The 56837-nt window shown below is 69.5% G+C and carries 50 protein-coding genes (2 of these 50 running past the window's edge); 29 read left to right on the top strand and 21 right to left on the bottom strand.

The features are described from left to right. Nucleotides 1–471 carry the start of a threonine--tRNA ligase gene (gene thrS / locus FHT36_RS12530; protein ID WP_169122841.1) on the bottom strand. The gene continues 1506 nt to the left of window position 1, outside the view, so the window shows 471 of its 1977 coding nt (coding positions 1–471); it begins with the start codon at nucleotides 469–471; its stop codon lies beyond the left edge, outside the window. Nucleotides 472–929: 458 nt separating this feature from the next. On the opposite strand from thrS, the gene FHT36_RS12525 reads away from it, so the two are divergent. The 3 genes from FHT36_RS12525 to FHT36_RS12515 all read left to right on the top strand — a co-directional run bounded on the left by FHT36_RS12525 (nucleotide 930) and on the right by FHT36_RS12515 (nucleotide 3819). After that, on the top strand, nucleotides 930–1562 hold the full coding sequence (locus FHT36_RS12525) for a L,D-transpeptidase (RefSeq protein WP_169122840.1): 633 nt from the start codon (nucleotides 930–932) through the stop codon (nucleotides 1560–1562). Between the two features lie 38 nt (nucleotides 1563–1600). Next, nucleotides 1601–2614 carry an amino acid ABC transporter substrate-binding protein gene (locus FHT36_RS12520; RefSeq protein ID WP_169122839.1) on the top strand — a complete coding sequence of 338 codons (1014 nt, stop codon included), beginning with the start codon at nucleotides 1601–1603 and terminating at the stop codon, nucleotides 2612–2614. Between the two features lie 173 nt (nucleotides 2615–2787). Beyond that, on the top strand, nucleotides 2788–3819 hold the full coding sequence (locus FHT36_RS12515; RefSeq protein ID WP_169122838.1) for an MBL fold metallo-hydrolase: 1032 nt from the start codon (nucleotides 2788–2790) through the stop codon (nucleotides 3817–3819). 19 nt (nucleotides 3820–3838) lie between these two features. Here the strand turns inward: FHT36_RS12515 and cutA are convergent, their stop codons facing one another. Beyond that, nucleotides 3839–4159 (bottom strand): divalent-cation tolerance protein CutA, encoded by a 321-nt coding sequence (gene cutA / locus FHT36_RS12510; protein ID WP_169122837.1) that lies wholly within the window; start codon nucleotides 4157–4159, stop codon nucleotides 3839–3841. 165 nt (nucleotides 4160–4324) lie between these two features. Here cutA and FHT36_RS12505 point away from each other — a divergent pair, with 165 nt between their 5' ends. The 3 genes from FHT36_RS12505 to FHT36_RS12495 all read left to right on the top strand — a co-directional run bounded on the left by FHT36_RS12505 (nucleotide 4325) and on the right by FHT36_RS12495 (nucleotide 7743). Further along, nucleotides 4325–5101 carry an NAD kinase gene (locus FHT36_RS12505; protein WP_169122836.1) on the top strand — a complete coding sequence of 259 codons (777 nt, stop codon included), beginning with the start codon at nucleotides 4325–4327 and terminating at the stop codon, nucleotides 5099–5101. A 21-nt stretch (nucleotides 5102–5122) separates the two neighbouring features. Next, nucleotides 5123–6541 (top strand): MBOAT family protein, encoded by a 1419-nt coding sequence (locus tag FHT36_RS12500; protein WP_169122835.1) that lies wholly within the window; start codon nucleotides 5123–5125, stop codon nucleotides 6539–6541. A 104-nt stretch (nucleotides 6542–6645) separates the two neighbouring features. Then, nucleotides 6646–7743, top strand: a complete 1098-nt coding sequence (locus FHT36_RS12495; RefSeq protein WP_169122834.1) for an alginate O-acetyltransferase AlgX-related protein — start codon at nucleotides 6646–6648, stop codon at nucleotides 7741–7743. Nucleotides 7744–7765: 22 nt separating this feature from the next. On the opposite strand, the gene FHT36_RS12490 is transcribed toward FHT36_RS12495, so the two are convergent. From FHT36_RS12490 to folE, 6 genes are all read right to left on the bottom strand, one after another. Then, complete coding sequence (locus FHT36_RS12490) at nucleotides 7766–8305, bottom strand: cupin domain-containing protein (RefSeq protein ID WP_169122833.1); 540 nt, start codon at nucleotides 8303–8305, stop codon at nucleotides 7766–7768. Between the two features lie 57 nt (nucleotides 8306–8362). Next, the gene (locus tag FHT36_RS12485; RefSeq protein WP_169122832.1) at nucleotides 8363–9001 is read right to left on the bottom strand and encodes a flavin reductase family protein; all 639 of its coding nucleotides are present in this window, start codon (nucleotides 8999–9001) and stop codon (nucleotides 8363–8365) included. Nucleotides 9002–9088: 87 nt separating this feature from the next. Continuing rightward, nucleotides 9089–10168 carry a patatin-like phospholipase family protein gene (locus FHT36_RS12480; RefSeq protein WP_169122831.1) on the bottom strand — a complete coding sequence of 360 codons (1080 nt, stop codon included), beginning with the start codon at nucleotides 10166–10168 and terminating at the stop codon, nucleotides 9089–9091. A 127-nt stretch (nucleotides 10169–10295) separates the two neighbouring features. Further along, nucleotides 10296–11291, bottom strand: coding sequence for a helix-turn-helix transcriptional regulator (locus tag FHT36_RS12475; protein WP_169122830.1), 996 nt, complete (start codon nucleotides 11289–11291; stop codon nucleotides 10296–10298). A gap of 452 nt (nucleotides 11292–11743) precedes the next feature. Further along, the gene (gene hisI, locus FHT36_RS12470; protein ID WP_169122829.1) at nucleotides 11744–12241 is read right to left on the bottom strand and encodes a phosphoribosyl-AMP cyclohydrolase; all 498 of its coding nucleotides are present in this window, start codon (nucleotides 12239–12241) and stop codon (nucleotides 11744–11746) included. 72 nt (nucleotides 12242–12313) lie between these two features. Beyond that, on the bottom strand, nucleotides 12314–13039 hold the full coding sequence (folE, locus tag FHT36_RS12465) for a GTP cyclohydrolase I FolE (protein ID WP_169122828.1): 726 nt from the start codon (nucleotides 13037–13039) through the stop codon (nucleotides 12314–12316). A gap of 365 nt (nucleotides 13040–13404) precedes the next feature. Between folE and FHT36_RS12460 the strand changes: the two genes are divergently transcribed. After that, nucleotides 13405–13848, top strand: coding sequence for an iron-sulfur cluster assembly scaffold protein (locus FHT36_RS12460; RefSeq protein ID WP_029559032.1), 444 nt, complete (start codon nucleotides 13405–13407; stop codon nucleotides 13846–13848). Between the two features lie 10 nt (nucleotides 13849–13858). On the opposite strand, the gene FHT36_RS12455 is transcribed toward FHT36_RS12460, so the two are convergent. Beyond that, nucleotides 13859–14458, bottom strand: a complete 600-nt coding sequence (locus FHT36_RS12455) for an HD domain-containing protein (protein WP_169122827.1) — start codon at nucleotides 14456–14458, stop codon at nucleotides 13859–13861. Nucleotides 14459–14575: 117 nt separating this feature from the next. Here FHT36_RS12455 and yidD point away from each other — a divergent pair, with 117 nt between their 5' ends. After that, complete coding sequence (gene yidD / locus FHT36_RS24720; protein ID WP_348644462.1) at nucleotides 14576–14992, top strand: membrane protein insertion efficiency factor YidD; 417 nt, start codon at nucleotides 14576–14578, stop codon at nucleotides 14990–14992. Nucleotides 14993–15011: 19 nt separating this feature from the next. Here yidD and FHT36_RS12445 read toward each other — a convergent pair whose 3' ends face one another. The 5 genes from FHT36_RS12445 to gspD all read right to left on the bottom strand — a co-directional run bounded on the left by FHT36_RS12445 (nucleotide 15012) and on the right by gspD (nucleotide 21311). Continuing rightward, the gene (locus FHT36_RS12445; RefSeq protein ID WP_246702219.1) at nucleotides 15012–17183 is read right to left on the bottom strand and encodes a transglycosylase domain-containing protein; all 2172 of its coding nucleotides are present in this window, start codon (nucleotides 17181–17183) and stop codon (nucleotides 15012–15014) included. A gap of 168 nt (nucleotides 17184–17351) precedes the next feature. Next, complete coding sequence (locus FHT36_RS12440) at nucleotides 17352–17780, bottom strand: YidB family protein (protein ID WP_169122826.1); 429 nt, start codon at nucleotides 17778–17780, stop codon at nucleotides 17352–17354. A 49-nt stretch (nucleotides 17781–17829) separates the two neighbouring features. Next, entirely contained in the window at nucleotides 17830–18426 is a 597-nt protein-coding gene (locus FHT36_RS12435; RefSeq protein WP_246702201.1) for a tetratricopeptide repeat protein, read from the bottom strand. Nucleotides 18427–18429: 3 nt separating this feature from the next. Next, the gene (locus tag FHT36_RS12430; RefSeq protein WP_169122825.1) at nucleotides 18430–19074 is read right to left on the bottom strand and encodes an A24 family peptidase; all 645 of its coding nucleotides are present in this window, start codon (nucleotides 19072–19074) and stop codon (nucleotides 18430–18432) included. 8 nt (nucleotides 19075–19082) lie between these two features. Next, entirely contained in the window at nucleotides 19083–21311 is a 2229-nt protein-coding gene (gene gspD / locus FHT36_RS12425; protein WP_407077071.1) for a type II secretion system secretin GspD, read from the bottom strand. A gap of 528 nt (nucleotides 21312–21839) precedes the next feature. Between gspD and FHT36_RS12420 the strand changes: the two genes are divergently transcribed. From FHT36_RS12420 to FHT36_RS12365, 12 genes are all read left to right on the top strand, one after another. Then, complete coding sequence (locus FHT36_RS12420) at nucleotides 21840–23513, top strand: GspE/PulE family protein (RefSeq protein ID WP_169122824.1); 1674 nt, start codon at nucleotides 21840–21842, stop codon at nucleotides 23511–23513. 4 nt (nucleotides 23514–23517) lie between these two features. Continuing rightward, nucleotides 23518–24726 (top strand): type II secretion system F family protein, encoded by a 1209-nt coding sequence (locus FHT36_RS12415; RefSeq protein ID WP_169122823.1) that lies wholly within the window; start codon nucleotides 23518–23520, stop codon nucleotides 24724–24726. 27 nt (nucleotides 24727–24753) lie between these two features. Continuing rightward, complete coding sequence (gene gspG / locus FHT36_RS12410) at nucleotides 24754–25206, top strand: type II secretion system major pseudopilin GspG (RefSeq protein WP_407077075.1); 453 nt, start codon at nucleotides 24754–24756, stop codon at nucleotides 25204–25206. Between the two features lie 18 nt (nucleotides 25207–25224). Beyond that, on the top strand, nucleotides 25225–25698 hold the full coding sequence (locus tag FHT36_RS12405) for a prepilin-type N-terminal cleavage/methylation domain-containing protein (protein ID WP_169122822.1): 474 nt from the start codon (nucleotides 25225–25227) through the stop codon (nucleotides 25696–25698). Beyond that, nucleotides 25685–26086, top strand: a complete 402-nt coding sequence (locus FHT36_RS12400; protein WP_348644444.1) for a prepilin-type N-terminal cleavage/methylation domain-containing protein — start codon at nucleotides 25685–25687, stop codon at nucleotides 26084–26086. Before FHT36_RS12405 ends, FHT36_RS12400 begins: the two co-directional genes overlap by 14 nt. Continuing rightward, on the top strand, nucleotides 26083–26808 hold the full coding sequence (locus FHT36_RS12395) for a type II secretion system protein J (RefSeq protein WP_169122820.1): 726 nt from the start codon (nucleotides 26083–26085) through the stop codon (nucleotides 26806–26808). The genes FHT36_RS12400 and FHT36_RS12395 overlap by 4 nt, the downstream gene beginning before the upstream one ends. Beyond that, the gene (locus tag FHT36_RS12390; RefSeq protein WP_169122819.1) at nucleotides 26805–27809 is read left to right on the top strand and encodes a general secretion pathway protein GspK; all 1005 of its coding nucleotides are present in this window, start codon (nucleotides 26805–26807) and stop codon (nucleotides 27807–27809) included. Before FHT36_RS12395 ends, FHT36_RS12390 begins: the two co-directional genes overlap by 4 nt. Beyond that, nucleotides 27806–28888: a PilN domain-containing protein gene (locus FHT36_RS12385; protein WP_169122818.1), complete on the top strand. Its 1083-nt coding sequence runs from the start codon at nucleotides 27806–27808 to the stop codon at nucleotides 28886–28888. The genes FHT36_RS12390 and FHT36_RS12385 overlap by 4 nt, the downstream gene beginning before the upstream one ends. Next, on the top strand, nucleotides 28885–29496 hold the full coding sequence (gene gspM, locus FHT36_RS12380) for a type II secretion system protein GspM (RefSeq protein WP_348644443.1): 612 nt from the start codon (nucleotides 28885–28887) through the stop codon (nucleotides 29494–29496). The genes FHT36_RS12385 and gspM overlap by 4 nt, the downstream gene beginning before the upstream one ends. After that, nucleotides 29493–30185: a general secretion pathway protein GspN gene (locus FHT36_RS12375; RefSeq protein WP_169122817.1), complete on the top strand. Its 693-nt coding sequence runs from the start codon at nucleotides 29493–29495 to the stop codon at nucleotides 30183–30185. Before gspM ends, FHT36_RS12375 begins: the two co-directional genes overlap by 4 nt. 130 nt (nucleotides 30186–30315) lie before the next feature. Beyond that, entirely contained in the window at nucleotides 30316–30936 is a 621-nt protein-coding gene (locus FHT36_RS12370) for a TIGR02466 family protein (protein WP_348644442.1), read from the top strand. A gap of 139 nt (nucleotides 30937–31075) precedes the next feature. Next, nucleotides 31076–31558 (top strand): copper resistance protein CopC, encoded by a 483-nt coding sequence (locus FHT36_RS12365; protein WP_169122815.1) that lies wholly within the window; start codon nucleotides 31076–31078, stop codon nucleotides 31556–31558. On the opposite strand, the gene FHT36_RS12360 is transcribed toward FHT36_RS12365, so the two are convergent. Together FHT36_RS12360 and FHT36_RS12355 are read right to left on the bottom strand one after the other, a co-directional pair. Next, nucleotides 31455–34100, bottom strand: coding sequence for a fused MFS/spermidine synthase (locus FHT36_RS12360; protein WP_169122814.1), 2646 nt, complete (start codon nucleotides 34098–34100; stop codon nucleotides 31455–31457). The genes FHT36_RS12365 and FHT36_RS12360 overlap by 104 nt on opposite strands. A gap of 108 nt (nucleotides 34101–34208) precedes the next feature. Then, nucleotides 34209–36068 carry a hypothetical protein gene (locus FHT36_RS12355; RefSeq protein WP_210257731.1) on the bottom strand — a complete coding sequence of 620 codons (1860 nt, stop codon included), beginning with the start codon at nucleotides 36066–36068 and terminating at the stop codon, nucleotides 34209–34211. 413 nt (nucleotides 36069–36481) lie between these two features. Here FHT36_RS12355 and FHT36_RS24865 point away from each other — a divergent pair, with 413 nt between their 5' ends. The 8 genes from FHT36_RS24865 to FHT36_RS12315 all read left to right on the top strand — a co-directional run bounded on the left by FHT36_RS24865 (nucleotide 36482) and on the right by FHT36_RS12315 (nucleotide 46815). Then, complete coding sequence (locus FHT36_RS24865) at nucleotides 36482–37270, top strand: peptidyl-prolyl cis-trans isomerase (protein WP_169122813.1); 789 nt, start codon at nucleotides 36482–36484, stop codon at nucleotides 37268–37270. Nucleotides 37271–37305: 35 nt separating this feature from the next. Continuing rightward, nucleotides 37306–38274, top strand: coding sequence for a HupE/UreJ family protein (locus tag FHT36_RS12345; RefSeq protein WP_210257758.1), 969 nt, complete (start codon nucleotides 37306–37308; stop codon nucleotides 38272–38274). A 37-nt stretch (nucleotides 38275–38311) separates the two neighbouring features. After that, nucleotides 38312–38923 carry a HupE/UreJ family protein gene (locus FHT36_RS12340; RefSeq protein ID WP_169122812.1) on the top strand — a complete coding sequence of 204 codons (612 nt, stop codon included), beginning with the start codon at nucleotides 38312–38314 and terminating at the stop codon, nucleotides 38921–38923. Beyond that, nucleotides 38920–39549 carry a HupE/UreJ family protein gene (locus FHT36_RS12335; protein WP_169122811.1) on the top strand — a complete coding sequence of 210 codons (630 nt, stop codon included), beginning with the start codon at nucleotides 38920–38922 and terminating at the stop codon, nucleotides 39547–39549. Before FHT36_RS12340 ends, FHT36_RS12335 begins: the two co-directional genes overlap by 4 nt. A gap of 140 nt (nucleotides 39550–39689) precedes the next feature. Next, a complete protein-coding gene (locus tag FHT36_RS12330) occupies nucleotides 39690–41273 on the top strand; it encodes a Do family serine endopeptidase (RefSeq protein ID WP_169122810.1) in 1584 nt (527 codons plus the stop codon). A 251-nt stretch (nucleotides 41274–41524) separates the two neighbouring features. Then, nucleotides 41525–42241 carry a response regulator transcription factor gene (locus FHT36_RS12325; protein WP_281408781.1) on the top strand — a complete coding sequence of 239 codons (717 nt, stop codon included), beginning with the start codon at nucleotides 41525–41527 and terminating at the stop codon, nucleotides 42239–42241. A gap of 74 nt (nucleotides 42242–42315) precedes the next feature. Beyond that, nucleotides 42316–43695 (top strand): ATP-binding protein, encoded by a 1380-nt coding sequence (locus tag FHT36_RS12320; protein ID WP_169123193.1) that lies wholly within the window; start codon nucleotides 42316–42318, stop codon nucleotides 43693–43695. Between the two features lie 156 nt (nucleotides 43696–43851). Beyond that, nucleotides 43852–46815, top strand: coding sequence for a bifunctional [glutamine synthetase] adenylyltransferase/[glutamine synthetase]-adenylyl-L-tyrosine phosphorylase (locus FHT36_RS12315; protein ID WP_169122809.1), 2964 nt, complete (start codon nucleotides 43852–43854; stop codon nucleotides 46813–46815). 43 nt (nucleotides 46816–46858) lie between these two features. Here the strand turns inward: FHT36_RS12315 and FHT36_RS12310 are convergent, their stop codons facing one another. From FHT36_RS12310 to FHT36_RS12295, 4 genes are all read right to left on the bottom strand, one after another. Then, entirely contained in the window at nucleotides 46859–50617 is a 3759-nt protein-coding gene (locus FHT36_RS12310; RefSeq protein ID WP_169122808.1) for a PIG-L family deacetylase, read from the bottom strand. Between the two features lie 189 nt (nucleotides 50618–50806). Next, entirely contained in the window at nucleotides 50807–53437 is a 2631-nt protein-coding gene (pepN, locus tag FHT36_RS12305) for an aminopeptidase N (protein WP_169122807.1), read from the bottom strand. 41 nt (nucleotides 53438–53478) lie between these two features. Next, nucleotides 53479–54339, bottom strand: a complete 861-nt coding sequence (locus tag FHT36_RS12300) for a sulfite exporter TauE/SafE family protein (protein ID WP_246702200.1) — start codon at nucleotides 54337–54339, stop codon at nucleotides 53479–53481. Between the two features lie 195 nt (nucleotides 54340–54534). Beyond that, complete coding sequence (locus tag FHT36_RS12295; protein ID WP_169122805.1) at nucleotides 54535–55356, bottom strand: sulfite exporter TauE/SafE family protein; 822 nt, start codon at nucleotides 55354–55356, stop codon at nucleotides 54535–54537. Between the two features lie 208 nt (nucleotides 55357–55564). Between FHT36_RS12295 and FHT36_RS12290 the strand changes: the two genes are divergently transcribed. Next, a complete protein-coding gene (locus FHT36_RS12290) occupies nucleotides 55565–55837 on the top strand; it encodes a hypothetical protein (RefSeq protein ID WP_169122804.1) in 273 nt (90 codons plus the stop codon). Between the two features lie 49 nt (nucleotides 55838–55886). Here FHT36_RS12290 and hisG read toward each other — a convergent pair whose 3' ends face one another. Beyond that, nucleotides 55887–56837, bottom strand: partial view of an ATP phosphoribosyltransferase gene (gene hisG, locus FHT36_RS12285; protein ID WP_169122803.1) — the 3' portion only. 27 nt of this gene lie beyond the right edge of the window; 951 of the gene's 978 nt are visible here — the last part of the coding sequence; its start codon lies beyond the right edge, outside the window; its stop codon occupies nucleotides 55887–55889.

The raw sequence follows: 56837 nt of genomic DNA, 5'->3' as shown, positions 1-56837 counted from the left end.
GACCTTGTAGTTCTCGCCCTTGGCGGCGAACACGCGCTTGGCCTCCTCGCGCGTCCACACTTCCCTGGTGAAGGGGCGGTCGCGGGCGATGATCTCGCGCATCTTCGCCTCGATGACCGGCAGGTCTTCCGAGGTGAAGGGGGCGTTGCGGGCGAAGTCGTAATAGAAGCCGTTCTCGATCACCGGGCCGATGGTGACCTGGGTGCCCGGCCACAGCTCCTGCACCGCTTCCGCCATCACATGCGAGCAGTCGTGCCGGATCAGCTCCAGCGCGCGGGGATCGTCGCGGGTGACGATCTCGAGCTTCGCGTCGCGGGTGATGGGCTGGGACAGGTCGGCCAGCTCCCCGTCGAGGGTGACGGCCACGGCCTTCTTGGCGAGGGATTTGGAGATGGCGGCGGCGATATCCGCGCCGGACGTCCCCTCGGCATAATCGCGCTTGGCGCCGTCGGGGAAGGTCAGGGAAATCATGTCTCGGCTCCTTGCGGCCCACTCCTGCGCACCTCGCAGGTAGGCCTTTTCGTTAAGCGCGCCCTTTTAGGCGAGGCCATGGCGCCGCGTAAAGCGCGCGCGCCCGACGCCGGGGGCGAACGGGGCGCCCAGGCAAGGCCGGCGACAGCCCCGGGGCGGGAAAAACACGCGATCCACGCTCCGGATACCGTTCAGCAATCCTTCAGGACCAAAATGCTTCAGTGCTTCGGCCGCGTCCCCCCTTTCCCTCGCGCGCGGCCTCGGCTAATCGGAATGCGGGGTCGTGAGTGTTCGCCATGCCGGCGTCGTTCCGGAAAGGTCCAGGGAGGGCCTTTTTGGGAAGGCAGGGCGGGTCACGCGGGGTGGGAAACCGGTCGGGCGCCTTTGGTGGCCGCACGATCGGCGAGGACACCGCTCGACCGGGTTCATAGCCCGGGATGCGTCTAGAAGAGGCCGGCATGATGCCTGTGACGATCAAGACCTTGACCTTCGCCGCCCTGCTTCAGGTGGGCGTGTTTGCCTTCGCCACCGGCGCCAGCGCCCAGGTGGGCCCGCGCGGTGGCCCGGGCGCCGTGATGGACATCGACGAACAGCCGGGCCTCACCGCCCCGGACGATGACATCGCCCAGCTCGATCCGCAGTTCCGCCACCAGCCGGTGTATTTCCGCACCACGGAAAAGCCCGGCACCATCGTGATCCACACCAACGAGCGCTTCCTGTACCTCGTGCAGGGCGACAACCGCGCCATGCGCTACGGCATCGGCGTGGGTCGCGACGGCTTCCAGTGGTCGGGCCTGAAGACCATCGAGCGCAAGGCCGAGTGGCCGGACTGGACCCCGCCGTCCGAGATGATCCAGCGCCAGCCCTATCTGCCGCGCTTCATGGCCGGCGGCCCCGGCAATCCCATGGGCGCCCGCGCGCTCTATATCGGCGGCACCGTCTACCGCATCCACGGCACCAACCAGCCGCAGACCATCGGCTACGCCGTGTCGTCGGGCTGCTTCCGCCTCGTGAACAGCGAGATCATCGACCTCTACAGCCGTGTCCCGGTGGGCACGAAGGTCGTGGTTCGCCAGCAGGCCGCTCTCTGAGAGCGGCCCTTTCCGACACATTTTCACTGGGGGACTTCATGAAGACGATCCTGGCCCTAATGGCCGGCGCGGCCCTTGCGCTCGGCGCGACGGCGGCAACTGCGCAGACCCTCAAGACCGTGAAGGACCGCGGCGAACTGGTCTGCGGCGTCTCCAAGGGGCTCCCCGGATTCTCCGCGCAGGATGCCTCCGGCAAGTGGTCGGGCTTCGACGTCGACGTCTGCAAGGCGCTGGCGGCGGCCATCTTCGACGACGCGAACAAGGTGAAGTACGTGCCGCTGACCGCGGACGAGCGCTTCCCCGCCCTCACCAAGGGCGATATCGACGTGCTCTCGCGCAACTCCACCTGGACGCTGGAGCGCGAGGCCAAGCTCGGCCTGCTCTTCACCGCCATCAACTATTATGACGGCCAGGGCTTCCTGGTGCGTGACGCGCGCAAGGTCACGTCCGCCCTTGAGCTCGACAAGTCCAAGGTCTGCGTCCAGGCGGGCACCACCGCCGAGAGCAACACCAAGGACTATTTCGCCGCCAACGGCATGACGCTGGAGCTGGTCACCCTGCCAACCTCCGGCGAGCTGGTGAAGGCGTATGACGAGGGCAAGTGCGACACGCTCACCACCGACGTGTCGCAGCTCTATGCCCTGCGCCTCACCATGGCTAAGCCCGGTGACCACATCGTGCTGCCCGACGTCATCTCCAAGGAGCCCCTCGGCCCCGTCGTCCGCCAGGGCGACGACCAGTGGTTCAATCTGGTGAAGTGGACGGTGTACGCGATGATCAATGCCGAGGAGCTCGGCGTCGCCACCAACACGCTGGACGCCGCGATCAAGTCCCAGAAGCCCGAGGTGAAGCGCCTCGTGGGCAATGAGGGCAATTACGGCGAGGAGCTGGGTGTGACGAAGGACTTCGTCGTGCGCATCGTGAAGGCGGTGGGCAATTACGGCGAGAGCTTCGAGCGCAACGTGGGCGCCGCTTCCAAGCTCGGCATCCCGCGCGGCATCAACCAGCTGTGGAGCATGGGCGGCATCCAGTACGCGCCGCCGGTGCGCTGATAGGGGTCGCGGATCGGCGGTGCGCTGATCTCTGCGGCTAAGCTGTTGGTCAAGCTGATCATTCGAAACGCCGCGCTCGCAGGGATGTGAGCGCGGCGTTTCCGTTCCGGCATCGACCTGCCTTGAAAGCGTGTCCTAATCTCCCCGGCGCTTCATGCCCCGAGGAGAATTGGATGACCGAGGTTTCCCGTCGGACCCTTCTGGCCGGTACGGCCGGCATGGCCGGTGCCATTGCCGGTGGACTGGGTGGCGCCGCCGCCCAGACGCCCGCCCAGCCCGTCGCCGGCACCCAATCCACCCCCGCCCCCAATCCCGATGCTGCCAAGGCATCCGGCCCGGTGCAGGTACCGAGCGCCTATCGCTACAAGGTCGGCGACGTGGTGGTGACGGCCATCTCCGACGGCATGCGCACGATCCCGCTGTCCGACACCTTCGTGCGCAACCAGCCGAAGGACGCGGTGAATGCGGCCCTGAAGAAGGCCTATCTGCCGGAAAACCAGGTGCCGATCTCCTTCACCGTCCTGCTGCTCGATATCGGCGGCAAGAAGGTGCTGATCGATACCGGAAATGGCGGGCAGGCCGGCCCCGTGGGCCTCGTGCGCGGCACCCTGCAGGATCTGGCGATCGACCCCGCCTCCATCGATCAGGTGGTCATCTCCCATTTCCATCAGGACCATATCAACGGCCTGCTTGCCGCCGATGGCACGCCCGCCTTCCCCAAGGCGCAGCTGATGGTGCCGGAGCGCGAATGGGCGTTCTGGATGGACGACGGCCAGATGAGCCGCGCGCCTGATGGCCTCAAGGCCGGCTTCCAGAATATGCGCCGCGTGTTCAAGCCGTTCGAGGGCAAGGTGGAGCGCTACGCCTGGGACAAGGAGGTTGCGCCGGGGCTGAAGGCGGTCGGCACGCCGGGCCATACGCCGGGGCATACCTCTTTCGAGCTGGATTCGGGCTTCGACACCCTCTTCATCCAGTCCGACATCACCAATCTGCCGGCCCTGTTCGTGGCCAATCCCGGCTGGCACGCCATGTTCGACATGGATGCGGCGGCGGCCGAGGCGGTGCGGCGCAAGACCTACGACCGGCTCGCGGCGGACCGCATCCTGGTGGCGGGCTATCACTTCCCGTTCCCCGGCGCGGCCTATCTGGAGAAGCAGGGCGACGGCTACCGCTACCAGCCGGTCTATTGGCGCCCGGTGCTCTGAGGGCCGAGCGGCGGGCGTCTCAGCCCGCCGCCACCTCGCCGGCGATCCAGGCGAGATAGGCCGGCAGCCCGCCTTCGAGCGGCAGCACCACGATGGCGGGCACGTCGTAGGGGTGGGCGGCGCGCACCGCCTCCACCACTTCGGCCGCGCGCTCCGATGTGGTTTTCAGCATCATCACCGCCTCGGTGCCGCGTTCGATCTGCCCCTCCCAGCGGTAGATGGAGACCATCTCCGGCAGGATGTTGGCGCAGGCGACAAGGCGCGCCTCCACCAGGGTGCGGGCCATCTCCTCGGCCTCCGCGACGCTGGGGAAGGTGGCGTACACGATGCGCGCGGGCATGGGTTCCTCCGGGGCGCGAGGCGGGGCAAACGGGCCGATGCGCCTCAAACGCGACCCTACCATCCCTCCCGGCGCCTCGACAGACGGCGGCGGGACGGCTAGACCGTTCCCGGCCCCTTCCGCTCCCGGCCCGCCGACCGGACGATCCTCCTGACCGACGCACCGATGAGCGAACCCCGTTTCCAGCGCATCGCCTTCGTTTCCAGCCAGACGCCCGAGGCCGAGACCGCGCGCGAGCGCCTCATCGCGCGCTATGGCGAAGTGGCGGAGGAAGACGCCGACGTGGTGGTCGCCCTCGGCGGCGACGGCCTGATGCTGCAGACCCTGCATCGCTTCCGCGAGCGCACCCTGCCCATCTACGGCATGCACCGCGGCTCGGTGGGTTTCCTGATGAATACCTTCCGCGAGGAAGGGCTGGTCGAGCGCCTCACCGCCGCCCAGCAGGTCACCATCCATCCCCTGATGATGGAGGCCGTCACCTCAACCGGCATGCGCCACCGTGCCCCGGCCTTCAACGAGGTGTCCCTGCTGCGCCAGTCCTACCAGGCGGCAAAGCTGCGCATCTCCATCGACGGCAAGATGCGGCTGGAGGAGCTGATCTGCGACGGCATCATCGTCGCGACCCCGGCCGGCTCCACCGCCTACAACCTCTCCGCCCACGGGCCGATCCTGCCGCTGGGCACGGCGCTTCTGGCGCTCACCCCCATCTCGCCCTTCCGCCCCCGCCGCTGGCGCGGCGCGCTGGTGCCGGACCGCGCGCGCATCGACATCGCCGTGATGGAGGCCGACAAGCGCCCGGTGAGCGCGGCGGCCGACCATTTCGAGGTGCGCGATATCATCGCCGTCTCGGCCCGGCTCGATACCACCTCCTCCGTGGACATGCTGTTCGACCCCGACCATGGTCTCGACGAACGCATCCTGCGCGAGCAGTTCGTCTACTGACGCCCCGGGCGCCGGCGAGCCATGGTCTTCTCCTCCGTCACCTTCCTGTTCTATTTCCTGCCGGCATTCCTGCTGTGCTACTTCGCGACCCCAGGCGTGCGCGCGAAGAACATGGTGTTGCTCGCCTTCTCGCTGGTGTTCTACGCCTGGGGCGGGATCGCCAACGTGGCGGTGCTGGCGGTGTCCATCGTCGGCAACTATTTCCTTGCCCTCGCCATCGACGGCCGCAGCGAGCGCTGGCGGCTCCGCGTGCTGGGCCTCGCGGTGGCGGCGAACCTTGCCGGGCTCATCGCCTTCAAATATTCCGGCTTCCTGGCGCAGAACCTCAATCTGCTGCTGGCACCGGCGGGCCTCGCGCTGCCGGTGGTGCATCCGGCGCTGCCGCTCGGCATCTCCTTCTTCACCTTCCACGCGATCTCCTACCTCGTGGACGTGTACCGCCGGAAAGCCTCGGCCAACGGGCGGTTCGAGGAGATCGCGGTCTACATCACCATGTTCCCGCAGCTGGTGGCGGGACCCATCGTCCGCTACTCCACCATCCACCGGCGCATCCGGCAGCGGCGCACCACGCTGGGCCGCGTCTCGGCGGGCCTGCGCATCTTCGTCATCGGCCTCTCCTGGAAAGTGCTGATCGCCGACGAGGTGGCCCCCGTGGTCAGCGCGGTGTTCGACCACACCGCCACCCCCAATCTCGGCGAGGCATGGCTCGGCGTCACCGCCTATGCGCTGCAGATTTATTTCGACTTCGGCGGCTATTCCAACATGGCCATCGGCCTCGCCATCGCCATGGGGCTGAAGTTCCCGCGCAACTTCAACCTGCCCTATGGCGCGCGCTCCATCTCGGATTTCTGGCGCCGCTGGCACATGAGCCTGTCGAGCTGGTTCCGCGACTATCTCTACATCCCCCTCGGCGGCAACCGGCATGGCCACTGGCACACGGCGGCGAACCTGTGGACCGTCTTCCTGCTCTGCGGCCTGTGGCACGGGGCGAGCTGGACCTTCGTGATCTGGGGCGCCCACCACGGCACCTTCCTGGTGCTGGAGCGCACCCGCTTCGGCGCGTGGATGAAGGCGGCGCCGCGCGTTCTCTCCCACCTCTACGTGCTCTTGGTGGTGCTCACCGGCTGGGTGTGGTTCCGCGCCGACAGCCTGCCCCAGGCGCTGGAGCTGTTCCAGGGCCTCGTGGGGATGAACGGCGCCGGCTATCTTTCCGCCCAGCTGGAGGTGGAGCTGAAGCCGGTGACGCTCGCCATCCTCGTGCTGGCGTGGCCGCTCGCCATGTTCGGCCTGCCCCGTCCGGGCGGCAGGAGCATGGCGCCGAAGGTCCGGCTCGCCGTGTTCGGCGCGGTGGACAGCGTGGTGGTGTGGGGCCTGTTCGTGCTCTGCGTGCTCTCGGTGGGAGCGGCGACCTACTCGCCCTTCCTGTACTTCCGGTTCTAGGCCGTGTCCGTGGGAAACGGCCTAGATTTTTGCTTTGACGCGTTTTCTTCACGCGAACCGGGCGCCACTTCGCTCGAAACCGCTATGGAAAAGGGAGGGACGCGATGCCGCTTCTGATGTCCTTTCGCCGCTGGTGGGCGGTGATCTTCTTCGCCATCCTCACCTTGCCCACCATCGGCCTCATCGCCCCGGACCTGCCGGCGCCGCTTCGCACCGTTGCCGCCCCCGAGGCGCGCTGGTGGGAGGACGCGGCGCGCCGGCTCGATCCCTACATCAACAACGTCTTCGGCTTCCGCGGCGCGGTGCTCACGGCCCACCGCTCCTATGTGCGCTTCATCGGCGACACCCAGGGCGACCTCGCCCTGAAGGGCGAGAACGGCTCGCTCTTCCTGAAGGACGAGCACGCGCTGGAGCAGTCGCTCGGCCAATTGGTGCGGCCGGAGGCGGTGAGCGGCATCGTCGCGCTCGCCGAGCGCATGAACGCCTACATGAAGGCCCATGGTGGGCGCTTCGTCGTGCTCATTCCGCCCAACGGCCACACCACCAATTTCGAGAACCTGCCCGCCTATGCGCGGCGCCTGAAGGTCTCGCCCACCGAGTACGATCTCGTTGCGGAGAAGATGAAGGCGGCCGGCATCACCTTCGTGGACATGCGCCCCATCCTCGCCGAGGCGAAGAAGACCGGGCCGGTGCATTGGCGCTACGACACCCACTGGAACCAGCGCGGCCAGCTCCTCGGCTTCAATGCCGCCATGGCCGCCGCCGGCCGCCCCGATCTGGAAGTGAAGCCCGAGGACGCCCTCGGCCCGCCCGAGCCGCGCCTCACCGGCGACCTGCTCAGGGCGACGGGCGCGCCCGTGCCGAACCCGCCGGACGTGATGTTCCCGCCCAAGGGGCCCATGGTGGCGCCGAAGGACCCGAAGCTCATCCCCGGCATCTTCAAGCCGGTGCCGGACAACGATCCGTTCCAGCCCTATGCCATCGACACGGGCCATGCCGGCCCGCGCATCATGGTCATCGGCGACAGCTTCTCGCAGGGCTCCTGGCGCGGCCTCGGCGTGTCGCAGGCGTCGGCCTATGCCTGGATGCACCACCGCTATTGCCGCTTCGAGATGGGCGCCGTCGAGCGGTTCAAGCCCGACATCCTCATCTACGCGCCAACCGAACGCGCCATGCCCTGCAAGGGCACGCCGGCGGAGTGATCCCGACGCAAGCAGGCGACGCTCACCGTGCGGGCGTAGCGAACTGCTGCTGGATACCCTCCACCCCGTCCTCCGTCACACGCCAGGCCGGTGCGCCGGCCTTGACGGTGAAGATGTCGAGCAGCACGGCGTTGGCCGACCCGCTGTTCACCCCCGACATGGGCTTGCCCGAGGGCATGGAATAGCACTGTCCCGCCGACGCCTTCGCGGGGGCGGCGCCTTCGAGGTATAGCGTCATTTCCCCTTCGATGACGCAGGTCAGCCCGCCGTCATCGTGAAAATGGATGGGTGCCCGCGTGCCGGGCGCCCGCACGGTGCGATAGACGATGGTTTCCCGGCCCTGGCCGTCGGGCTGGCGGAAGATCTCCTTCGAATCCAGCGCGCGGGTCGGTGTCCCCGGCAGTTCGGCCGCGGTGATGCCGCCATGCCCCTGATGGACGGCGGCCGCATCTTCCGCAAAGGCATCGCTAGCAAGGAGGGCGATGGCGCACAGGCACAGGCCCGCGCACCATGCCTTTGGCGTCGCATTCCCGTGACCCGCGTCTCGCGACTCGCGCTGCATGTCGATCATCCCGGATGAGGGAGCGCTGGGGAGGCGGACAGATGGCGGTGCCGACGCTCAGGCCTTCGGCGTCCGCGCCTTCAGGTCCATGCCACCGCCCGGCGGGCGCTCGCGCTCGGTCAGTTCATCGACAAAGGAGTAATCGAGATAGCCGCAGCGGGCGAGGGACTTCATGACCCGCATGTCCACCCGCCCGTCCACGATGGCGGCGTCGTCCACATGGACCCCGACGATCTCGCCGATGATCATGTGCTGGTCGGGCAGCGTGCCGTCCTTCCCCCTGGGGCGGAAGGTCTCCACATAGACGCATTCGAGGGCGCAGGGGCTGGCGGCGACGCGGGGCGGCTTCACGAGGCGCGAGGGCGCGCGCTCGAGGCCCACGAGGTCGAACTCGCTCACGTCGCGCGGGGCGGGGGCGGAGGTGAGGTTCACCGCATCGATCAGATCGAGGGTGGCGAGATTGCAGACGAACTCGCCGGTGGCCTCGATGTTGGCGGCGCTGTCCTTGTGGCCGGCCGAGGAGAACATCACCAGCGGCGGCGCCTCGCAGATCAGGTTGAAGAAGGAATAGGGCGCAAGGTTCGCCACGCCTTCCGGCGTCAGCGAGGAAATCCAGCCGATGGGGCGGGGGGCGACGATGGCCTTCAGCGGCGAGAAGGGCAGGCCATGATTGCGCTTGGACGGCTCGTAGAACATTGCGGGGCAGATCCTGATCCGGACGATGGCGGACCATAGCCGCTCCGCCCGCCGGACGGCAGCTATACTCATGCATGGCGCGGGGCCTCAGCCCAGCGCCACCATGGTTGATGTGATGTCCTCCAGCGCCCGCTCCGTCGTCTCCATGCCGGCGGCGATGGCCTCCTTCGCCCGCTGGAATTCGAACAGGCCGATGCGGCCGAGCTTGGGGGAAAGCATCACGTCCGGCGGATCGCCGGCGAGGCGCGAGCGGGCGATGCGGTCCTGGGTGATGTTGAAGGCATCGATCATCACCGTGGTCAGCCCGCGCGGACCGTCGCCGGAAGGACCGGCGAAGAATTGCCGTCGCAGCCGGTCGGGGCTGAGGATGCCGGCGAGGCCGTCCTTCTTCTCCGCCACCGCCATCTCGGCGACGCGCTCCACCACGCCGCCATGGTCCTGAATGACCGTGCCGCGGCCGAACACGTCGGCATTGAGGTTCACCGCGATCACCATGCGCGCGCCCATGGCGCGGGCGGCGGAGACCGGCACCGGGTTCACCAGCGCGCCGTCCATCAGCCAGCGCCCGCCGACCTTCACGGGAGTGAAGATGCCGGGCAGGGCATAGGAGGCGCGGATCGCGTCCACGAAGTCGCCGCGGGTTAGCCAGATCTCGTGGCCCGTGCCCAGCTCCGTGGCGATGGCGGCGAAGACGATGGGCAGGTCTTCGATGGTGAGGCCGCCCACGTTCCGGCGCATCAGCTCCACCAGCCGGCGGCCGCCGATGAGGCCGGCGGCGCCGAGGTTGAAATCGAGCAGGCCCAGCACGTTGCGCTTGGTGAGGCTGAGCGCCCACTCTTCCAGCGTGTCGAGCTTGCCGGCGGCCCAGATGCCGCCCACCACCGCGCCGATGGACGTGCCCGCCACCACCGTGGGGCGGATGCCGGCGCGGTCCAGCGCCTTCAGCACGCCGATATGGGCAAAGCCCCGCGCCGCGCCGCCGCCGAGCGCAAGGCCGATGGCCGGGCCGTTGGGCACGGACGTGCGCGGCGCCGCGTGCGCCGGCGTGCCGAGATCCGGCGGGCCGGCCTCGCCCGACTGGGGCGCGGAAGCGGGTGCCTGCGAGGCCGCAGTTTTGGGGGCGGCCGCTGCGGTGGGGCCGGATCGCCAGTGGAGGGACTGAAACATCGACGCCTCCCGTCGCGCCGCCTGCCTGGCGCCGTGGAAGCATAACCTCCGCCGGCACCGAAGCGTTTCGGCGCACCGCTACAATGGGGTCACGTTTACTAAGGTCTGGTGTCCGAAGCGTGGCACCCTATGGCACCTCTCGGCGACGTGCGGCCGAGGGCGCCTCGCCGAAATGGCGGCGGAACTGGCGATTGAAGGTGGAGAGGTCGCGGAAGCCGGCCTCGAAGGCGAGGTCGGAGATGCGCCGGTGAGCGTGGCGTGGATCGTCGAGCATCCGGCGCAGCCACTCCATGCGCAGGCGCGTGACATGGGAGGAAAAGGTCTCGCCATCCTCCTCGAACAGCACTTGCACATAGCGGGCGCTGATGCCGAGCTGGGCGCCGATGGTGGCGGCGGAGAGATCCGGACGGTGCAGGGCTGCGTGGATCGCGGCCTTGGCGGCGGCGAGGCGTGCGGCCCTGACGCTGTTGCGTCCCGACATTTCGCGCCGGGGCGCCTCGCGCTTGAGCGCCAGTGCGGCGAGTTCCGCGAGCTGCCCGGCCACCAGCCGGCCGGCTTCCTCCGAGCCGATGTGCTGGCGTTCGACCAGCTCCGCATAGCCGAACATCAGGTCGAGCACCGGATCGCCCGGCGCGAACCGCACCATGTCGAGGTCGTCGAGATTCGGCACCAGAGCGCGCAGCAGGGGCCGCGAGACCTGCACGCTGCGGAATACGGTGTCGGGCTGGATGATGGAGGACGAGCGCTGGCCCAGATTCCACACGCCGGTTTCGCCAGCGCCCACGTTCATCTCGCGGCCGTCCGGCGTGGTGACGCGATAGGCGCGCTCGGCACGGCAGATGGTGAGGTCATCGATGCCGTCGGAGAGCAGCGCGGTCGTTCGCGTCGAGACCATTGCGCTGGCCGTTCCCTGCGCCACCCAGGCGCCGGGAAGTTCCAGGAAGCTCACCGAGATGCGGAAGGGGTCGTCGGGGGCCGGTGCGAGGTCGAGGCCGGTCAGCACGGGGCCGTAGAATTCACGCACAAAGGCCATGCGCTCGGCCTCCGGCACGTCGGCGGTGTTGAACCGCACCGGCGCAAGGACGTTGGCTTGGGCGGCAGCCGGGGCAGTGGCTTGGGGCATCGGATCGGGGCTTGGCTTCTGGTCCGGACGGCGTCAGCGGCCCTTAGGGTCCACCTGTCTGTCGTCGAGAGGTCGCGGCGATCGCCTCCTGAAGGGGAAGGAGATGTCGCGGGGCGAAGATCGCAGGGGAAGCTTTGCCGCGTCAATGTCACTAACTGCCCGGAAGGCGTCGGCGGTGCGCTTTTTTCAAAAGGGGCGAGGGCGATTCGCGCCATGCACAGGGCCGGGTGCGCGCAATGCCGAGAAACAGGCCGGGGAATGACGGATAAGAACGTGCGGGCCACAGTTTCAGGCGCGTCCGTCAGGGCGACCGCCTGAAATCCTCCGCTGCCGGTGCAGTGCTCCCGTCCGCCCAGCCCCCGCAGGCGGCGGGCGGCACTGCGCCGGCGTTTCCGATGCGATTGAGAGCGTGGCCACGGCGCCGGACAGCGATCCGGCGGTAGCTTTCGGCGTCAGTGATCGTGCCCGTGATCGTCGTGGCCCTTGCCGTAGACGGCGGCGGGGTCGAAGCGCGGGGTGTCGCCGGTGAAGGCGAGGCGGGTCTCGGCCGAGGGCGCCGCGCCGAGCGGCACCGAGCGGTAGAAGCAGGAGCGGCGGCCGGTGTGGCAGGCGGCGCCCGTGCCGCCCATCTCCACCTTGATGACGACCGCATCCTGATCGCAGTCGATCAGCATCTCCCGCACCTTCTGGGTGTGGCCGGAGGTCTCGCCCTTCTTCCAGAGCTTGCCACGGGAGCGGGAGAAATAATGCGCCTCGCCGGTCTCCATGGTGAGGGCGAGGGCTTCCGCATTCATGTGGGCAAGCATCAGCACCTCGCCATTCCCGGCATCCACGGCGACGCAGGTGACGAGGCCGTTGGCGTCGAAGCGCGGGGAGAGGATGATGTCCTCCTCCAGCGCCGCGCCCTTGCCGGCGGCGGGGAAGGTGAAGGCGGTGGTTTCGGCGCTCATTCGCTGGACTCTTTCGCTCGCGGGTCGGGCGCTCCCGCCTCCGCAGGAACGCCCTTCGGCGGCGGTCCTGCGTCAGCCTTTGGAGCGCACCAAAGTGATGAAGCGCACCTGCTCGGCCGGATCATCCCGGAAGACGCCGGTGAACTGGGTGGTGAGGGTGGAAACGCCCTGCTTGGTGATGCCGCGCATGGACATGCACATGTGCTCGGCCTCGATCATCACCGCCACGCCGCGCGGGCGCAGGCCTTCGTCGAGGGCATTGGTGATCTGCGAGGTCAGGTGCTCCTGCGTCTGCAAGCGGCGGGCGAAGATGTCCACCACCCGCGCGATCTTGGAGAGGCCGACCACCCGCTCCACCGGGAAATAGGCGATATGCGCCTTGCCCACGAACGGCACCATGTGGTGCTCGCAATGGGAATGGAACGGGATGTCGCGCACCAGCACGAAGTCGTCGAAGGTGCCGATCTCGCCGAAGGTGCGGTCCAGCAGCGCGTCGGCGTCCTCGCCGTAGCCGGAGAACAGCTCGTCATAGGCCTTCACCACGCGCTTCGGCGTGTCGAGCAGGCCCTCGCGTGCGGGATCTTCGCCGATATAGGCGAGCAGCGTCTTCACCGCGGCTTCCGCCTGGGCCCGGGTGGGGCGGGGGCTGCCATCGGCGAGGGGAGGGTGAACCTTGGGGGCCGCAGGGGCGCCGTCCGGCGCAGGCGCGCGCAACGCCGCCGCGGCCTTAGCCTTCAGCTGACGCTCACGCTCCTCGTTCTCGGCCTGCGCCTTGAACAACTTAACAACCGCGTCCATGACCAACTCCGTTCGACCCGCCGCCCCGGAGCCGCGAAGCTGCCGGGAAAGGCGGGAGTGTCACCGGTTGTCGGCTCGCTTGCGCGGTGTCGCTCAAACCGCGCCCCGCCGGACCTGCCGGCGGCGGCTTTGCCGTCCGTTTCAAAAATGAAGGCTCAAAGTCGGGCCCAAGTTCCATGATGGGGCCGAAGGGCCGTTTTCGCAAGGGTGGGGGTGCCCGAATGTCCCGCAAAGCGGTTCGATGACACCACACGAAGCGGCGGCGCGCGCCGCCTTTGCGTCCGTTCGTCCCGTCTCTATATAAGATCGGAATGCTCGCGCGGCAGGCCTATGGGCCCCGTCCGCGCCGCCGGATTGGTTCGCCCATGATCAATGACGTCTACAACGCCCGCATCCTCGCCCTCGCCGCCGATATCCCGCGGCTGGGCCGGCTCGCCGCGCCGCAGGCGAGCGCGCGGGCGCATTCCCGGCTGTGCGGCTCCACCGTCACCATCGATCTCGTGATGGACGGCGACACGGTGGCCGACTTCGCCCATGAGGTGCGCGCCTGCGCCCTCGGCCAGGCCTCTTCCTCGCTCATGGCCAGCCACATCATCGGTGCCAGCGCTCAGGAGCTGCGCGAGGTGCGCGACACCATGTGGAAGATGCTGCGGGAGAACGGCCCGCCGCCCGCCGGCCGCTGGGAGGACTTCAAGGTGCTGGAGCCGGTGCGCGACTACAAGGCGCGCCATGCCTCCACCATGCTCACCTTCGACGCGGTGGTGGACGCCATCGGCCAGATCGAGGCGGCCCGGGCCGCGGCGGAATAGCCCTGCGGCCTCAGCCCGCCGCCCATTCCTCCGCCCGCCGCGTCTCGATGGCGGCGATGGCCTCGTCCGCCGCCTGATCGAACGCCGCTTCCAGCGCCGGATTGATGCCGCGCAGGCCCGCCGCCACCGCCCGCGACCATTCCACATAGGCGCGGGCGCGCGATTGCGACCAGTCCTCCGGCGGATCGTCGGCGAGGGAGCGCAGGTTGCAGGTCTTGTCGGCGAGCTTCAGCAGTTTGCCACGGGGGCTGAGGTGGGGCGCGTGCTCCACCTGGAGCCGCTTGCGCTCGACCGAGGTCAGCGCCTTGTCGTCCGTCACCTCCATGACGAGGCCGGCGATGTCCGGCCCGAAGGTGGTGGCGATCTCCTCCGGCGTGACGCCCTGGTCCTCCACCACGTCGTGCAGCAGCGCGGCGGCGACGAGGTTGGGATCAGTGCCGGCAGTCGTCTCGCTCACCAGCAGGGCGACTTCCACGAGGTGGTTCACATAAGGCTGCGCCCGCCGGCCCTTCCGCCGCTGGTCCGTGTGGCGCAGCGTCGCGAAGGCGAGCGCGCGCATCACCACGGACAAGGGCGGGACGGAAGAACCAGGCGGGAAAACATCAGGCATCGTCGATCACCTCGCGCGTCAGCAGAGCCCCGGAAGCAGGAGCCGCGCGGGTCGCCGGGACCAGCTCGGCCCCGACTTCGACATGAAGGCTGGATAGGCGCATTCCGCCCCTTGAGCGTGGCGAATGTGGGGCGGCAGGCCATCGAGGCAGGGACCGAGGCGGATATGGCGGCGGATCAAGGCGGGCTGAACGAGACAGCAGGGCCGGTGCGCCGGATCGGCGCGCAGCTGGCCCGTGCGCCGCGCCTTGCCTTGCGCGGGCTCATCCTTGTCTATCGCTACACCTTCTCCGCCTTCATGGGCCGGCAGTGCCGCTATCTGCCCACCTGCTCGGAATATGCGGAGGAGGCTGTGATGCGGCACGGCGCGCTGCCGGGTGCGGTGATGGCCACCGCCCGCATCTGCCGCTGCAATCCCTGGGGCGGGCATGGATATGACCCGGTGCCGAAATGCCTGCCCTCGGGCGGGCGCTGGTACAAGCCGTGGGGCTACGGTATCTGGCGCACGCCGAAGGAACCGGACGCGGAGGGCTGAGGACCCGCGCGCGAAGCCATCAGTTCCGGCGCACGGCCGTGGGCATGGGCGTCGCGGGCGCCGCCGGTGCGGGCGGGGCAGGGGCGGCCTGTGCGGCGGCCGGCGCGGGCGCAGCGGCGGGGCCGGCGTCGGTGAGCTTCACCTCTGCTTCCTTGAACATGCGCTCCAGCGCCGCCAGCCGCTCGGCCGAGCGGGGCGAAAGGGTCACCGGTCGCTCGCTGTCGGCGAGGCCGGGCACGTTCATGGTGGCGGGCGGCTCGTCGAGCTTCGGGATGGGCGTGGTGACGCCGGGGATCGGCTTGATCTCGATGCCCTGGTGGGCATAGGCCATCACCTTCTGCCACGTCATGGCGGGCAGGGTGCCACCGGTCATCTTGTTCATCACGGCATAGTCGTCATTGCCGAACCACACGCCGCAGACGTAGTTGCCGGTGAAGCCCATGAACCAGGCATCGCGATAGGCATTGGTGGTGCCGGTCTTGCCTGCCACCTTGGCGTTGGGCAGGCGGGCGCGGCGGCCGGTGCCGTTCTCCACCACGTTGTTCAGCATGTCGTTGATGTCGTAGAGCGCCTGCTGCGGGATGATCTGGACGGGCTTGGGCGCGTCGCGGTCGAACCGCCAGATCACATCGCCATTGCCGATGCGCATCTCCACCACGGCGTGGGGGTAGACGCTCTTGCCGCCGTTCGCGAACACCGAATAGGCGGTGGTCGCGTCGAACAGCGTCACCTCGGCGGCGCCCAGCGGCAGCGGCGCGGAGATGGGCAGCGGCGTGCGGATGCCCATCTGGTGGGCGAGGTCCACGATCTTCTTGCGGCCGAAGCGCTCGGCGAGGCGCACCGCCACCGTGTTCAGCGAGTGCTGGAGCGCGGTCTTGAGCGTGATGGAGCCCATGTAGGAGCGCCCGTAATTCTGCGGGCACCAGTTGCCGAGGCAGATGGGGGCATCCTGCACGATGGTGGACGGACGGTAGCCGTTCATCAGCGCCACCGTGTAGACGTAGGGCTTGAACGAGGAGCCGGGCTGGCGCAGGGCGTCGGTGGCGCGGTTGAACTGGCTCTCGCCATAGTCCCGGCCGCCCACGAGCGCGCGCAGCGTGCCGTTGGGCTCCATCACCACGATGGACCCCTGCTTGACCTTGTAGTCGCGGCCGAACTCGTTGAGCGAGGACTCCAGCGCCGCGTCCGCCACCTTCTGGATGTTCGGGTCGAGCCCGGTGCGGACGATGAAGTTGCGCTCGATGACGGAGGGCGGCAGCTGCTCCACCAGCTTCTTCACCTCGCCGAAGGCGTAGTCGAGATAGAAGTCCGGCACCTCGTCGTCGCGGCGGTCCACCGGCGTCGCCGGGTTGCGCCGCGCGCCGAACACCTGACCTTCCGTCATGAAGCCGGCCTCGACCAGATTGTCGAGCACGGTGGAGGCACGGGCGCGGGCGGCCGGCAGGTTGATGTGCGGGGCGTATTTGGACGGCGCCTTGAACAGGCCGGCGAGCATGGCTGCCTCGGCGAGGTTCACCTCCTTCACCGACTTTCCGAAATAATAGCGCGCTGCCGCATCGACGCCATAGGCGCCGCCGCCGAGATAGGCGCGGTCCAGATAGAGCTTGAGGATCTGGCTCTTGGTGAGGCGCGCCTCCAGCCAGATGGCGAGGAAGGCTTCCTTGATCTTGCGCTCGATGGTGCGCTCGTTCGACAAAAACAGGTTCTTGGCGAGCTGCTGGGAGAGCGAGGAGCCGCCCTGCCGCACGCCGCCGGCCCGCGCATTGGTGACGAGGGCGCGGGCGGTGCCTGCGACGTCGATGCCCCAATGCTCGTAGAAGCGCCGGTCCTCGGTGGCGAGGGTCGCCTTGATGAGGTTGTCCGGAATGTCTTCCAGCGGGATGGTGTCGTTCTGCTTGACGCCGCGTTCGCCGATGGAATTGCCGTAGCGGTCGAGGAAGGTGACGGCGAGCTCGGTGCGCTTCAGCCAGTCGTCGGAGGTCTCGCGGAAGGCCGGCATGGCGAGCGCCAGCATGACCATGGCGCCGGCGACGCCCAGCGTGAAGCCTTCCGAGGCCGCGCCCACCGCCCAGCGACCCACGCCCGTGACGTTGAACCGCTCGGTGAAGGCGGCGTAGGCGGAGAGGATATTGCGCGTGCGGGCGCCGAGGCTGAACAGCGAGCTGTCCAGCAGCGCGTCGAAATCGAGCATCAGCCCGCGCAGGCGCTCTAGAAGGGAAGGACGCTTGCGCTCGGTCACGGTGCGGGCTCTGGTCTTTCTCAACGATGGCCCGATGGCGCCCCCGCGCCGCGACCGGACCTCTGCCCTATATAGCGCCCCCCGGCGACGGGCGCGAGCCTCCCGCCGCACACCCCTGCGTCAGGCTGCGGAGCGCTCCGGCAGGTCGAACGTGCCGTCCGGGCTCAGGCGATCGACGATCATCGGCAGGAAGCGCGCCATCAGGCCGGGCAACGGCCCAGCGGGCAGGCTGAAGGCGGCGGCGAGCTCAGCGATGCGCTCTTCGCCCAGCGCCGCGACAATGGCCTCGGCCTCCACCGGGGTGTTCGGCCCCTCGGCGATCCAGCTGTCCAGCGCGTCCGAAAGGCCGCCGGCGCGCAGGGCATCCGCGAATCCCGCGAGGCCGCCGAAGCTGGTGCCGGCCATGGTCCGGTCGATCCAGCCGGGCAGGGCAGCGACCGCCGGGCTGTTCAAGAGGCCGTCGAGCAGCCCGCCCACCGCGCCAGTTTTCCGGATCTGGCTGGTGACACTCGAAACGAGGGCACCGATCATCTGGTCGAACAGGGCCATGCCGCCTCCGCAATCTAGGATCACGGCCCGAATTGAATACCCGCTCAGGTTAGAAGGGCGTGAACGAGCGCGGCCGGTTCAGCCAAAGGGGCTCGGGCACGTAAGGCGGGGCCGGCATCCACAGGATGGCTTGCTCCTGCGCGGCGGCGATCTGCGCCCGGCTCATCTTGGTGCGGACCGCATCGCGGATGCGGGTGAATGTGTCGCGCTCCTGCTTGCCGGCGCGGGCGGCGGCGAGGATGAGCCATTTCTGCGAGAGCACCACGTCGATGGGCACGCCGCGCCCTTTGTCGTAGGCGAGGCCGAGGAGGTATTGCGCGGTGGGGTCGCCCTGCTCGGCGGCGCAGCCATACCATTGGGCGGCGACCACGAAATCCTGCGGCACGCCTTTCCCGTTCTCATAGAGATAGCCAACCATGCCCTGCGCCTTCGCGTCCCCCTGCCATGCGAGGGGGATAAGCAAAGCGGCGGCGGTCACATAGTCGCCCTTGGCATAGGCCGCATAGGCGCGGGACTGGGTGCCGTCCTTGCCGCCCGCGAGGGCCTGGCCGGTGAGGGCGAACACCAGGGCCAGCATCAGCGCGAGCGCGCCGGCCGCGCGGCGGGTGATGCTGAGGAATGAAGGCGGGGTCTCTTCCGGGCGCATGGGTCAGCTCGCCTTGAGGAGGAGGGCGTCGATCATGAAGGCGATCCACACCGCCGGCGCGAGGAACAGGCCGAACGGCAGGCGCCCGTCGAAGCGCAGCGCCCGGCCCGTCGCGCGGCGGCGCAGGGCATAAGCGAGGAGCGCGGACAAAGCGGCGATCTCGATGGCGACGGGGATGGCCGTCACCTCCAGCCAGACGCCCGCCAGCACTGCGAGCTTCACGTCGCCGAGGCCGAGGCCGTCGCGCCCGCGCAGCGCCCGGTATCCCGTGCGCAGGCCGAGGAAGAGCAGGCCGAGGAGGAGGCCGCGTATGCCGGCGGCCGCCAGACCCTCCGCCACGTCGTCGGCGGCGAGGGCGACATAAGCGAGGCCGAGGGCGATGCCGGCGGCGTTCAGGGCATCGGGAATGAGGAAGTGCCGCGCGTCGATGACGGCGATGGCCGCCAGCACCGGCACCAAGGCCGCGAGGGGCAGGCCGGCGGGAAGCCCGGCCACTGCGAGGCTCGCGCCCATGACGGCGAGGCAGAGGGTCGCGAGGGCGGCGGCCTCGGCCCGGCTGCCGATGCGCGGATGGGCACCGAGGCCTCTGGCGACGGGGTCGCGCGGGGCCGGCTCGACCATCGGTTCGCCCGCAGCGGCGTCGGCCATGGCGGGCCTCACCGGTTGATGAGCGGCTGGGGGCCGCCCGGCAGCACGCCCACCGAGCCCTTCAGCTTGGCGCGCAATTCCTCCGCCACCGTGTGGGCATCCATGTTGTCGCGGATGATCTGGGGGCGGATGAAGATGATCAGCTCGGTGCGCTTCACCGTGGTGTCCTTGTGGGCGAAGGCATCGCCCACGCCCGGAATCTGGTCCAGCACCGGCACGCCCTGGCGCACGCCGTCGCTGCGCTCGCTGATGAGGCCGGCGAGCAGCACGGTCTGCCCGCTGGTCACCGCGATGGTGCTCTTCACCCGGCGCTGGGAGACGGTGGGCGTCAAAGTCGAGCCGTCCGAGGAGCTGCCGTTGGCGGTCGGTTGCTTGGTGACGTTGCTGATCTCCTGCTCGATATCGAGCCGGACCTGCCCGTTCACATTCACCCGCGGCGTCACATGCAGGATGATGCCGGTATTCTTGTATTCGATGGTGTTCACCACCGTGTTGGACGAGGTGAGCACGGTGGCGCTGCCGGTGGAGACCGGCACCTCGTCGCCCACCTGAAGGGTCGCCTTCTGGTTGTCCACCACCACCACGGAGGGATTGGACAGCACCTTCACGTCGGTGACGGTGTGCAGGGCGTCGAGGATCATCTTCGGCTGGTTCTCGCGGCCGATCAGCAGGTTGAAGCCGGGCAGAACGCGGTTGATGGCCTGGTTGGTGATCTCGCTGGACAGCGTGTTCACCGCCGAGCCGTTGTTCTTGCCGAGGCCCAGATCCTTGCTGGTGAGGAAGAACTGCACGCCATAGGCGAGCTGGTCGTTCAGCGTCACCTCGGCCACCGTCGCTTCGATGGCCACCTGCAATTGCGGCTGGTCGAGCTGGAGCAGGGTGCGCTCGATGATCCGGTAGTTCTCCTGGCTCGCATAGATGAGCAGGGAGTTGTTCACCTGATCGGCGGTGATCCGGATGCCGGAAAGGATGGCCCCGCCACCGCCCGAGGGGCCGGAGCCGCCCTGCAGCTCGTTGTCGGTCTCGCCCCGATTGACGGGCTGGGCGTTCTGGCCGCCCTGGCCTTGGTTCTGTGTCGGCGTCTGGCCGAGGCGCTGCTGCACGGACATGGGGCCGTTCGAGCCGCCGCCATTGGATGACGCCGATGAGCCGGAGCCCGGCGCGATCTGGTTGGAGGCCTGGTCCAGCCCCTGCGAGGACGTGCCATTGAACAGCTCGTTCAGCACCCGCGCCGTCTGCCGGGCCTCGCCGTAGCGCAGGCGGTAGACGCGCACGCCCACCGAGCTGTCGGAGCGGTCAAGGCGCTCGATCCAGGTGGCGGCGGTGCGCAGCAGGTCCGGCTTCTTGGCCACCACCATCACCGAATTCATCCGGTTGATGGCCTGGAACTTCACCATCTTGTGGCTCAGCCCGCCCTCTCCGGCATCGAGCAGCGTCTCCAGCTCGGCAATGAGCGGTTCCGGCGCGCTGTTGCGGAGCGGGTAGATGCCGACCGATTGACCGCGCATCCAGTCGGCATCGAAGGAGAGGGCCGTGTTGATGGCCGCCTGCCGCTCCTGCGCCGTGCCCTGGATGAGCAGGACGTTGCGGCCCGGATCCACCCGCACCATGCCGGCCCGGGTGGCGAAGCTGTCGATGACCGGCATCAGCGTCTCGGCGGAGACGTAACGCAGCGGCACCACGGAGACGCCGTAGCCGGGCTCCGGCCGCGAGGTGCCCACATCGGTGGCGCCGGAGCCGGCGGCCTCGGTCAGCGGCATCAGCTGGTAGCCGGAGGCGTCCTTCACAAGGGCGATGCCGTTGGAGCGCAGCGCGCTCTCCAGCACATAAGCGAGATCGGTGCGGGCGACCGGGCGGGCCGAGGACAGGCTGATGGTGCCCTGGACCCGCGGATCGATGATGACGTTGGCGCCGAGGATGTCGGTGAGCACCACCTTGGCGACGGTGGTGACTGGCGTGTTCTCGAAATTGAGGTCGTATCCGCCATCGGCGCCCCGCTGGGCGGTGCCCGCCGCGCCCACCGCCGCGGGATCGGTCACCGGCTGCGCGCCGGGGGGCGCAAAATATTCGATCGGCTGACGATTGTCGGTCGGCTGTTGCGGCTGCGCCACAGGCTGCATGGGCTTTGGCGACAGATCGATGTTGCGGACCTGGTCGAATGTGCTCTGGGGCTTGGTGTCGTCCATGATGCCCGAGCAGCCGGACAGGATCGCGGCGAAGAGGATCGCGCACGTCAATGCGAGAGTGCCCGGTCGTGGGCTCGACCGGCCGCGCCAATCCTCAATCACACATCACCCGCTACTTCCGAACGCAAGAGCCGCACGACCTTGAAACCGCACGCATGAGCCGCCCTGGGCGGGGACTCCCGCCGACCTGTGGCGCGCCTCTCTTAGCGACGGCGTGTGACGGATGTATAAGGGTTGACTGCCGCTCCTGCCAAGCTGCCGCTGGCCGGCTCTGGTTGATTCGGTGCGGTATCCGAATGTCGTCGCAACGTCATGAAGGTGACGCGCGAACGTCATGGGAGGCGGGAATACCAAGCCGGCCGCTGCGGGGCCCCGGCCGGTGGCCTGTTTCGATGCGCGCCGGGAAGGTGCGCGCCCTGCGGGCTGCCGGCGGTGGGCCGGCCCGTCGCAGTAGGATGCTTTCCACGGGCAACCTTCGCCGGTGACTTGATCCATGCTAGGACGGTCACGCTCCAGCTGTAGAATGTTGCCGCTGGATTGCGCTGCTGGATTTGGACGCTGGCTTTCGGGGGCGCGGGCATGAGCGGGGAGGGGGGCGGCGATTTCCTGAGCTTCCTCGCCGCGAGCGGGCTGGCGCATCCGGCGGGGGCCGGAACGGCGGGCGCGCTCGTCCGTCCGCTGCGTCAGGTGTGGGAGGCGAGCGAGCTCACCGCCGGCGATTTCGCCGATGAGGTGGCCCGCTTCTACCGTCTGCCGCGCATCGCCTTGCCGGAGCTGATGGCAGCGCCCTCCCTCGTGTCCCACTTCACGCCGCGCTTCCTGCGCGAGATGACGGTGCTGCCGTTCCGCGCCGCCGATGGCACGGCCTGCCTCGCCGTGGGCGATCCCACCGACGAGACGGTGGTGCGCGCGGCGGAGATCGTGCTGGGCGGCAAGGTGACGCGCGCCGTCGCCTCCTTTGAGGACATCGCCACCGCCCTCGCCGAACGGCTCGGCGCCGACGAGGCCGCCGCCCGCGAGGCCGCCGGTCCCGCCACGGCCCGGGCCGAGGACGACATCGACAGCCTGCGCGACCTCGCCTCCGGCGCGCCGGTGGTGCGGGCGGTGAACGATCTGTTCGACAAGGCCATGGAGCTGCGCGCCAGCGACATCCATATCGGCCCCTTCCGCACCGGCCTCGAGGTGCGCCTGCGCATCGACGGCATGCTGCGCCCCATCCATGCGCTGGCCGACGTGCTGCCGCAGGCGGTCATCTCGCGCATCAAGATCCTCGCCGGCCTGGACATTGCCGAGCGCCGCCTGCCGCAGGACGGCGCCGCGCGCCTCAAGCTCGGGCGCGACGAGATCGACGTGCGCGTGGCCATCATGCCCACCCAGCACGGGGAAAGTGCGGTCATCCGCCTTCTGGCGCGGGACCGGGGCGTGCTGACCGTGGACAAGCTGGGCCTCGCCCCGCACGACCGCGAGACGCTCATGAAGCTGCTCGCGCTGCCCCACGGCATGGTGGTGGTCACCGGCCCCACCGGCTCGGGCAAGACGACGACGCTCGCCACCATCCTGTCGGTGCTCAATGAGCCGACCCGCAAGATACTCACCATCGAGGACCCGGTGGAGTACGAGATCCGCGGTGTGTTCCAGTCGCAGGTGCGCCCGCAGATCGGGCTCACCTTCGCGGCGGCGCTGCGCTCCTTCCTGCGCCAGGACCCGGACGTGATCATGGTCGGCGAGGTGCGCGACCCGGAGACGGCGCACATCGCCGTCCATGCGGCGCTCACCGGCCATCTGGTGCTCACCACCCTCCACACGGACACCGCCGCCGCCTCCGTGCCGCGCATGCTGGACCTCGGGGTGGAGGGCTTCCTCCTGAAGTCCACTTTGCGCGCGGTCATCGCCCAGCGCCTCGTCCGCCAGCTCTGCGAGCGCTGCAAGCGGCCCCACACCCTTTCGGCCAGCGATGTGCGGGATGACCCGCGCTATGCCGCCCTCGGCCTCAAGGCGGGGGAGACGGTGTACGAGCCGGTCGGCTGCGAGCGCTGCGGCGGGGCGGGCTATCGCGGGCGTATCGGCGTGTTCGAGGTGCTGACCCTCTCGGACGACATCCGCGAGATGATCGACCGCCATGCCGGCGCCGCCGCCCTCGACCGCGCCGCCATCGCCGGCGGCATGACCACCATGCTGGACGATGGCGTCGCCAAGTGCCGCGCCGGCCTCACCTCGGCCGCCGAGGTGCTGCGCGTGACCACGGTGCGCTGAGCCCATGGCCACCTTTTCCTACCGGGCGCTGACCCAGGCCGGCCAGATCGTGAGCGGCGAGATCGCCGCCCCCACCGAGGCGGAGGTGCGCCGCCGCATCGAATTCCTCGGCCTCGTGCCGGTGGAGACGACGCCGCTCAAGGAGAAGAAGGAAAGCGCCTTCGGCTTCACCTTCGGCGCGCCCAAGGCGGAGGATGTCACCCTTTTCACCCGCGACCTCGCACTGCTGCTGCGCGCGGGCGCGCGGCTGGACGAGGCGCTGGAATTGCTCACCGGCGACACCGACCTCGGCCGCATGCGCGCCGTCGCCCGCAAGATCCGCGCGGATGTGCTGGCCGGCGAAAGCCTCGCGGAGGCCCTGGCCTCCCATCCCGCGCTGTTCCCGCCGGTCTATGTGGCGCTGGTGCGGGTGGGCGAGGCCTCCGGCACCGTGGACCGGATGCTGGAACTGGTCGCCGCCGAGCGGCAGCGGGCCGAGGAGTTGCGCCGCAAGGTGGTGTCGGCGCTGCAATATCCCGCCTTCGTGCTGGTGGCGGCGGGCGGCGTGCTCGTCTTCTTCCTCATGTTCGTGATGCCGCAATTCTCCTCCGTGCTGCGCGACATGGGGGCCAAGCTGGACCCCATGGTACAGGTGCTGCTGGACCTGTCGGACGGATTGCAGGCCCATGCCGCCGTGGTGGGCATCGCCGCGGTGGTGCTGCCGGCCCTCGCCTTCCTCGCTTTGCGACGCAAAGAGGTGCGCCGGGCGGTGACGGGCGCGCTCTCCAAGCTGCCGCTGGTGCGCACGGTGCTCTTGTTCCGCCGCTCGGCCGTATTCTGCCGCAACCTCTCCATCCTGCTCGGCAATGGCGTGACGCTGACCGCCGCGCTGCGCATCATCGTGGACGTGATGGCGGCGGGGGAGGAAGCCTCCGTCTGGGCCAAGGCGGCGGACCGGGTGCGCCATGGCGGGCGGCTGTCGGATGCCTTCGCCGAGGGCGACGTGCTGCCGCCCATGGCCATCCGCATGCTGCGCCTCGGCGAGGAGACCGGCCAGCTGGCCCTGCTCTCCGGCCGCATCGCCGATTTCTACGAGGAAAAGCTCCAGCGCGCCCTCGCCAGGGTGGTCGCGGTCATCGGCCCGGCCGCCATCGTCACCATTTCGGTGGTGGTGGGCGGGCTCATCGTCTCGGTCATGACCGCGTTGCTGTCGGTCAGCCAAAGCATCGGGTGACGAAACGTGATTGAAGGTCCCGCCCCCATGATGGCCAGCCCCGTCCTGTCCCGCTCCCGCCGCCGCTGCACTGAAGGCGGCTACACGCTGGTGGAGCTGCTGGTGGTCATCACCATCATCGGCCTCATCGTCGCCCTCGTGGGGCCCCGGGTGCTGGGCTATCTCGGCGACAGCAAGGTGAAGACGGCGAAGATCCAGATCCAGGGTTTCTCCAGCGCCCTCGACCTCTTCTATCTCGACGCCGGCCGCTACCCCTCCTCCTCGGAGGGGCTGAACGCGCTGGTGCAGCGGCCGGGCAACGTCACCACCTGGAACGGGCCGTACCTGAAGGGTGGCACGGTGCCGCTCGATCCGTGGGGCAAGGCCTATGCCTATCGCTCGCCGGGCCAGCACGGGCCGTTCGACATCGTCTCCCTCGGCTCCGACGGGCAGGAGGGCGGCACCGGCACCGCCGCCGACGTCACGAGCTGGGCGCGCTGAGGCGGCGGGGCCGGGGCGATGGCACAGCGGGCGTGCAGGCGCGATCAGGAGGCGGGGTTCACCCTGCTGGAGATCGTCTGCGCCCTCGCCATCGTCGCCGCGCTCGCCACCCTCGCATTGCCGCGCCTCGCGCCCGGCACCTCGCGGGCGAAGCTCGAATCCCTCGCGGTGGAGGCCGCCGGGCTGCTGAAGGCCGACCGCGCCGCCGCCATCCGCCGGGGCGTGCCGGTGGCAACGGCGGTGGACACGGCCGGCCGACGCATCACCTCCGGCTCGGCCGGGCGGGTGGTGCGCGTGCCCGGCGACGTGCAGATGGACACGGTTCTGCCCACGACCTGCGACGGAAGGCCGGCGCGTGCCTCCGTGGAGTTCTTCCCCTCCGGCCTGTCCTGCGGCGGCGTGGTGGCCATGCTCAAGGGCGGGGCGGGCTATGAGGTGCGGGTGAACTGGCTCACCGGAGGCGTCGAGATTGTCCCCCGTGGCCGCTCCTGATCCGCGCGGGCGGCGGCGCACCGCCGGATTCACCCTCATCGAGGTGCTGGTGGCACTGGCGGTGGTGGCGGCTTCCCTCGGTGCCATCGCCATGGTGGCGGGCTCCAGTATTCGCGGCACGCGGGCGCTGGAGCGGCGGGTGGCGCTGCTGCAGACCGCCCGCGCGGTGGAGACGGGCATTCCCGGCCGCGATCTGCTCCAGCCCGGCCGCACCGAGGGCGAGATCGCCGGGCACCGCTGGCAGATGGACGTGCAGCCGCTCAAGATCGCCGGCCTGCCGGAAACCGGCCCCTGGACGCCGCTCGATGTGCGCATCCGCGTGCGCGGTCCCGGCGGGGAGATGGTGGCGCTGGAGACCGTGCGCATCGTGCGGAGTCAGTCGCAATGAGCGCCATCGCATCGTCGCGCCGCCGCAGCGCCGGCTTCAGCCTCATCGAGATCCTGGTGGCGATGACGCTCACCGGCCTCGTGCTCGCCGCCATCGCCATGGTGACGGCGAAATGGCTGCCGGCCTGGCAGCGCGGGCTCGGGCGGGTGCAGCAGAGCGAACTCGTCGCCCTCGCCCTCGACCGCATGGCGGCGGACCTCGCCGCCGCCGCCTTCCTGCCCGTCGTTCGTGGCGGGGCCAAGCCGCTGTTCGACGGATCGGCGGAGCGCGTCGTCTTCGTGCGCGAGGTGCTCGCCCCCGGCGCGGCGCGCGGGCTGGAGATCGTCGAACTGGCCCCGGTGCCGGAGGGGCGCGGCGTCGCCATGGTCCGCCGCACCGCACCTTACGCGCCGCAGGCGGAAGGGAGCCTGCCGCCCTTCGGTGCCCCGGTGCGCCTGCTGCGCCCGCCGACCCGCGTCACCTTCTCCTATGCCGGACGCGACGGCACGTGGCACGAGGCATGGCGCGGCGAGGAGGAGCTGCCGCGCGCCGTGCGCATGGTGGTGCACGAAAGCGGGCGGACCACCGCCGCCTCCACCGCCGTTTCCATCCGCTCCGATGTGCCGGCCTTCTGCGCCGCCGATGTCACCAAGCCGGTCTGCGGATCATCCGTCGGCTTCAGCGGTTCGCGCGCACAAGCCGTCTCGGGCGCAGGGGCAAATAATGGGGGGGCCGCGCAATGACGGGCGCCCGCCCCACTCGCGCCGGCCGAGGGCCGGAGCGCGGCTTCATTCTGGTGACCGTGCTGTGGATTCTCGCGGCGCTCGCCGCCTTCACCGCGGTCTATGCGGTCTATGTATCCGACACGGCATCCGCCTCCGCCGTGCGGACGCAAACGCTGCGCGCCGACGGGCTGGTGGTGGCGGCGGTGGAGCTGGCGGCGCTGCGCCTGCTCTCCGTGCCGGCGCAGGACCGGCCCATCAGCGGCGAAGTGCGGTTCCGCATGGGCGAGGCCAACGTCTCCGCCCGCTTCGCGGACGAGGCCGCCCGCATCGATCTCAATTCGGCCGCGCTCCCCGTGCTGGCCGGCCTGTTCCAGGTGCTCGGCGTGCCCGAGCAGGCGGCGAAGACCTACGCCGCCAGCATTGTCGCCTGGCGGACCCCAGCCCGGGGCAGCAGCGCCGGCGCGGGCAGCGCGGCTTCAGGCAGCAAGACGTCCGTTCTGGGCGATGACGAGGCCGCGAAAGGGCAGGGCGCCTTCGCCCATGCGGCGGAGCTTGCCCGCGTGCCCGGCCTGCCGGCCGATGTGGTCGCCGCGGCGCTGCCCTATCTCACGGTCTATGCCGGGCGGCGGGAGGTCAATCCCGAGCTGGCGGGGCCGGTGGTGCGGGCGGCGCTGGCGAAGGCGGGGCAGGGGATGGACGATATCGACAACGCCACGTTCGCGAATACTGGGGAGTCCTCCGGCGCCGCCAAGGCAGGCGATGACAAGGCAGGCGGCGACGGAACCGCCATCGCCGGCGCCTCCGGCCTCACCACGGTGGCCGGCGACACGGCGCGCGTGACGGTGCGCGTCGCCTTCGACAATGGCCGCAAACAGGGCGCGGAAGCGGTGATCCTGCTGCGGGATTTCGGGATCGATCCCTACCGCGTGCTCCTCTGGCGCGACCTGTCCTGGCGCGAGCTGGCCGACCTCGATGCGGCGCCCGCCGCGTGGCGCAAGACGACGGGAGGACGGCCATGAGCATGGTGCCCGGCGCGCCCGAGGCATCGCTGCTGACGCGCTTCATCGATGCCTTCTCGGCCTTCATTGACCTGACGGCGACGGCCGTGGACACCGCCATCGCCAGCGGCCGGGCGCGGCTCGGCCGGCTGCGCGCGGTGCGCATCGAGGAGGGGCAGGACGGCGCCTTCCACCTGCCCGGCGCCGCCCCGTTCCATCCCGATCCCGGCGACATGGCGCGCGCCGTGCCGCCGGAGGTGACGGCCGCGCTGAAGGGCCGGGAGGTGGAGCTGGCGCTCGATCCCGCCCGCTTCCTGTTCCGTCCGCTCGATCTGCCGGAGGGGGCGAGGCCCTATCTCGACGGCATCGTGCGGGCGCAGATCGACCGGCTGACGCCCTGGAGCGCCGCCGAGGCCGCCTTCGGCTGGACCGCGCCGGAGCCCCTCGGCGACGGGCGCATCCGCCTGATGGTGGCCGCCACCCCGCGCGCCCGTCTCGCCCCCGCCCTCGATGCGCTCAAGGCGCTCGGCGTGGGCCACCTGCTGCTCACCACGCGCCAGGGCGCGGAAGAGCCGATCACCGTCCATGCCGGCGCCTCCGGCGAAGGCGCGGGCACGGTGCGCCTCCGGCAGGTGCTGCTTGGCGTTCTCGCCGCCTCCGCCCTTGCGGCGACGCTGGCCTCCGGCGTGTCCGGCTTCCTCGGCGCCAGCCTCGACGAGGAACAGCAGACGCTGGATCAGGCCATCGCGACCCGCCGCCGTGTCATCGCCGCCGCCCGCGACGGGCTGGGCGCGGAAGGCGCCGCCCTGCGCGGTCTGGAGCAGGCGAAGCGGGAGCGAGCGCCGACCGTCCTGGTGCTGGAGGCGCTGTCTCAGGTGCTGCCCGATCACACCTATCTGACGGCCCTGACCATCCAGAACGGCAAGGTGGAGCTGACCGGCGTCTCGCGGGAGGCGCCGTCCCTCGTGCGGCTGCTGGAGGATTCAAAGCATTTCTCCGCCGCCACCTTCGTCGCGCCCACCACCCGCCAGCCGGGGGATGCGGGCGAGCGCTTCCAGATCCAGGCCGACATCACCCTGCCGTTCGAGGTGACCCAGTGACCGCCGCCGCTCCCGCCCGTTCCCGGCGCACGCTGGCGCTCGCCGCCCTCGGCTATGGCGCGCTGGTCGCGGTGCTGTTGGCCGTCGCGTTCGGCGAGGTCGCGGACATGCTCGCCAAGCGTGCGGCGGTGGCGGAGGCGCAGGATCTGCTCGACCGTCTTGAGGGGCGCAGGCCGCCCCGGCCCGGCGCCGCCGGAGCGGAGGAGCGTGGCTCCCCCTTCCTTGAAGGCGCGACGGTGACGGTGGCCGGCGCCGCGCTGGCCGAGCGCGTCGCCGCCGCGGCCGATGCGGCGGGCGGGCATCTGGTGTCCTCCAGCGTGGAGCTGGGCGCTTCGCCGCTCGGGCCGGGCTTCGTGGCGGTTTCCGCCACCATCGATATCGGGCAGGAGGATCTGCAGAACCTGCTATATGATATCGAAGCTGGACAACCCTTCCTCTTCGTGGACCCTCTCGTGGTCCAGGCTCAGGGGCAGGGCGCCGCATTGGGGCAGATGGACACCGAAGGGACCGAGGGACGGATGCAGGGGGAAGGCTCCGAGGGACGCGGGCAGGACGGGCGCATCCAGGTGACGCTGACCGTCCATGGCCGCTGGCGGGGGGCGCGATGATCGCCCGCGCTCAGATTTCCGCGCGCCCTTTGCCCGCGCGCCGTTTCCGCCGTCTCCCCCTCGTCGTGGCGGGCCTGATCGCCGCTGTTTCATCGGCCTCGGCCTCGGCCGAGGTGGAGGCCCCCGCGCCGCAGGTGGACTTCCTTGTGCCTGGCCAGCCCTCCGCCCGCGCGGCGACGGCTCCGGCCGACCGCGAGCGGGGAAATCCGCTGTGGGCCATCCCCATCGAAAGCCTTTCGGCGACGCGGGATCGCCCCCTGTTCACACCATCCCGCCGGCCGCCCGAGCAGCCGGTCGCCCTCGCGCCCCCGCCGCCGCCCTCCGCTCCCCCCGCTGCCGCGCCCGTGCGGCCGCAACTGGCGCTGATGGGCACGGTGGTGAGCACCGCGGGCAGCATCGGCATCTTCACCGATCAGGCGAGCGGCCAGATCGTGCGCCTCAAGGTGGGCGATGCCCATGGCGGCTGGACGCTGCGCAGCGTCGGCCCGCGTGACGCGGTGCTGCATGGCGGTGCCGACAGCGTGACTCTCGCCCTCCCGGCGCCCGGCAAGGGCGGTCCCCAGCCGCCGCGCGGGTCCGAAGGCCCGTTCGCCGCCGCGCAGGTGGGCGGGGCGAAGCCCGTCGCCGGACAGGTGGTGGTGCCGCGCCGCACCAAGCCCTCGCCGGCGGATCTCGATTCCAGCCACTGAGCGAGTGGCCGGCGCCTTGCCGGCCGAAGCGTCGTAAGTGGGGGCGTCCTCGTCGGGGCGTCATCGTGAAGTCATGGCCCATGGGGAAAGTGCGCCGTCTCCCCGTCTCGCGCATATCGGCCGGCCTGTCGTGACCCAGCTCATCGGACTTTTCCCCACCCCCGTGATGCGCGTCGAGGGCCTCCTCGGCCCCGCCGACGTGGAGGCGCTCGCGGCCGAGGTGGCGGACCGCACCTCCCTCACCAACGCCTATTCGGACCTCCTCTCCCACACCCCGGTGGCGGGCGACCAGTCCGACACGCTGCTGTCGCGGCTCGGCGCTTTGGTGCTGCCCAAGGTGGCGGAATTCGGCGAGGTGCTGTTCGGCGAGGCGCTGAGCTGGCAGATCAAGGAAATCTGGGTGAACGTGCTGGAGCCGGGCGGGCACCAGGCCATCCACACCCACGCCAACAGCTTCATCTCCGGCGTGGTCTACCTGACCCCGGCGCACCCCTCCGCCAACATCGTCTTCCACAAGGCCATCGGCGGCAGCGGCTTCATCTTCGGCAATACCAATCCGGGCGCGCGTATCAACGCCTTCAATGGCGGCAAGTTCGCGATGCCTCAGACGGGCGCGGGCGACCTCGTGATGTTCCCGAGCTACCTGCTGCACGAGGTGCCGGTGAACAAGGGCGGGCGGCGCATTTCGGTGGCTTTCAACGCCATCCCCGACCGGCTCGATAATTTCGGCTACGCCATCCACTTCTCGTGAACGCAAGAGCACGCGCCGATCTGATTGCATCTCAATGAGATCGGACAACGCGTTCTCTTTCTTGGAACCAGAGGGCGATTCACCGATCAAGTTGTTCAACTCGATCGGATCGCGCTCAAGCCTTTTCAGGGAGAGGCCGATGCGCCTTCATGCAGCAATCGCGGTGCTGGTCCTCGCGTGCCTTGCGGCGACGGGGGCACGGGCACAGTGCGCCTTCGACCAGTCGGTGCCCAACGCCAACGAGGTGCTCACCGAGACGCAGCCGGAAGTCACCATCGACTTCACCGACGAGTTCCGGCTCGACGACGTGCGCGTGGTGAGCCTGGACGACAAGGCCGAATGGCCCACCAACTGGGCCCGCCCCGCCGAGGAAGTGCGCCAGACCGCGTTCCGCATGACCAAGCCGCTGCCGCCCGGCAAGTATCTGGTGGAATGGAACGGCTATCTGCGCCGCCACCACCATGCGGATGGCGGCTCCATCGCCTTCACCGTGGCCAAGTCCGGCGACATCCCGCCCGCTACGCCGGCGGTAGCTGAGCCAAGAGCCGCCGCGCGTCGGAGCGGGTCGGGTTCGCCCTATCCAATGCTTCTAGGAGCCGCCGGGCGCCCGAAGGATCAGTGACGGCGAGCTGGCGCGCCATGGCCAGCACCGGCGCATAGGCGGCGTCGAAATCCGGGCTGATGCGCACCAGCTCGATCAGCTGCGGCGCGAGCGTGCCGATCACGTCGCGCGGACCCTTCGCCGCCAGCGCCCGGGCGCCGATGCCGATATAGCCATCGCGCGCCTTCCAGTAGGCGGCAAGCCGCGCCTGGGTGGTTGGGTCGGCACCCGCCAGCAGCGTCTCCGGCGCCGGGTGGAGCGACTGGAGCAGCGCCACCAGCCGGTCGGCGGGCCGTTCGCTCGCGGCATAGGCGGTGCTCGGCGCGGAGGCCGTCACCACCGGCCGGTCATCTGTGTTGAGCGGGGCATCGCCGGCGAAGGCGGCGAGCTCCGCCGGGCCGGCGAGGTGCAGGCCGAACAGGGCGAAGCTGCCGTCGAGATCAACCGCCTTTAGGCCCGTCGCCAGTGAGCGGTCGCGGACGCGGCGCTCCACCCAGTCGGCCGGGTGGGCGGTGGGGGCGCGTCGGCCCACGAGGGCCACGAGGGGCGTCTCCACGCTGAACTGGGCGAGCCACGCCGTCGTGTCCGGGAACACGTCGAGGAAGGTGCGCACGATCACCTTCAGCGTCTCGATGTCGAGTTGGTGCAGCGGCAGCCATTGGCAGAACAGCCCGTCCGGCGCGAGGCGGTCGCGGATGGCAGCGAAATGCTCGCGGGCATAGAGCGCGCCGGAGCCGTCCACGGAGGGGTGGTAGAGGTCGGCGACGATCACGTCATAGGGCGACGTGCCGGCGCGCACGAAGCGGCGGGCGTCGGCCACATGGATGCGGATGTCGGGGTTGCCGGCGAGGCGGGGCGGCGTGCGCTCGAAGTAGGGGAAGCTCTCCACCACCTCGGGCACCAGTTCCACGCCCTCCACCTTCAGGCCCGGATGGTCGCCGGCGGCGGAGAGGGTCGCGCCGGTACCGAGGCCGAGGAACAGCGCGCTGCGCGGGTTCGGATGCAGCAGCAGGGGAATATGCGCCTGCCGGTGGTCCGAGCGCATGGAGGCGCTGCCGCCCATGCGGAAATGGTTGTTCACCTGCAAATGCCGGTCGCCGGCGGAATTGCGTACCACGCTCACCGCCGCCATCACGCCGTCACGGTGCCATTCCAGCGCACCGCCCTCGGGCACCTGCACGAAGCGTAGGGAGATGGGCGCGAGCACCAGCGCCAGCGTCGCCGCGAGCGTCAGCCCGCCGCCGGCCAGCGTGGTGCGGCCCCGCAGCGGCAGCGCCAGCACATAGGCGGCGGCAAGCAGCGCGAAGGCGTATTTGGCCCCCATCAAAGGCAGCAAAACGGGGCCGAACAGCATGGGCGCGAGCGCCGCCCCAAGCGTATTGGCCGCGAGCCCTGGCCCGACGCCGCCGAGCCGGTCGGACGCGCGCTGGGCGAGCGCGGTGAACAGGGCGCCCATGGCCATGGTGGGCGGCAGGAAGGCCACCGCGGCGATGGCGAGTTCGGCCGACAGGCGGCCGGCGACCGTCACCGGCAGCAGCGCCTTGAGGGTGGCGAGAATCTGCCCGGAGGCGCCGAGCAGCGCCGCGCCGGCAAGGCAGGCGAGGGCGGTGATCGTCACGAGCAGGCCGACCGCGCCGTCGCCGGGCTCGCCGCGCACGGACCGCCAGCGCGCGTATACGGCTGCGCCCAGCGCGGTGCCGGCGAGGTAGCAGGCGAGCAGCACGGCGAAGGTGTAGATGGTGTTTTCCAGAATCTGGCTCAAAACCCGCACCGTCAGCACCTCGTAGCCGATGCCGAGGAGGCCGGTGAGGAACAGGGGCGCCAGCACCGGGAGCGAGGCCGAGCTGATCGCGGGCGCGCGAATCGGGCGCGCTGCCGGCGTCGGTGCCTTGTCGCGGGCCACGGCCAGCATGGCCGCCGCGCACCCCGCATTCAGCACGGCGCACAGGACGAGGGTGGCGGATAGGCCCAAAGCGGGAATGATGAGGAAGGCGGTGGCCAAAGTCCCCGCAACCGCGCCTAGGGTGTTGGCGGCATAGACATGCCCCACCGCCGCCCCGGAGGCGAGACGCGGCGCGAGGACCGCTTCCAGCGCCGGCAGGGTGGCGCCCATGGCGAGGGTCGCCGGCAGCAGCAGCACGAAGGGCAAGGCGAAGGCGACGGACCATTGCCGGAGCGCCGAGGCATCCACCGGCACCAGCGTGGGCACGAGATCGCCGAAGAGCGGCGTCGCCACGATGAGAACCAGCGCCCACGCGCCGATCACCAGTTCGAGGCCGGCATACCACGCGGCCGGCCGGCGGCTCCCGGCGATGGCACGGCCGAGGAGGAGACTACCCAGCGCCAGACCGCCGAACAGAGCGGAGATGACGCCCAGCACCGCCACCAGCTCATGACCGAGGCTGACCGCGAGCATGCGGGTCCAGACGATCTCGTAGCCGAGGCCGGCAAAGCCCGAGAGGGTCGCGACCAGCGCGATGGCGATGCCTGTGCGTGCGTTTCGGCCGAGTGCCCGGTCTTGCGACGCGGCGGATCCGGATTCCGAAGCCTGAACCTGCGACATGAACGAAACCGATCCCTGAAAGCGAAAGAAGCCGGAGGCCCCGAAGGCCCCCGGCATCCGAAGGTCTCGCGCCGGCCGTGGCCGGCGCTTGTCTTCTTCAGTTTCCCATCACTTGGCGAGGGAGACCGCGAGCTTCTCGTTGGTCTCGACGAGGAGTTCCGGCTGGTCGGAGACGCGGATGAAGATGGGGTTCGTGTAGAACCACAGGTCCGACCACGCGGCCACGTCGTAGCTGGAGATCTTCTGGCCGTCGCGCACCACCAGATGCGAGGGGCAGGCGGCGTCGTTGCAGGGCACGAACGGGCCCTGGGCGGCGTTCTCCGGATCCCAGTCGTTGAGCGGGTTGCCCTGGGCGTCCGTCTCGGCCGGCACGGAGGCCGGCAGGTTCGAGCCACGCACGCGGACGTACATGTTGCTCTGCACGTTCGGGATGGTGACGGTCATGGTGCGCTTGGTGCCGCGCGCCTTCCAGGTGGTCGGGCCGAAGGTGGCGACGATCGCCGCCGAGGCGTTGGTGCCGGCGGTGTAGTTCGGGCTGTTGGGCGCAACGACGCCGGTCACGTCACCCTTGATGAACTGCACCTGGCGGAGCGTCGGCTTGTTGAGCGGCTCCTGAATGCCGATCTGCGCCAGCGACGGGTTGTTGAAGGAGTAGGGCGAGTAGTTCGGGCCGGTGGGCACGTTGACCTCGAGGGTCAGCGTCACCGACTTGCCGCGCTTCACCACGAGCGTGTCGCCCATGCCCGCCTTGGCGCCGAGGCCGGCCTTGGCGTTGTAGGTCAGCTCACCGGTGATGAGGTCGCCCTGCACCGAGTAGACGTTGCCGGAGCGCACGCCGTCGACCACCACCTGCGGGCGCAGGCCCACATTCCGCTTGGGACGCGGGATATAGAGCTTCTGGAACTCGCCCGGATAGAAGTCGTTGGTGGTGCCCGACTCGTAGATGGAGAAGGCGCCGCGGTTGTGCCAGTCGGAGCTGGCGAAGAAGAACCAGTTGCGGCCTTCACCCAGCATGGCGTCCCACACGCCGCCGATCTTGGCGGCATAAATGCCGGTGCCGCCGAAGGTGGTCACGCCCACCGAGTCGCAGCCCTTGCCGCAGAAGCCGGCGCGGTATTCGCCGCGGTTGTTGGAGGCTTGGTGGCCGGGCTGGCTCTCGAAGCCCACCGCGACGGTCGGGCCGGCATTGTTGAAGTCGCGGAAGTGCTCGATGTTGAAGCCGTTGTTGCCGTTCGGATTGAACACGCCGGCGCGCTCCACGTGCGCGGGCACGTAGTAGCTGTCGAGCGGATAGTACTTCTGCAGCCACTGGACGGAAGGCACCGCCTTGTTCTGGTGGTTGGCCGTGCCCGAGCCCGAGCCGGAGGCGTTGGCGACCTTGCCGGTCCAGTTGTGCGCGGGCGCACCGAGGCTGAAATCGGTGTCCGAGCGGTCGAAGCGGTATTCGAATTCGGCCACGGCGCTCGCGTTGCCGGTGTCCTTGTCCTTGTTCTTGTTGCCGAACAGGCCCTTCTTCTCGATGGCGTTCTGCGGCTTCTGATTGCCGATCACCGCCATGGAGGTGTGCTCGTGGCCGGGCACGTTGGTCTCGATGCCGGCATAGAGCATCGGCACGCCGGTTTCCTTCGCGAGGCGGACGAGCTCGGGGAAGATGATCTCTTCCGCGCTCTGCCAGCGCCACATGGAACGGTGGCCCTGCGAGGTGGCGGTGTCGCCCTTGATGACCAGGCCCTGGACCTGATCGAAGAAGCGGCCCTTGCCGGTGGTGGAGCCGTCACCTTCCGGATCGTCCACGCGGCAGTCGCGCGGGCTGGAGCCGCCGTGGTCGGCCGCGCCCAGCCATTCGAGGCCGTAGCTCTGGACCGCCTTCTTCACCATGGTCTCGACCGACGAGCGGCCGTCCGAGCACGGCGTGTGATTGTGGAAGTCGCCGGCCATGTAGCTGTCGGCGAACGCCTGCGACGGCATAAACGCCGCTCCGCCGGCAACAGCGAGGACCGACGCCCCCGCGATGAGCTGCTGTGTCAGCACCCCGCCCTTCATGCTCCAACCCCTGATTTTCCCACGGACGCCAGTCCGCCCGTAAGGGCCTCCTAGCGGCGTTCTGTGACCGCGTGCTGAAGGTTCTGTGACGCCGGGGAAAGTGAGCCGGGAAACCTTGCGAGACCTTTGGGACCCTGCGTCTGCCGCAGCGCTGTCATCAAGCCGACACCGGTCGGCCGCTAGGGGATGCGCCGCCAGCAGTAGTGGAAGCACGACGTGGCAGGGATGCGCTTTTCCGCAGCCCTGTGGGTGGGGGACGAGTCTTGACGTCATCGGGTTTGAATACGAGCGCGGATGCGCCGGCCGGCACCGGCAAAAAGAGCCTCATCCGGAGGCTCGTGGGCGAGCCGCTGCTCCAGTTCATGGTGCTGGGTGCCATGATCTTCGCGGCCCATGCGGCGGTGACGCCGGCGGTCCCGAAGGAAAAGCTCATCGAGGTCACCCCCGAGGTGCGCCAGAGCATCGTCGATGCCTTCAAGTCCACCCATGAGGGCCGCGAGCCGGGGGCGGACGAATATCGCAAGCTGGTCGACGTGTGGATCCTGAACGAGATCACCTTCCGCGAGGCGCTGGCGCAGGGCCTCGACAAGGGCGACGAGATGATCCGCGACCGCATCGTCCACAAGATGCGCCTGCTCATCTTCAACGGCGTGGAGGTCAAGGAGCCGACCCGCGCCGAGCTCGAAGCCTGGTACGAGAAGCGTCGGGCGCAATATGACGTGCCGGAGACCATCAGCTTCATCTCCGTGCCCTTCACCGGCCCCAACGCCGAGGCGGAGGCGCGCCAGACGCTGGAGCAGATCCTGGCCGGCGAGGAATCCGAGGAAACCCAGAACCGCGCGCTCATCTTCGGCGAGCGGCCGCGCAAGTCGCTGGAGCCCTCGTTCGGCACGCCGTTTGTCGAGACGCTGGTGGCGCTGCCGCAGGGCGAGTGGCGGGTGGTCCAGTCGAAGGACGGCTGGAACGTGGTGCGCCTCGATGCCTATGCGGCCGGCCATCCGACCGACCTCGACGAGATCTCCGCCCAGGTCGCGCTTGCCTGGAAGGACGAGCGCCGCCGCATCCTCGGCATCGCCGCGACCAAGGATCTCGGCAACGCCTACGTCATCCGGCGTAACGAGCCATGACCGCCCGCTCCGCGACATCCCTCCTGCGCCGGGGCATGACGGCCCTGACCCGTCCGCTGGCCGGCCTCCTCGCCGTCATCGCCGTGGCAGCCGCCTTGCTGCTGCCGTCGCCGCCCGTGCGGGCGCATGAGGCGACCATGGCGGTCATCACCCTGCGCGAGATCGCGCCGGGCCGCTTCATCGGCCAGTGGACCATGCCGCCGGTGGACGTGACCCTGCAGCCCATCTTTCCCGCCCACTGCCAATGGAACCCGCCCGAACTGGTCTGCGGCGACCGCGGGCTCACCGGCCGACTCAGCTTCATGGGCCTTGGCAGCAAGCAGTCGGTGGCGACCATCCGGGTGGTCCCGCGCGAGGGGGCGACCGTCGCCTACACGGTGAGCGCCGCCAAGCCGACCATGATGGTGGCGAGCGAGCCCGGCACCAATCTCGCGGTGTGGGCCGATCTCGCGGACACTTACGTCAATCTGGGCATCGACCACATCCTGCGCGGCATCGACCACCTGCTGTTCGTGCTGGGCCTGATCTGGATCGTGAAGGGGGGCTGGCGGCTGGTGAAGACCATCACCGCCTTCACCGTGGGCCATTCCATCTCGCTCGCCGCCGCCACCTTCGGGTGGGTCGGCGTGCCCGAGCGGCCGCTCAATGCCGCCATCGCCCTCTCCATTGTCTTCGTGGGCGTGGAGATCGTGAAGCTGCAACGGGGCGAGCCGGGGCTCACCGCGCGCTATCCTTGGATCGTCGCCTTCGCCTTCGGCCTCCTGCACGGCCTCGGCTTCGCCACGGCGCTGACGGCGCTCGGCATCCCGCAGGCGACGCTGCCCATCGCGCTCCTGTTCTTCAACGTGGGCGTCGAGATCGGCCAGCTGATGTTCGTCATGGCGGTGCTCGCCCTCATGTGGGCGCACCGGCAGGCGCAGGCGCTGCTGCCCCGCTGGGGCGCGGCTATCCCGGCCTACGTCATCGGCTCCGTCGCCTCATTCTGGTTTCTCACCCGCATCTGACCCTGCCTGGGGCGCATACCTTGGAAGGACATTCGTCATGAAGTCCCAAAGCCCGAATCCGGCGCTCGTCCTCGCCGGCCTTCTCGCCATGATTCCCCTGTCGCCGGCCCTCGCCCATACGGGCACGGGCGTGCAGATCGGCCTTCAGAGCGGCTTTCTCCATCCGCTGACCGGCGCGGATCACGTCATCGCCATGGTCGCGGTGGGCCTGTGGGGCGCCCAGCTCGGCAATCCGGCCATCTGGGTGCTGCCCATCACCTTCCCGCTGGTGATGGCAGTGGGCGGCCTCATTGGCGTCATGGGCATCGACCTGCCCTTCGTCGAGCTGTTCATCGCTTTGTCCGGCATCGCGCTCGGCGCCATGGTCGCCTTCAACGTGCGCCCGCCTTTGTGGATAGCGGCGACCATCGTCGGCGTCTTCGCCATCTTCCACGGCTATGCCCACGGCAAGGAGCTGCCGGATGCGGCCGATGCCGTGGCGTTCGCGGTGGGCTTCGTGGTGGCCACCGGCATGCTCCATTTGCTCGGCATCCTCATCGGTGTCGCGGTGCGCTGGGAGGCGGGGGCCAAGGCGGTGCGCGCCTGCGGCGCCGCCATCGGCTGCCTCGGTGTCTACTTCCTGCTCGGTGCCATCGGAATCATCGAATGACACGCCTTGTCCGGCGCGCCGGGACGGCCGGCGCGCTTGCTTTTCTTTTCGCGCTCACGCCCGGCCTCGCCCACGCCCACCTCGTGGATACGCGGCTCGGTGATTTCTATTCCGGCGCGCTGCATCCGCTGACGGATTTCGAGCAGGTGCTGCCCTGGCTCGCGCTGGCGGTACTCGCCGCCTTCCAGGGGCCGCGCGTGGCGCGCTGGGTCGTGCTGGCCTTCCCGCTGGCGCTGGCCGCAGGCGGTGCGCTGTCGCTGGTGCTGCCGCCGCCGCCGTTCGCGCCGGTCGCGGGCGTCGCGCTGGTGGCGCTCACCGGCCTTGCCGTCGCGGCGCAACTGAGGCTGCCGCTCGCCGCCCTGCTGGTGCTGGCGGTGGGCCTTGGCCTGCTGGACGGATACCAGAACGGCGCCGCAATGGTCGCCACCACGGACCGCTTCCTGTTCCTGTCCGGCGTGACGGTGATTGGCTATGCCTTCGTCACCCTCGCGCTCGGCTGCGCCGTCGCCTTCCTCGCCGGTGTCGGCGGATGGCGGCCCATCGCGCTTCGGGCGGCGGGAAGCTGGGTCGCGGCGGTGGGAATCATGGTGCTCGGCCTTCATCTGATGTCGCGCGGGGTCGGCTGATCGCGCGCCGGAGCGGAGGTCACGGCATCGCGAGCGACATTACGGAAGCTTAATCCGGCCGCCAGATTGCCGTAACGATCCAACCCTTAGGTTGCGTCTCGAACCTGCCCGGCATGGCAGGCAACAGAGAGACGCGACGCATGACCCGCTCCCCCTCCACCCCTTCCGTGACGAAGCGCAACCGCCGTGCCATGCTCGCGAGCGTTTTCGGTCTGGCCCTCGCCGGCGTCGTGGCCGGCCAGTTCATCCCGCCTGCCAATACCCCCGCTCTCGCGCAGATCACCACCAGCCAGCCGGCCAACACCTTCTCCTTCGCCGACATCGTCGAGAAGGTCTCGCCCGCCGTCGTCTCGGTGAAGGTGAAGAAGGACATCGGCGACCAGCAGATGGCCATGGGCGGCGAGGGCCTCGGCGGCAACGTCCCGCCCCAGATCGAGGAATTCCTGAAGCGCTTCGGCTTCGGCCAGGGCGGCCCGGGCATGGGTCCCGGCGGCCCGGGTGGTCCCGGCATGGGCCCGCGCGGCGGCATGGGTCCCAAGGGCGAGCGCCCCGTGGTGGGCCAGGGCTCCGGCTTCATCATCTCGGCTGACGGCTATGTGGTGACCAACAACCACGTGGTGGACGGCGCCGACGAGGTGGACGTGACCACTACCGACGGCAAGGAATACGTCGCCAAGGTGATCGGCACCGATCCGCGCACCGACGTCGCCCTGCTCAAGATCGACAACGTCACCAACATGCCGTGGGTGAAGCTCGCCGATGGCGCGCCGCGCGTCGGCGACTGGGTGATCGCGGTCGGCAACCCGTTCGGCCTCGGCGGCACTGTGACCGCCGGCATCGTCTCGGCCCGCGGCCGCGACATCGGCTCCGGCCCCTATGACGACTTCATCCAGATCGACGCCCCCATCAACCGGGGCAATTCCGGTGGCCCGACCTTCTCGCTGAACGGCGAGGTGATCGGCATGAACACCGCCATCGTCTCCCCCTCGGGCGGCAACGTGGGCATCGCCTTCGCCATCCCCTCCGAGACGGTGAAGACCGTGGTGACCCAGCTGCGTGACAAGGGCTCGGTGGCCCGCGGCTATATCGGTGTGCAGATCCAGCCGGTGACGGACGACCTCGCCTCCGGCCTCGGCATCAAGAGCGCCGAAGGCGCCCTCGTCGCCCAGGTGCAGCCCAACACCGCTGGCGCCAAGGCCGGCCTCAAGGCCGGTGACGTGGTGGTCAAGGTGAACGGCGAGCCGATCAAGGAGGCCCGCGAGCTGTCCCGCAAGGTGGGCATGATGAAGCCGGGTGCCGAGGTCCAGCTCTCGGTGATCCGCGACACCAAGCCCATGGACATCAAGGTCGTGCTCGACCAGCTGCCCAACGAGCAGGTGGCCTCGCGCACCAACACCCCGCAGGGTGAGGACGACAGCGCCGGCAACAAGGACATGCCGCGCCTCGGCCTGCAGCTCGCTCCCTCCAAGAGCGTGCAGGGCGCCGGCGGCGAAGGCGTGGTGGTCACCGGCGTCGAGCCCAACGGCCCGGCGGCCCAGCGCGGCCTGAAGACCGGCGACGTGATCCTGAAGGTGGGCGACAAGACCGTCGCCACCCCCAAGGACGTGCGCGACGGCCTCGCCGCTGCCAAGGCCGAGAACCGCAAGGCGGTGCTCATCCAGGTGAAGAGCGGCGAGGGCGTGCGCTTCGTCGCCATCTCGCTGGAAGGCAAGGCCAAAGGCTGAGCCAAGATCGGCTGAGCCAAGACCGGCTGAGCCCGCTCAGCCGGCCTGAGACAAGGCCCGACCCGCATGACACGCCGGGGCTCATCCCCCGGCGACGGGCCTCCGGACCGAGGTGGATATCGCCATCGCCCCTGATGCCGCTTCGGCTCCGCAGGCGCGGGAAGCTCCAGAGGGCTTCCCGCGCCACTTTTTTGGTGCGTGCCCCTCGCTGGACCCCTCGCATGGACCTGCCTGAAAGGTGAGCTAGAGTGATGACAACGAATCTCGATCCGGGTCCTCTCTCCGCCATGCGCCTTCTCCTGGTCGAGGACGACCGCGACGCCGCCGAATATCTGCGCAAGGCCTTTCGCGAGGCCGGTCACGTGGTGGACCATGCCGCAGACGGCGAGGAGGGGCTCGCCCTCGCGCTCGATGGCAAATACGACGTGATGGTGGTGGACCGGATGCTCCCCGCCCGCGACGGCCTCTCCCTCGTCACCGAGCTGCGCGGGCGCGGGCACACGACGCCCGTGCTCATCCTCTCGGCGCTCGGGCAGGTGGACGACCGGGTGCAGGGCCTGCGCGCCGGCGGCGATGACTATCTGCCCAAGCCCTACGCCTTCACCGAGCTTCTGGCGCGGGTCGAGGCCCTGTCGCGGCGCGGCGTCAGCCAGGGCGCCGAGACGGTGTACAAGGTCGCCGACCTCGAACTCGACCGCCTCGCCCACCGCGTCACCCGCTCCGGCAAGGAGATCCAGCTCCAGCCGCGGGAGTTCCGGCTGCTGGAATATCTCATGCGCCACGCCGGGCAGGTGGTGACGCGCACCATGCTGCTCGAAAACGTCTGGGACTATCATTTCGACCCCCAGACCAACGTCATCGACGTCCACGTCTCGCGCCTGCGCTCGAAGATCGACAAGGGCTTCGACGTGCCGCTCATCCACACCGTCCGCGGCGCCGGCTACATGGTGCGGGCGGGGCTGGCGTGAAGGGGGAGGGCGCCCCGGCGGGTGCGGGTCCGCTCGGCAACGGGGGGAGGGGGCACGGCGCGATCGCCAGCCCCATCGCCCACGCGGCGCGCCTCGTGCGCACCACGGCGTTCAAGCTGCTCGCCGCCTATCTCGTCGTCTTCGCGCTGTTTGCGGTGTCGGTCATCGTCTACACCGCCTGGCACACCCGCGCCCTGATCCAGGGGCAGGTGGCGGACGACCTCGATCGCGAGGTCGTCGGGCTCTCCGACCAGTATCGCATCGGCGGCATCCAACGGCTGGTCTATGTCATCGACCGGCGCACGAGGCGGCCGGGCTCGTCCATCTACGTGCTCTCCAATTTCCAGGGCGAGGTGCTGGCCGCCAACGTGACGGACCTGCCCATCGGCCTGCTCGACAAGGAGGGCACCCGCTTCACCACCTACAACCGGCCGGACGATCCCGTGGCCAAGAGCCACGTCGCCTTCGTGCAGACCATGTTCCTGCCCGGCGGCTACCGGCTGCTCGTCGGCCGCGATATCGAGGAGCGCGACACCCTGCGCGATCTCGTGGCGCGGCCCGCCCAATGGGCGGTGGTGCTCATCGTGGTGCTGGGCCTGGCCGGCGGCGTGTTCGTGACACGGCGGGTACTGAAGCGCATCGATTCCATGACGGCCACGGCCGAAACCATCATGGCCGGCAATCTCTCCGGCCGGCTGGCCCTGGCCGGCACGGAGGACGAGTTCGATCGCCTCGCCCACTCCCTCAACGCCATGCTCGACCGCATCGAGGGGCTGATGGTGGGGCTGAAGGAAGTCTCCGACAACATTGCCCACGATCTGAAGACCCCGCTCACCCGCCTGCGCAACCGCGCCGAGGAGGCGCTGCGGACCGGCCGCACCGAGGAGGACTGGCGCGCCGCGCTGGAGACCACCATCGAGGAGAGCGCCGGCCTCATCCGCACTTTCGACGCCCTCCTGATGATTGCCCGCGCCGAGGCGGGGCAGGGGCGGGCGACCATGGGCGACGTGGACCTCGCCGAGATCGCCGAGGCGGTGTCCGAGCTTTACGAACCGCTGGCGGACGAGCAGGGGCTCGACCTTACCGTCAGCGCCACGCCGACGACTGTGCATGGGGTGAAGGAGCTTCTGGCCCAGGCGCTCTCCAACCTCATCGACAATGCCATCAAGTATGGCCGCCCGGCCGATGGGGGCAGGGGGCGCATCACCGTGACCCTGAAGCGCGAGGGGGCGGACGCGGTGCTGACGGTGGCCGATACCGGCCCGGGCATCCCGCCCGCTGACCGCGAGCGGGTGGTGGAGCGATTCGTGCGGCTGGAAGCGAGCCGCACCCGGCCCGGCTCCGGGCTCGGCCTGTCGCTGGTCGGCGCCATTGCGCGGCTGCACGGCGGCACCCTCGCCTTTTCCGACAACGGCCCGGGTCTGGTGGCGACGTTCCGTTTGCCGACGAAATGATCGACAAGCGTGAACCAAGCGGTCGGCACCGGCGTTAACCTCCCCAATGACCCGCCTATTCTCCCTTAACCATGATGCGCGCCGCGCCTCCGGTTGCGGCAATCGCATCAAAGAAGGCTTGCGCGCGGCAAGTCGCTGGTGCCTTTAGACCTGACCATGCGTTGGCCCACGGAACCGGATTCGGCGGACCGGCCGCCCCTCGCCCTGCTGATGCGGGAATCGCCCGTCGTGGCGGATCCGAAGGCGGCAAAGATTAAGCTTTCCCAGGCCATCGAACGGCTGGCGCCGGAGGCGCGCGCCGCCCTTGATGCGTTGTTCGTGGCTGCTCCCTGCGCCGAGCAGGTCTGCCTCGGGATCGCCGAAAGCTCTTCCTTCCTCATCGAGGTGATCCGTTCCGAGCCGGAGCGGCTTCTGCGCGTGCTCGATCGCCCGCCGCACGCCCATCTCGATGCGCTCATCGCCGAATGCGCGGCCGTGGACGGCACGGAAGCCGACGTGATGCGTGCGCTGCGGCGGATGCGCAGCGAGGCCGCCTTGCTCATCGCCGTCGCCGACATGGGCGGGGTGTTCGGCCTTGTGGAAGTCACCGCCGCACTGACGGATGTGGCCGACGCGGCGGTGCGCAAGGCGCTGTCCTTCCTCCTCGGCGAGGCGGTGAAGGCCGGGCGGCTCACCGTGCCCGATCCCGACGATCCTCAGGCCGGCTCGGGCCTTGCGGCCATCGCCATGGGCAAGCACGGCGCGCGGGAGCTCAACTATTCCAGTGATATCGACCTTGTGGTGGTCTACGACCGCGAGAAGGCGCAGCTCTCCGACAGCGTCTCCGCCTCGCCCTTCTTCGTGAAGATCACACAGGGGCTGGTGCGCCTGCTGCAGGAGCGCTCCGCCGACGGCTACGTGCTGCGCGTGGACCTGCGCCTGCGTCCCGACCCCGGCTCGACCCAGGTCGCCCTCTCCACCGTCTCGGCCCTCGACTATTACGAGCGCGAGGGCGCCACCTGGGAGCGCGCGGCTTACATCAAGGCGCGCCCCGTGGCGGGTGATGCGGAGGTGGGGCGGCAGTTCCTCGCCGATCTCTCGCCCTTCGTCTGGCGCCGCGTGCTGGACTTTCAGGCCATCGCCGACGTCCATGCCATGAAGCGCGAGATCCACGCCTTCCGTGGCCATGACGTGGTGGCGGTGGAGGGGCACAATGTGAAGCTCGGCCGCGGCGGCATCCGCGAGATCGAGTTCTTCGTCCAGACCCAGCAATTGATCGCCGGCGGGCGCGACCCGCTGCTGCGCACCAGCCGCACCCTCGACGCGCTCGATGCGCTCACCGCCCATCGCTGGATCGAGCCCAAGGTCCGCGACGACCTCGCCGAGGCCTATCTCTTCCTGCGCCGGGTGGAGCACCGCATCCAGATGGTGGCGGATGCGCAGACCCATTCTTTGCCCGAGAGCCGCGAGGCCATGGAGGGCTTCGCCCGCTTCATGGGCTATCCGGATCGCGACGCCTTCGCCGCCGCATTGGTGGCGCGCCTGACGACGGTTCAGAGCCACTATGCCCACCTGTTCGAGGATGCGCCGCCGCCGGCCGTGCTCGACGCCGATCTGCTCTTCCCGCCGGACGAGAACGACCGGCCGACGCTTGCCGCCCTTTCCCGCCTCGGCTTCAAGGATCCGGCGGCGGCGAGCGGCATCGTGCGGCGCTGGCTCGTGGGCGGGCCGCGGGCGCTGAAGACCGAGCCGGCCCGCGCCCATCTCGCCCGCATCGTGCCGCTGATGCTGGAGGCCCTGTCCCGTGGCGGCGATCCCGATGGCGCGCTCATCGCCGCGGACCGCTTCTTCACCGAGCTTCCGGGGCCGCATCTGCTCACCGCGCTGGATCGGCATCCGGACCTCGTGCGGCTGCTTGCCACCATCCTCACCGCCGCTCCGCGCCTGAGCGAGACGCTGGCCCGCCGGCCGTCTCTCACGGACGCGCTGCTCGATCCCGCCTTCTTCGACGTGCTGCCCGACGAGGCGAGCCTCTCCGAGCATCTCGAACTGCTGCTCGACACGGCCGAGACCGACGAGGAGCAGTTCGACCGCGCCCGCCGCTTCCGGCAGGAACAGCATGTGCTCATCGGTGTGCGCATCGCCTCCGGCACGCTGCCGGCGGCGCGGGCGGGCGAGGCCTATGCGAAGCTCGCCGAGGTCATCATCCGCGCCCTGCACCGGCGCGTCTGGGTGCGCTTCTGCGAAACCCATGGCCGCATTCCGGGTGCCGAGACCGCGGTGCTCGCCATGGGCAAGCTCGGCGGCCGCGAGATGACGGCGGGGTCCGACCTCGACCTCATCGTGCTCTATGATTTCGATCCCGAGGCCGATGGCACCTCGGACGGCCCGCGCCCGCTGACCGGCGCGCAATATTTCGCCCGCTTCACCCAGCGCCTCGTCACCGCGCTGACCTCGCTGACCAATGCCGGCAAGCTCTATGACGTTGACCTGCGGCTGCGCCCCTCCGGCCGCTCGGGTCCGCTGGCGACGCGGCTCTCCTCCTTCGCCACCTATCAGCAGGCGGAGGCCTGGACCTGGGAGCACATGGCGCTCACCCGCGCCCGCGTGATCGCCGCCACGCCGGAATTCGGCGGCATCGTGCGCGATGTCATCGGCGGCATCATGGGCCAGGCGCGCGACCGGCGCCGGCTGGCGGGCGACATCCTCGACATGCGCCAGGCCATCGCCGCCGAGAAGGGCGAGGACGATCGCTGGAACCTGAAGCACGCGGCCGGCGGGCAGGTGGATGTGGAGTTCCTTGCCCAATATCTCGTGCTGGCCCATGCCCACGATCATCCCGAGATCGTGGACACGGCCACCGCCCGCGTGCTCGCCACTGCGGAGAGGCTGGCCTTGCTTGAGCCGGAAGATGCGCATGTGCTGCTGCGCGCCTGCCGGCTCTACCAGAACCTGACGCAGGTGCTGCGCCTGTCGGTGGACGCCCACGTGGTGCCGCAGGATGCGAGCCCGGCGCTGCGCGCGCTCCTCGCCCGCGCCGGCGAGATGCCGGACTTCGCGACGCTGGAGGCTGATCTGTTCGAGACCGAACAGAAAGTCCGCGCCATCTTCGAGCGCGTGCTGGAGACGGCGGCGGAGTGAGGCAGCGCCCCGCCCGCATTATTGCGGGGCGAGGCGCCGGGGTTCAGTGGAAGTCGGCATCCCCGCCTGTCAGCCAGACGCGCCCGCGCATCTCCTCCGCCGGAATGCCCGGCCGCCAGGCGGTGGTGGGGGTTTCCACCTGGATGTCCCGCAGCTCGCAGTCCGGGCCGGCGATCCGCGTCGCGACGCAGGTCTCGGCGAACCAGCCCCACAGGTCGCGCGCGCCGGCGGCTCCCGCGATGCGCCGTGCCGCCTCCACCAGGGTCGGCATGGCGGCGAGCGGACCGACCAGATCGAGCAGTTCCATGGCGTCTTCGGCGGTCCGTCGCAGGACGACGAGGCCGAGCGCATCCGCCTCCGCCGGGCCGTGCACGAGGTGCAGCTCGTAGACCTTTTCGGGATGGCGCAGGAAGCGCTGGACCAGGCTGTCCCAGTCCCGGATCGCGACCACCTCGGCGCTCAGATCCGCCGCCATCTGCCCCCACAGCGCGTCCACTTGCCGCCGTGCCTCGGCGTCGCCTGGATCGGTGAGCCGGCGGGCCGCCGGCGGGGAGCTGTCGGCGATGGCGGGCCAGTGCAGCTCCATCACCCGGTCGGTGGCCTCGCTGTAGAGGCCGAGCAGGCGCGGCCCCCGCATGGCCTTGGCGTTTGGGAAGCCAGCGGCCACGAGATGCTCCGTTCCGAACCCGCTGTAGATCTCCTGCATGGTGGCGGCCGAAGCGAAGAACGGGCCCTGCCGTCCGAGGCTGCGCTGGCTGCCCTTGCGGGCCATCAGGTCACCCGAGAGCGACATGCGCGTTGGATGACCGAATGCGAGCGTAGGCCGGCTGATGCCGCCATAGTGGATCGCGAGCTGGCCATCGATCCACATGCCGAGGCCGTGGCCCCTGTTGTCGCCGTATTTCCAGAGCCAGTGCTCGAGCGACATGTCGTGGCCGAACGTCTCGCGGAACAGCTCGGCGAATGCGGGAAACAGTTCCGGCGTGATGCGGCGCATGCGCCAGCCCTTTTCGACGCTGCGCCGCAGGACGAGCAGCCGGTAGCCGAAGCGTCCTTCCGCGTAGGCCGATTGATAGGCGCGGTTCGAGGCATCAAGGGCGTCGAGCATGGCGCCGGGCACGCCGAGTTCGCCTTCGAGCGTTGCCCGGTGGCGCCGGGTCATCTCCAGCATGGCGTCGACCGTGTGCACCGCCATGGTGCTGAAGTCCTGCTCCACCTCCTTCGTGAAGCCCAGCCGCTCCGCCAGCGCGACGATGTGGCCGTAAAGGTGGAGCGGCTCCGGCGTCAAAAGGGTGCGCTGGATGGCGAACTCATCGAGGATGACAACGGCCCCCCCAGGCTTCAGCAGGTCGAGCGCGCGGTCGAAGATCTCAAGAGAGCCCACATATTGCGCGCTTTCCTGGAACAGGATCACGTCGAAGGGCTCGGCATCGGGCGGCGGGGTCCAGCCCTCGTAGGTGGCTTCCACCAGAGGCAGGTCCGCGCCGAAGCGCGCCCGCGCCACCGCGACCTGGGCCGGGTCCGGATTGATGCCGGTCACGTCGTAGCCCTTGGCCACAAGCTCGGCCAGCAAGGTGCCGAGCCCGGTGCCGACCTCCAGAATGCGGGCCGTAGGCGGCGGGAGCTGCGCCAGCAGCAGATCCGTGGAGCGCCGCTGGGCGGTGACCATCGGTTCGCCGGGATGGTCGAACAGGGCGAAGTGCAGCCAGGCCACCTCACCCACCTCGATCTGCAGCAACGCCCCATAGACATTGAGCGGGAACGGCAGGGCCTTGAACGCGGACAGGTCCGGCGGCCCGTCTGCTCCGGCCGCGCTGGCATCCTCCTCGGTCCCGGTCGCGAGGGCGGGCGTTGCCACGCCATCGTCAGGCACGGTGTCCGCAGGAGCGTCCGGTGCCGGGGCGTCGGGCTCGGGAGACGCCTCGTGTCCGAGTTCCGGAGCGTTGTCCGGTCCATGGTGGTCGAGGCCGGCCTCGTCAGTCGGCTGCACGGGCTCGGCCGGCGGGGTCCCGGCCGTCTCTTCCGTCTCCGGCTGCTCGGGCGGGGCATCGGCCACCGTTGGCTCCCCGCCTTCGCCCTCGCCTTGGCTTGAAAGGGGCTGGGCATCGCAGGCGGGCTGCACCTCAGCGGCCTGCGCGTCCGTCGGCTGCGCGTCGGGCGGTGCAGCCGCCGCTACGGTCGCTTCGGCGGCTTTCGCCAGCTCGGCCTCCAGTGCGGCGATCCGGCCATGAAGCGCGGCGGCCTCGCCGCGCAGCATGCCATTTTCTGCCTGCGCCTGGTGCAGGCGGTGCTCGGTGGCGCGGTGGACGCCGAGGACGCGGTTGATGTCCTCGGGCTGCCACAGACCCAACCATTTGCTGTAGACGGCGAGGCGGGCGGCATGGGCGAGCGCCGGATCGAACGCCCCCGTGCCCGCGCCTGAGCCGCCCGTGCTCACATAGGTCGCGGTCACGCCGTCCGACCTCAGGAAGCGCCCGTGGCGCGACACCTGGAGCCAGAAATCCCAATCCTCATAGAGGACGAGGCTCTCGTCGAACCGGCAGCCGGCGTCGAGGGCGCGCCGGCGAAACAGCACGCCATGGACCGGCAGGTAATTGTCGTAGGCGAGGCGGTCGGCGTCGAACGGTTCATGGAAGACGGCGACAGGGGGCTGCCCCGGCTCGCGGCTCGCCACCACGCGCACGCCGGAATAGGCCGCGACCGCATCCTCCGCGCCGCGCAGCAGGGCAACCAGCGTCGCCACATGGTCCGGGTCGATGTAGTCGTCGTCGTCCAGGAGAAGGATCATCTCGCCGCGCGCGTGGGCAAGGCCCAGATTGGCGGCCACGGAGCGGTCGAGAGGGGCGGTGCCGCCGACGGTGCGCAGGGGATAGCGCCAGCAGCCTTCGCCGGATCGTCCGGCCTGGGCGGGATCCGCCTCCACCAGCACGATCTCGATATGGGGATAGGTCTGGGCGCAGATGGAATCGAGCGTCTCGGCAAGGCTGGCTCGGCCGATGGTGCGGGTGACGATGGAGACGAGAGGGGCGATGGTGGCGGCCGGGGCAGCCACGGTCGGGGCCGCCCCCGCATCGGCCCAGGCGCCCATAAGGGCGCGGTAGAGACCCGGCGGGCGCGCCCGCAACGCTTCGCCCGTCGCCATCCAGTAGGCCTCGGCCGCATCCACGCCCGGCCCGAGCGTATAGGCGCGGAACCGGTTCAGGCCGTCGAGGACGTAGCTGTCGTAGGGCCGCTCGGCGAGCTGGGAGGGAAAGCACCGCATGGCCGCCTTGAGCGTGTCGGTCAGGTCGGTCACGTCGAGGAGGCGGTTCGGCAATTGCGGATTGCCGATTTCGTAGCACGCGACGGTAAGCGGCCCGCCGCGCCGGCGCACCGCCTCTATGGCGGCGAAGGCCAGCGCGCGGTGGTCGGGATGCACCTCGTAGATGGAGGGCGCATAGACGATCGCCGGGCGGTGGATGGCGATCAGGGAAGCAACGCGGGCGACGAGATCTTCGTCGTAGGTGAGCCCGCGGTCGGGATAGTCCAGAAAGTGGGGCGCGCCATAGCCGAGCACCTGTGCCGCGGCGCGGGACTCCGCCTGGCGCATGGCTACGTAGTCGCCGGCATGGTCTGCTGCGCCCGAGGCCGCCGCGCCATCGGTGAAGATCACCACGGTGACGGGGTCGCCGGCATCCACATGGCGCAGCACTGCGCCGCCGCAGCCGAGAATCTCGTCGTCAGGATGGGGCGCGAGGACGAGGGCGGCACCCTCGATCAGCCGCCGCACGCAGCTATAGGGGATTATGCTTGCTTCGTTCATTGGACCCCGACCGCCGGCTGGAGCACGCCCTCGCTTTGAAAAGAGGCGGGCTCACCATGTGTCCTGGATCGCTTGGCGGTACAGGACACATGGTTCGGCTTTAGCACAGCCGAAGGGATATGCGAACGAAAGCCGATACACCCTGCGTTGCCCACAGGTTGAACGGTCAGAGCGTCCCGTCCGGCGTCCTCACCCCAGCGCGCGGGTGGCGATGTCGGCCACGTCCGGCGACAGGCCGGGCGTCTCCGCCACCTTGCGCAGGGCCCGCTCCGCGCTGGCGCGGCGCACCGGCTCCAGCTGGCGGAAGGTCTTGAACGAGGCGAGTAGTCGGGCCGCCACTTGGGGGTTCTTGCCGTCCAGCGTCAGAACCACGTCGGTGACGAACTCGTGCCCGGCGCCATCCGCCCGGTTGAACTGGGTGGGGTTGGTGGCGGCGAAGGCGCCCACCAACGAGCGCACCCGGTTGGGATTGCCCAGCGAGAAGGCGGGATGCAGCATCAGGTCCTTGATGCGGTCGAGGGTGCCCGGCGCCGCAATCTGCGCCTGCAAAGTGAACCACTTGTCGATCACCAGCGCGTCCCGCTCGAAGCGGTCGTAGAAGGCCTGAAGCGCGGCTTCGCGCTCCGGCACCTCATGCTGGGTCAGCACGGCAAGGGCGGTGATGCGGTCGGTCATGTTGTCCGCCGCCTCGAACTGCGCCTTGGCGCGGGCGATGCCCTCCGCCGAGCCGGTGACAGCGAGGAAATCCAGCGAGAGGTTGCGCAGCGCGCGCCGCCCGGCGGAGGAGGCGTCCGGCGAGAAGGGGCCGGTCGCGGCCATGGCCGAATAGGTGGTGGCGAATGCGCCTTCCAGCGCCGTGCCCATCGCGAGGCGCAGCGTCTTGCGGGCGGCGAACACCGCGTCCGGGTCCACGTCCTTGGCCAACTCGCGGGCCACCTCGCCCTCGCCGGGCAGGGCCAGCGCCTGCGCCTTGAAGGCGGCATCGAGCGTGGTGTCTGCGAGGATGGCGCGGGCGGCGGTGACGAGCGCCTCCGTCGCCGGCAAGCTGCCGGTGCGCGCGCCGGTCTTCAGCATTTCCAGCGCGATGCGCTGGATGGCGTCGAAGCGGTTGAACGGGTCCGCGTCATGGGCGGCGAGGAAGACGCGGTCGGCCTCGGTGAGGTCGCTCACGAGGTTCACCGGGGCCGAGAAGCCGCGGTTGAGCGAGGGCACGGGTCGCGCATCGAGGCCGGTGAAGAGGAAGCTCTGGCGCGCCTCGCTCACCTCCACCACGCCGTTCTCAACCGGCACATTGCCGAGCGCCAGCGGCTGGTCGCGCCCGTCCGGGCCGACGAGACCGAGGGCGAGGGGGATGAGCATGGGCTTCTTGGTGGGCTGGCCCGGGGTGGGGGGCACCTCCTGTGCCACGTCGAGGCGATAGGTGCCTGCCTCGGCATCCCATGCGCCGCTCACGGTGAGCACCGGCGTGCCCGACTGCGCATACCACAGCGCGAACTGCGAAAGGTCGCGGCCGGTGGCATCGGCGAAGGAGGCGACGAAATCCTCGATGGTCGCGGCCTCGCCGTCATGGCGCTCGAAATAGAGGTCCATGCCCGCCCGGAACCCGGCCTCGCCCAGCAGGGTCTTGAGCATGCGGACCACCTCTGCGCCCTTCTCGTAGACGGTCGCCGTGTAGAAGTTGTTGATCTCGCGATAGGTTTCCGGCCGCACGGGATGCGCGAGGGGGCCCTGGTCCTCGGTGAACTGGGCGGCCTTCAGCGCCCGCACGTCGGCGATCCGCTTCACCGGGCGGGAGCGCTCATCGGAGGAGAACTCCTGGTCGCGGAAGACGGTGAGGCCTTCCTTCAGGCACAGCTGGAACCAGTCGCGGCAGGTGATGCGGTTGCCGGTCCAGTTGTGGAAGTATTCGTGGGCGATGACGCCCTCGATGCCGGAATAGTCCGCGTCCGTCGCGGTCTCGGGGGTGGCGAGGACATACTTGTCGTTGAAGACGTTGAGGCCCTTGTTCTCCATGGCGCCCATGTTGAAGTCCGACACGGCGACGATGTTGAACACGTCGAGGTCGTACTCGCGGCCGAAGGCCTCCTCGTCCCAGCGCATGGAGCGCTTCAGCGCGTCCATGGCATAGCCGGCGCGGGCCTCCTTGCCGTGCTCCACATAGATGCCCAGCTCCACCTCGCGCCCGGAGCGGGTGAGGAAGCTGTCCGAGATCTTGGCGAGGCGCCCGCCCACGAGAGCGAACAGGTAGGAGGGCTTCGGCCAGGGATCGTGCCACACGGCATAATGGCGGCTGGTGCCGTCCACCTTCCCGCTTTCCACCAGATTGCCGTTGCCGAGCAGCACGGGCGACTCGGCCTCATCCGCCTCGACGCGGGTGGTGAAGACGGAGAGCACGTCAGGCCGGTCGGGATAATAGGTGATGCGGCGGAAGCCCTCGGGCTCGCACTGGGTGCAGTAGTTGCTGGAGGTGCGGTAGAGCCCCATCAGCTGGGTGTTGGCTGTGGGGTCCACCAGCGTCTCGATTTCCAGCACGAAGGCGTCTGCCGGGGGATGGGCGAGGGTCAGGCGGTCGGGCGTCGCTTCGAAGCTCGGGCCGGCCATCGGCTTGCCGTCGATGGCGAGGCGCACCAGCGTCAGTCCGTCACCGTCGAGCACCACGGGCGCGCCGAGGGCACCGGCCGGGTTGCGGCGCAGGGAGAGCTTCGAGGTGACGCGGGTCTGCGAGGGGTGCAGGGAGAAATCAAGGTCCACCTTGTCCACAAGCCACGCCGGCGGACGGTAGTCGGAAAGGTGGATGGCCTTGGGTTCTGCATCACGCATGTCAACGCTCCTGGCGCCGGCATGGAGGGGCCGGCGTCTTGCTATCCTGTCGGGTCGGTGGGGAGAGTAGAGCGCGAAGGCGGCGGAGGAAAGCGCGGGCCCGGCGCGGCGCGCCGCGCGTGGAGCCAAATCTTCACCGCCGAGCCGGCGAGCAGCAAAGCGAGGAGTGGCAGCAGCACCTCCGCCCGCACGATGCCGAGGAGCAGGCTGCCGGCAAAGGCGCCGGCCACCGAGCCGAGGCCCATGGCGATCAGGAAGCCGCGATTGCGCGCCAGCACGGCGAAGCTCTTGTCCTGGCTGTAGCGCGCAAAGCCCACGAGCATGGTGGGCAGGCTCACGGCGAGGGAGAGGCTGCCGGCCAGCTTCACGTCGCAGCCGAAGAGCAGGATCAGGGTCGGGATGAGCAGTTCGCCGCCGGCCACGCCCAGCACCGAGGCGAAGATGCCGATGGCGAAGCCGGCCGCGACGCCCGCCACCTGCTGCAGGACGCCCTCGAACAAAGGCTGGCCTGTGCCGCCGCCGTGGCCGAACATCAGAACGACCGCGATCAGCGTCAAGAGCAGCGCGATGACCCGATAGAGCGCGGGCGATGCGAGCCGCAGCGCCACGCCCGCCCCGAACCACGCCCCGAGGAGGCTTCCCGCCAGCAGATTGGCGATCACGCCCCAATGGTCCGAAATCTGTGCGAACGGAACGACGCTCGCGCGGAAGGGCAGGGCGACGGCCACCACGATGAGGCTGACCGCCTTGTTGACGATGATCGCGTCCAGGGCCCGGAAGTGGAACAGGCCGATGAGCACCGGCAACCGGAATTCCGCGCCTCCCAGGCCGATGAGGCCACCCAGCGTGCCGATGATGCCGCCGGTGGAAAAGGCAAAGGAATTGAGCGATGCAGCCTTCATGGAACGGGCGACCATTGCGGAATGGAGCGCCACGGTGCGCACGGAATGGATGCGCCGTCCACGAATATTGCAGAAGATGATCTTGTCGTTCGATACTACATATGTTGTTTGGGATATTTATTGTATCTGATTGAATATAGTTTCAGTGCATCTGATATGTATAAATAGATATAGCTTGCAGTATCCGCCCCGGCGCTATTGGCCTGACGCCGAGCCGTGCCGCCAGATCTTCCAGGCCGACATCACGAGGATGGCGCCGAGCAGCGGCAGCAGCATGGAGGCCGGCACGATGCCGAGCAACTGACCGCCGAGGAAGGCGCCCAGCATGGAGGCGGCCGTCATCACCCCGAGGAATGTCAGGTTCTCCCGCACGACGGCAACCGTGTTGTCACGGCCGAAGCGGGCGAATCCGACGATGAGGGTGGGCAGACTCACGGCAAGCGCGACGCTGCCCGCGAGCTTCACCGGCAAGGCAAAGAGCAGCACCAGCGTCGGCACCAGCAATTCCCCGCCCGAAACCCCCATGAGCGCCACCGCAAGGCCGATGATGAAGCCGGCCAGCACCCCGACCACCAGCCGCACGGTGCCGTCGATGGCCATGTGCTTGAGATCGGGATCGTCACCCAGCACCAGCATGATGGCGGTGAAGACGAGCATGGCCGCAATGGCGCGGAACAGGGTGCGCGAGGCGAACCGCGTGGCGTAGGTCGCCCCCGTCCAGGCGCCGGCGAGACTGCCGGTCAGCAGGGTGGCGATCACCCGCCAGTGCTCGGCGACCTCGGCAAAGGGGATGGTCGCCGCGCGGGACGGCAGGGCGAAGGCCACCACCACAAGGCTCAGCACACGGTTGATGATGATGGCCGGCAGCGCTTCGAATCCGAGCGCGATCAGCACCGGCAGTCGAATCTCCGCGCCGCCGAGGCCGATGAGGCCGCCAACGGTCCCGATGGCCAGCCCGGCCAGTGATCCGTGCAGCAAACGCCGCCGCATGGACGCTGCGGAAGGCTCGAAAGACATGCCGATCACGCCCCCTTGAACAGACCGCTACGTACCGTCACCCCGGCCTTGGAAAAGGGCGCGGGCCGTTGACGGCAAAGGAGTCTCACCGATTGTCCAGAAATCTCCAACGATTGTTTCTGTAAGGGCGCCTTATCGAATTTTGCGACGCACCCTAGCTCCTAGCCATCCAAAGGGCGTGGTGGGGTTGGTATTTGAGGAGATTAACATGCGTAATCTGACTTTTGGCGCTGTCGCGCTCGCTGCCCTGCTTGCTTCCGGCGCCGCCTTCGCGGGCGACGAGGCCTCCCTCGCTGCTGCGGATGCCGAGGCGCAGGCGGCTGCGGCCGCCCACTCGCAGGCCCAGCCGCTCGGCTATGCCACGCAGCGCGCCGTTCCTCCGGCCTTCGTGGCCCTTTCCGCCGGTCAGGAGCGGAGCCCGCTCTCGGAAGCCGACCGCCTCTTCCTGGCGCAGGGCGACCGCGGCCTCGGCACCAACTGACGAAAATCCCCGGCCGGCGTCCTGCGCCGGCCGGGGGCATTCCAGAGGTTCAGCCGTCGAGGCGCGCTTCCAGCGCTTCATAAAGCGGATTGTCGGCGGCGAAGACGTATTCGATGGGGCCGACCGTCACCATGCTGGCGCCGCGCTGGCGCAGGAAGGTGGCGAGGGCGTGCAGCGTGTCCGGCGGGCAGTGCAGGGTCAGCATGCCGGATGACGTGGGGCCGCCGAAGGGCGCGACGCAGCGATAGGCCGCCACCGCCTCATCCACCAGCGAGGCATCGCAATCGGCGAAACGCGTGCGCACCTCGCGCATGGTCCGCGCCCGCTTTTCAGCCCCCAGCCGGTCGAACATGGCCCGGGCCGCCGCCAGGGCGCCACCGCTCCAGTTGGCAGTGAGCGAGGCGACGAGGTTCGCCTCGGACTTCAGGATGATGCCGTCGTCCACCACCTTCAGGGCATTGGCGGCGAGCGTCGCCCCCGTGGTGGTGATGTCGACGATCAGCTCCGCCGTGCCGGCGGCGGGCGTGCCCTCGGTGGCTCCGGCGCTCTCGACGATGCGATAGTCGATGATGCCGTGGCGGGCGAAGTAGCCGCGCGTCAGGTTCACATATTTGGTGGCGACGCGGATGCGCCGGCCGGTGCGGCCGTGGAAGTGGCTGGCCACGTCGTCGAGATCGTCCATGGTGCGCACGTCGATCCAGGCCTGCGGCACCGCAACCACCACGTTGGCATGGCCGAAGCCGAGCTTCTCCAGCAGCGCCACGCGGCTGTCCGCCTCATGGATGTTCTCGCGCACCAGATCCTCGCCGGTCACGCCCAAATGGGCCGTGCCGGAGGCCAGCGCCGCGGCGATTTCCGAGGCGGAGAGATAGGCGACCTCCACCCCTTCCACCCCACCGAGCGCGCCGCGATAGTCGCGGGCGCCGCGGGCCTGCGTCAGCGGCATGCCGGCGCGGGAGAAGAAGGCGTGGACATTTTCCTGAAGCCGCCCCTTGGACGG

The sequence above is a fragment of the Xanthobacter sp. SG618 genome (assembly GCF_012932745.1).
Classification (GTDB): domain Bacteria; phylum Pseudomonadota; class Alphaproteobacteria; order Rhizobiales; family Xanthobacteraceae; genus Xanthobacter; species Xanthobacter flavus.
This window is presented reverse-complemented; position numbering and strand designations above follow the sequence as displayed.

Coding starts and splice junctions, on each gene's coding strand:
- FHT36_RS12525 (WP_169122840.1), top strand. CDS start 930: ATGATGCCTGTGACGATCAAGACCTTGACCTTCGCCGCCCTGCTTCAG.
- FHT36_RS12520 (WP_169122839.1), top strand. CDS start 1,601: ATGAAGACGATCCTGGCCCTAATGGCCGGCGCGGCCCTTGCGCTCGGC.
- FHT36_RS12515 (WP_169122838.1), top strand. CDS start 2,788: ATGACCGAGGTTTCCCGTCGGACCCTTCTGGCCGGTACGGCCGGCATG.
- cutA (WP_169122837.1), bottom strand. CDS start 4,159: ATGCCCGCGCGCATCGTGTACGCCACCTTCCCCAGCGTCGCGGAGGCC.
- FHT36_RS12505 (WP_169122836.1), top strand. CDS start 4,325: ATGAGCGAACCCCGTTTCCAGCGCATCGCCTTCGTTTCCAGCCAGACG.
- FHT36_RS12500 (WP_169122835.1), top strand. CDS start 5,123: ATGGTCTTCTCCTCCGTCACCTTCCTGTTCTATTTCCTGCCGGCATTC.
- FHT36_RS12495 (WP_169122834.1), top strand. CDS start 6,646: ATGCCGCTTCTGATGTCCTTTCGCCGCTGGTGGGCGGTGATCTTCTTC.
- FHT36_RS12490 (WP_169122833.1), bottom strand. CDS start 8,305: ATGCAGCGCGAGTCGCGAGACGCGGGTCACGGGAATGCGACGCCAAAG.
- FHT36_RS12485 (WP_169122832.1), bottom strand. CDS start 9,001: ATGTTCTACGAGCCGTCCAAGCGCAATCATGGCCTGCCCTTCTCGCCG.
- FHT36_RS12480 (WP_169122831.1), bottom strand. CDS start 10,168: ATGTTTCAGTCCCTCCACTGGCGATCCGGCCCCACCGCAGCGGCCGCC.
- FHT36_RS12475 (WP_169122830.1), bottom strand. CDS start 11,291: ATGCCCCAAGCCACTGCCCCGGCTGCCGCCCAAGCCAACGTCCTTGCG.
- hisI (WP_169122829.1), bottom strand. CDS start 12,241: ATGAGCGCCGAAACCACCGCCTTCACCTTCCCCGCCGCCGGCAAGGGC.
- folE (WP_169122828.1), bottom strand. CDS start 13,039: ATGGACGCGGTTGTTAAGTTGTTCAAGGCGCAGGCCGAGAACGAGGAG.
- FHT36_RS12460 (WP_029559032.1), top strand. CDS start 13,405: ATGATCAATGACGTCTACAACGCCCGCATCCTCGCCCTCGCCGCCGAT.
- FHT36_RS12455 (WP_169122827.1), bottom strand. CDS start 14,458: ATGCCTGATGTTTTCCCGCCTGGTTCTTCCGTCCCGCCCTTGTCCGTG.
- FHT36_RS12445 (WP_246702219.1), bottom strand. CDS start 17,183: ATGCTCGATTTCGACGCGCTGCTGGACAGCTCGCTGTTCAGCCTCGGC.
- FHT36_RS12440 (WP_169122826.1), bottom strand. CDS start 17,780: ATGGCCCTGTTCGACCAGATGATCGGTGCCCTCGTTTCGAGTGTCACC.
- FHT36_RS12435 (WP_246702201.1), bottom strand. CDS start 18,426: ATGCGCCCGGAAGAGACCCCGCCTTCATTCCTCAGCATCACCCGCCGC.
- FHT36_RS12430 (WP_169122825.1), bottom strand. CDS start 19,074: ATGGCCGACGCCGCTGCGGGCGAACCGATGGTCGAGCCGGCCCCGCGC.
- FHT36_RS12420 (WP_169122824.1), top strand. CDS start 21,840: ATGAGCGGGGAGGGGGGCGGCGATTTCCTGAGCTTCCTCGCCGCGAGC.
- FHT36_RS12415 (WP_169122823.1), top strand. CDS start 23,518: ATGGCCACCTTTTCCTACCGGGCGCTGACCCAGGCCGGCCAGATCGTG.
- gspG (WP_407077075.1), top strand. CDS start 24,754: ATGATGGCCAGCCCCGTCCTGTCCCGCTCCCGCCGCCGCTGCACTGAA.
- FHT36_RS12405 (WP_169122822.1), top strand. CDS start 25,225: ATGGCACAGCGGGCGTGCAGGCGCGATCAGGAGGCGGGGTTCACCCTG.
- FHT36_RS12395 (WP_169122820.1), top strand. CDS start 26,083: ATGAGCGCCATCGCATCGTCGCGCCGCCGCAGCGCCGGCTTCAGCCTC.
- FHT36_RS12390 (WP_169122819.1), top strand. CDS start 26,805: ATGACGGGCGCCCGCCCCACTCGCGCCGGCCGAGGGCCGGAGCGCGGC.
- FHT36_RS12385 (WP_169122818.1), top strand. CDS start 27,806: ATGAGCATGGTGCCCGGCGCGCCCGAGGCATCGCTGCTGACGCGCTTC.
- FHT36_RS12375 (WP_169122817.1), top strand. CDS start 29,493: ATGATCGCCCGCGCTCAGATTTCCGCGCGCCCTTTGCCCGCGCGCCGT.
- FHT36_RS12365 (WP_169122815.1), top strand. CDS start 31,076: ATGCGCCTTCATGCAGCAATCGCGGTGCTGGTCCTCGCGTGCCTTGCG.
- FHT36_RS12360 (WP_169122814.1), bottom strand. CDS start 34,100: ATGTCGCAGGTTCAGGCTTCGGAATCCGGATCCGCCGCGTCGCAAGAC.
- FHT36_RS12355 (WP_210257731.1), bottom strand. CDS start 36,068: ATGCCGTCGCAGGCGTTCGCCGACAGCTACATGGCCGGCGACTTCCAC.
- FHT36_RS12345 (WP_210257758.1), top strand. CDS start 37,306: ATGACGGCCCTGACCCGTCCGCTGGCCGGCCTCCTCGCCGTCATCGCC.
- FHT36_RS12340 (WP_169122812.1), top strand. CDS start 38,312: ATGAAGTCCCAAAGCCCGAATCCGGCGCTCGTCCTCGCCGGCCTTCTC.
- FHT36_RS12335 (WP_169122811.1), top strand. CDS start 38,920: ATGACACGCCTTGTCCGGCGCGCCGGGACGGCCGGCGCGCTTGCTTTT.
- FHT36_RS12330 (WP_169122810.1), top strand. CDS start 39,690: ATGACCCGCTCCCCCTCCACCCCTTCCGTGACGAAGCGCAACCGCCGT.
- FHT36_RS12325 (WP_281408781.1), top strand. CDS start 41,525: ATGACAACGAATCTCGATCCGGGTCCTCTCTCCGCCATGCGCCTTCTC.
- FHT36_RS12315 (WP_169122809.1), top strand. CDS start 43,852: ATGCGTTGGCCCACGGAACCGGATTCGGCGGACCGGCCGCCCCTCGCC.
- FHT36_RS12310 (WP_169122808.1), bottom strand. CDS start 50,617: ATGAACGAAGCAAGCATAATCCCCTATAGCTGCGTGCGGCGGCTGATC.
- pepN (WP_169122807.1), bottom strand. CDS start 53,437: ATGCGTGATGCAGAACCCAAGGCCATCCACCTTTCCGACTACCGTCCG.
- FHT36_RS12300 (WP_246702200.1), bottom strand. CDS start 54,339: ATGAAGGCTGCATCGCTCAATTCCTTTGCCTTTTCCACCGGCGGCATC.
- FHT36_RS12295 (WP_169122805.1), bottom strand. CDS start 55,356: ATGTCTTTCGAGCCTTCCGCAGCGTCCATGCGGCGGCGTTTGCTGCAC.
- FHT36_RS12290 (WP_169122804.1), top strand. CDS start 55,565: ATGCGTAATCTGACTTTTGGCGCTGTCGCGCTCGCTGCCCTGCTTGCT.